At 69.5% G+C, this 41,773-nt stretch carries 47 protein-coding genes; 17 read left to right on the plus strand and 30 right to left on the minus strand.

Annotation, left to right across the window (positions count from 1 at the left end):
• The first annotated feature begins 266 nt into the window (after positions 1-266).
• On the plus strand, positions 267-497 hold the full coding sequence (locus GGQ91_RS25860) for a DUF6894 family protein (protein ID WP_075381905.1): 231 nt from the start codon (positions 267-269) through the stop codon (positions 495-497).
• A 570-nt stretch (positions 498-1,067) separates the two neighbouring features.
• Here the strand turns inward: GGQ91_RS25860 and GGQ91_RS25865 are convergent.
• Positions 1,068-2,213 (minus strand): AI-2E family transporter, encoded by a 1,146-nt coding sequence (locus GGQ91_RS25865; protein ID WP_043761155.1) that lies wholly within the window; start codon positions 2,211-2,213, stop codon positions 1,068-1,070.
• A 507-nt stretch (positions 2,214-2,720) separates the two neighbouring features.
• Positions 2,721-3,188, minus strand: coding sequence for a molybdenum cofactor biosynthesis protein MoaE (locus tag GGQ91_RS25870; protein ID WP_043757480.1), 468 nt, complete (start codon positions 3,186-3,188; stop codon positions 2,721-2,723).
• A 159-nt stretch (positions 3,189-3,347) separates the two neighbouring features.
• Between GGQ91_RS25870 and GGQ91_RS25875 the strand changes: the two genes are divergently transcribed.
• Positions 3,348-4,367, plus strand: coding sequence for a gamma carbonic anhydrase family protein (locus tag GGQ91_RS25875; RefSeq protein WP_043385030.1), 1,020 nt, complete (start codon positions 3,348-3,350; stop codon positions 4,365-4,367).
• Positions 4,368-4,378: 11 nt separating this feature from the next.
• Here GGQ91_RS25875 and GGQ91_RS25880 read toward each other — a convergent pair whose 3' ends face one another.
• From GGQ91_RS25880 to GGQ91_RS25925, 10 genes are all read right to left on the minus strand, one after another.
• Positions 4,379-5,107, minus strand: a complete 729-nt coding sequence (locus GGQ91_RS25880) for an amino acid ABC transporter ATP-binding protein (protein WP_043385028.1) — start codon at positions 5,105-5,107, stop codon at positions 4,379-4,381.
• 152 nt (positions 5,108-5,259) lie between these two features.
• Positions 5,260-5,952: an amino acid ABC transporter permease gene (locus GGQ91_RS25885; protein WP_043384934.1), complete on the minus strand. Its 693-nt coding sequence runs from the start codon at positions 5,950-5,952 to the stop codon at positions 5,260-5,262.
• 56 nt (positions 5,953-6,008) lie between these two features.
• Positions 6,009-6,731 (minus strand): amino acid ABC transporter permease, encoded by a 723-nt coding sequence (locus GGQ91_RS25890; protein WP_043348617.1) that lies wholly within the window; start codon positions 6,729-6,731, stop codon positions 6,009-6,011.
• 89 nt (positions 6,732-6,820) lie between these two features.
• Complete coding sequence (locus GGQ91_RS25895) at positions 6,821-7,744, minus strand: amino acid ABC transporter substrate-binding protein (RefSeq protein WP_043384931.1); 924 nt, start codon at positions 7,742-7,744, stop codon at positions 6,821-6,823.
• Between the two features lie 391 nt (positions 7,745-8,135).
• Positions 8,136-9,257 (minus strand): branched-chain amino acid ABC transporter substrate-binding protein, encoded by a 1,122-nt coding sequence (locus GGQ91_RS25900; RefSeq protein ID WP_043348612.1) that lies wholly within the window; start codon positions 9,255-9,257, stop codon positions 8,136-8,138.
• Between the two features lie 49 nt (positions 9,258-9,306).
• A complete protein-coding gene (locus GGQ91_RS25905) occupies positions 9,307-9,675 on the minus strand; it encodes a DUF6867 family protein (RefSeq protein ID WP_043348619.1) in 369 nt (122 codons plus the stop codon).
• A 5-nt stretch (positions 9,676-9,680) separates the two neighbouring features.
• Entirely contained in the window at positions 9,681-10,478 is a 798-nt protein-coding gene (locus GGQ91_RS25910) for an ABC transporter ATP-binding protein (RefSeq protein ID WP_043348611.1), read from the minus strand.
• The gene (locus tag GGQ91_RS25915; RefSeq protein ID WP_182593158.1) at positions 10,475-11,365 is read right to left on the minus strand and encodes an ABC transporter ATP-binding protein; all 891 of its coding nucleotides are present in this window, start codon (positions 11,363-11,365) and stop codon (positions 10,475-10,477) included. Before GGQ91_RS25915 ends, GGQ91_RS25910 begins: the two co-directional genes overlap by 4 nt.
• On the minus strand, positions 11,365-12,759 hold the full coding sequence (livM, locus tag GGQ91_RS25920) for a high-affinity branched-chain amino acid ABC transporter permease LivM (protein ID WP_182593159.1): 1,395 nt from the start codon (positions 12,757-12,759) through the stop codon (positions 11,365-11,367). Before livM ends, GGQ91_RS25915 begins: the two co-directional genes overlap by 1 nt.
• Positions 12,759-13,676, minus strand: a complete 918-nt coding sequence (locus tag GGQ91_RS25925; RefSeq protein WP_020094234.1) for a branched-chain amino acid ABC transporter permease — start codon at positions 13,674-13,676, stop codon at positions 12,759-12,761. The genes livM and GGQ91_RS25925 overlap by 1 nt, the downstream gene beginning before the upstream one ends.
• Before the next feature lie 244 nt (positions 13,677-13,920).
• Between GGQ91_RS25925 and GGQ91_RS25930 the strand changes: the two genes are divergently transcribed.
• From GGQ91_RS25930 to GGQ91_RS25950, 5 genes are all read left to right on the plus strand, one after another.
• Positions 13,921-15,201: a dicarboxylate/amino acid:cation symporter gene (locus GGQ91_RS25930; protein ID WP_043356732.1), complete on the plus strand. Its 1,281-nt coding sequence runs from the start codon at positions 13,921-13,923 to the stop codon at positions 15,199-15,201.
• A 255-nt stretch (positions 15,202-15,456) separates the two neighbouring features.
• Positions 15,457-16,365 (plus strand): amino acid ABC transporter substrate-binding protein, encoded by a 909-nt coding sequence (locus GGQ91_RS25935; RefSeq protein WP_043384922.1) that lies wholly within the window; start codon positions 15,457-15,459, stop codon positions 16,363-16,365.
• A 100-nt stretch (positions 16,366-16,465) separates the two neighbouring features.
• Positions 16,466-17,140, plus strand: coding sequence for a DUF1007 family protein (locus GGQ91_RS25940; RefSeq protein ID WP_043357713.1), 675 nt, complete (start codon positions 16,466-16,468; stop codon positions 17,138-17,140).
• On the plus strand, positions 17,131-18,123 hold the full coding sequence (locus GGQ91_RS25945) for a nickel/cobalt transporter (RefSeq protein ID WP_182593160.1): 993 nt from the start codon (positions 17,131-17,133) through the stop codon (positions 18,121-18,123). The genes GGQ91_RS25940 and GGQ91_RS25945 overlap by 10 nt, the downstream gene beginning before the upstream one ends.
• A 61-nt stretch (positions 18,124-18,184) precedes the next feature.
• Complete coding sequence (locus GGQ91_RS25950; RefSeq protein ID WP_043357709.1) at positions 18,185-18,901, plus strand: hypothetical protein; 717 nt, start codon at positions 18,185-18,187, stop codon at positions 18,899-18,901.
• Here GGQ91_RS25950 and GGQ91_RS25955 read toward each other — a convergent pair whose 3' ends face one another.
• Together GGQ91_RS25955 and GGQ91_RS25960 are read right to left on the minus strand one after the other, a co-directional pair.
• On the minus strand, positions 18,902-19,489 hold the full coding sequence (locus GGQ91_RS25955) for a histidine phosphatase family protein (protein ID WP_043384910.1): 588 nt from the start codon (positions 19,487-19,489) through the stop codon (positions 18,902-18,904). It abuts the gene before it with no gap.
• Between the two features lie 44 nt (positions 19,490-19,533).
• Complete coding sequence (locus GGQ91_RS25960) at positions 19,534-19,929, minus strand: VOC family protein (RefSeq protein ID WP_043384907.1); 396 nt, start codon at positions 19,927-19,929, stop codon at positions 19,534-19,536.
• Positions 19,930-20,357: 428 nt separating this feature from the next.
• Between GGQ91_RS25960 and GGQ91_RS25965 the strand changes: the two genes are divergently transcribed.
• The gene (locus GGQ91_RS25965) at positions 20,358-22,049 is read left to right on the plus strand and encodes a methyl-accepting chemotaxis protein (protein WP_043384904.1); all 1,692 of its coding nucleotides are present in this window, start codon (positions 20,358-20,360) and stop codon (positions 22,047-22,049) included.
• 7 nt (positions 22,050-22,056) lie between these two features.
• Here the strand turns inward: GGQ91_RS25965 and recF are convergent, their stop codons facing one another.
• Positions 22,057-23,211, minus strand: a complete 1,155-nt coding sequence (gene recF / locus GGQ91_RS25970; protein ID WP_051045120.1) for a DNA replication/repair protein RecF — start codon at positions 23,209-23,211, stop codon at positions 22,057-22,059.
• A 209-nt stretch (positions 23,212-23,420) separates the two neighbouring features.
• A complete protein-coding gene (gene dnaN, locus GGQ91_RS25975; protein WP_043384901.1) occupies positions 23,421-24,542 on the minus strand; it encodes a DNA polymerase III subunit beta in 1,122 nt (373 codons plus the stop codon).
• A gap of 225 nt (positions 24,543-24,767) precedes the next feature.
• Between dnaN and GGQ91_RS25980 the strand changes: the two genes are divergently transcribed.
• Positions 24,768-26,072 (plus strand): MFS transporter, encoded by a 1,305-nt coding sequence (locus GGQ91_RS25980; RefSeq protein WP_051044800.1) that lies wholly within the window; start codon positions 24,768-24,770, stop codon positions 26,070-26,072.
• A gap of 51 nt (positions 26,073-26,123) precedes the next feature.
• Here GGQ91_RS25980 and GGQ91_RS25985 read toward each other — a convergent pair whose 3' ends face one another.
• Positions 26,124-26,360 (minus strand): hypothetical protein, encoded by a 237-nt coding sequence (locus tag GGQ91_RS25985; RefSeq protein WP_043384899.1) that lies wholly within the window; start codon positions 26,358-26,360, stop codon positions 26,124-26,126.
• A 193-nt stretch (positions 26,361-26,553) separates the two neighbouring features.
• A complete protein-coding gene (locus GGQ91_RS25990; RefSeq protein WP_343066864.1) occupies positions 26,554-27,765 on the minus strand; it encodes a hypothetical protein in 1,212 nt (403 codons plus the stop codon).
• Between the two features lie 353 nt (positions 27,766-28,118).
• On the opposite strand from GGQ91_RS25990, the gene flgB reads away from it, so the two are divergent.
• The 8 genes from flgB to recA all read left to right on the plus strand — a co-directional run bounded on the left by flgB (position 28,119) and on the right by recA (position 35,914).
• The gene (flgB, locus tag GGQ91_RS25995) at positions 28,119-28,520 is read left to right on the plus strand and encodes a flagellar basal body rod protein FlgB (RefSeq protein WP_043351493.1); all 402 of its coding nucleotides are present in this window, start codon (positions 28,119-28,121) and stop codon (positions 28,518-28,520) included.
• Between the two features lie 65 nt (positions 28,521-28,585).
• Positions 28,586-28,993: a flagellar basal body rod protein FlgC gene (gene flgC / locus GGQ91_RS26000; RefSeq protein ID WP_043351491.1), complete on the plus strand. Its 408-nt coding sequence runs from the start codon at positions 28,586-28,588 to the stop codon at positions 28,991-28,993.
• Positions 28,994-29,025: 32 nt separating this feature from the next.
• Complete coding sequence (gene fliE, locus GGQ91_RS26005; RefSeq protein WP_043351496.1) at positions 29,026-29,340, plus strand: flagellar hook-basal body complex protein FliE; 315 nt, start codon at positions 29,026-29,028, stop codon at positions 29,338-29,340.
• A 60-nt stretch (positions 29,341-29,400) separates the two neighbouring features.
• A complete protein-coding gene (gene fliQ, locus GGQ91_RS26010) occupies positions 29,401-29,667 on the plus strand; it encodes a flagellar biosynthesis protein FliQ (protein ID WP_043351489.1) in 267 nt (88 codons plus the stop codon).
• A 51-nt stretch (positions 29,668-29,718) separates the two neighbouring features.
• Positions 29,719-30,480 (plus strand): flagellar biosynthetic protein FliR, encoded by a 762-nt coding sequence (gene fliR / locus GGQ91_RS26015; protein WP_043351488.1) that lies wholly within the window; start codon positions 29,719-29,721, stop codon positions 30,478-30,480.
• A 53-nt stretch (positions 30,481-30,533) separates the two neighbouring features.
• Positions 30,534-31,601 carry a flagellar biosynthesis protein FlhB gene (gene flhB / locus GGQ91_RS26020; protein ID WP_043384892.1) on the plus strand — a complete coding sequence of 356 codons (1,068 nt, stop codon included), beginning with the start codon at positions 30,534-30,536 and terminating at the stop codon, positions 31,599-31,601.
• A gap of 162 nt (positions 31,602-31,763) precedes the next feature.
• Positions 31,764-34,526, plus strand: a complete 2,763-nt coding sequence (gene cckA, locus GGQ91_RS26025) for a cell cycle histidine kinase CckA (RefSeq protein WP_081948714.1) — start codon at positions 31,764-31,766, stop codon at positions 34,524-34,526.
• Between the two features lie 326 nt (positions 34,527-34,852).
• On the plus strand, positions 34,853-35,914 hold the full coding sequence (gene recA / locus GGQ91_RS26030) for a recombinase RecA (protein WP_403091641.1): 1,062 nt from the start codon (positions 34,853-34,855) through the stop codon (positions 35,912-35,914).
• Between the two features lie 464 nt (positions 35,915-36,378).
• Here the strand turns inward: recA and rpsQ are convergent, their stop codons facing one another.
• From rpsQ to GGQ91_RS26090, 12 genes are all read right to left on the minus strand, one after another.
• On the minus strand, positions 36,379-36,642 hold the full coding sequence (gene rpsQ, locus GGQ91_RS26035; RefSeq protein WP_043346666.1) for a 30S ribosomal protein S17: 264 nt from the start codon (positions 36,640-36,642) through the stop codon (positions 36,379-36,381).
• A gap of 22 nt (positions 36,643-36,664) precedes the next feature.
• On the minus strand, positions 36,665-36,880 hold the full coding sequence (gene rpmC, locus GGQ91_RS26040; RefSeq protein ID WP_043346669.1) for a 50S ribosomal protein L29: 216 nt from the start codon (positions 36,878-36,880) through the stop codon (positions 36,665-36,667).
• Positions 36,881-36,892: 12 nt separating this feature from the next.
• Positions 36,893-37,306, minus strand: coding sequence for a 50S ribosomal protein L16 (gene rplP / locus GGQ91_RS26045; RefSeq protein WP_043384884.1), 414 nt, complete (start codon positions 37,304-37,306; stop codon positions 36,893-36,895).
• Between the two features lie 11 nt (positions 37,307-37,317).
• Positions 37,318-38,064, minus strand: a complete 747-nt coding sequence (rpsC, locus tag GGQ91_RS26050) for a 30S ribosomal protein S3 (RefSeq protein WP_012319192.1) — start codon at positions 38,062-38,064, stop codon at positions 37,318-37,320.
• A gap of 10 nt (positions 38,065-38,074) precedes the next feature.
• A complete protein-coding gene (gene rplV, locus GGQ91_RS26055; RefSeq protein WP_012319191.1) occupies positions 38,075-38,461 on the minus strand; it encodes a 50S ribosomal protein L22 in 387 nt (128 codons plus the stop codon).
• A gap of 1 nt (position 38,462) precedes the next feature.
• A complete protein-coding gene (rpsS, locus tag GGQ91_RS26060; protein ID WP_012319190.1) occupies positions 38,463-38,741 on the minus strand; it encodes a 30S ribosomal protein S19 in 279 nt (92 codons plus the stop codon).
• Between the two features lie 5 nt (positions 38,742-38,746).
• Positions 38,747-39,583, minus strand: coding sequence for a 50S ribosomal protein L2 (gene rplB, locus GGQ91_RS26065; protein WP_020094256.1), 837 nt, complete (start codon positions 39,581-39,583; stop codon positions 38,747-38,749).
• A gap of 25 nt (positions 39,584-39,608) precedes the next feature.
• Complete coding sequence (locus tag GGQ91_RS26070; RefSeq protein ID WP_012319188.1) at positions 39,609-39,905, minus strand: 50S ribosomal protein L23; 297 nt, start codon at positions 39,903-39,905, stop codon at positions 39,609-39,611.
• Positions 39,902-40,522 (minus strand): 50S ribosomal protein L4, encoded by a 621-nt coding sequence (gene rplD / locus GGQ91_RS26075; protein ID WP_043351248.1) that lies wholly within the window; start codon positions 40,520-40,522, stop codon positions 39,902-39,904. Before rplD ends, GGQ91_RS26070 begins: the two co-directional genes overlap by 4 nt.
• The gene (rplC, locus tag GGQ91_RS26080) at positions 40,522-41,247 is read right to left on the minus strand and encodes a 50S ribosomal protein L3 (protein WP_043351246.1); all 726 of its coding nucleotides are present in this window, start codon (positions 41,245-41,247) and stop codon (positions 40,522-40,524) included. The genes rplD and rplC overlap by 1 nt, the downstream gene beginning before the upstream one ends.
• Positions 41,248-41,298: 51 nt before the next feature.
• On the minus strand, positions 41,299-41,607 hold the full coding sequence (rpsJ, locus tag GGQ91_RS26085; RefSeq protein WP_043351245.1) for a 30S ribosomal protein S10: 309 nt from the start codon (positions 41,605-41,607) through the stop codon (positions 41,299-41,301).
• A gap of 80 nt (positions 41,608-41,687) precedes the next feature.
• Positions 41,688-41,773, minus strand: an 86-nt coding sequence (locus tag GGQ91_RS26090; protein WP_449566872.1) for an EF-Tu C-terminal domain-related protein, incomplete at its 5' end; no start/stop codon positions are given.

A 41,773-nucleotide genomic window follows, 5' to 3' on the forward strand; every position in this document is an offset into this window, starting at 1 on the left:
CGCCCGATCCCGGCGCCAGCGGCGTTCAGGGCGTGCGGGTTCGCCGGCGGCGCGCAGGACAAGCAGCGCGGGCGGCCGCTCGGGAGGGAGGCCCTTCACTGGCCGCCATGATGACGGCCGCGCAAAATGTCGCGTTGTGTTTCCTAGCGTACATTTGTGATTGTGAGCTCACCGACGCGACACTAGACACGGCTCATCGCTGGCAACGTTCTCCGGGCGCTAGCGGCCGGAAGACGCGCGCTCCCGCCCAAATGGTGGAGCGTCTTTTGGCACGCTACTTCATCAGCACGACCAACCACGTCACGGTCATGGACGAGGAGGGCGTCGAGCTCCCGAGCCACGGCGCGCTCCGCGAGCTCTTGCGCAGAGTCCTGACGGAACTCCTGCGCGACGAAGGCGACCTGACCGGGGTCAATGAATATTCCGCTCACGCCTATGACGAGGCGGGCAGACTGGTCATGGTCGCGCGGGCCAGCTTCTCCATCACGGACCAATAGGCCAGCTCCCTCAAGGACCCGGAGGTCGCGCTCCGCTTCGGCACGGAAGCGGACCCGGCTTCGTCCTCACGTGCTCCTGCCGCGCGCGGCGTCGATGAACCGGCGACGCTCTTCCTCGGGGCGCGCTTATCGGCGCCGCACCTGACGGGTTTCGTCTTGGCGGGTTTCGTCTTGGCGGGTTTCGTCTTGGCGGGTTTCGGCTCGACGCATGTGTCGGCCGGCATCGTCGCGGCCCTCGGATCACCCGCGGTTTCGGCCTTCGCGCCGCCGAAAGTCGGACATCGCCGGAGGACACCGCGGCGGCCGGAGCCTGATCGGCGCTTTCCTTCGGGACGCCGGGCAGGCCGTCGATGCCGCCCCTGGAGAGCGGCGCGCCGTCGCGCACGGCCTCGCGCGGGCGGCAAGCCCTCGAACCGCGCCGTCCTTCGGTCAGGCCCGGCATGCGCGGTGCGGCGGCCCCTCCCGGGGAAGGCTGGAGGATCGGGCCGGCTCCCCGACGCGGAAGCTCGGCCGGCAGGCCCTCTGCGGCGGCGATCCGATCGCCGGCAGCCCTGGAGCAAGTCCCTCCGCTCAATTGCTCGGCTGCTCGTGGAGCGTATCCTCCACGTAGAGCTGCTCCAGCAGGACCTTGATGACCGCCATCAAGGGCAGGGCGAGGGCGATGCCCCACAGCCCGAAGATCACGCCGAGGATCAGCTGGCCGGCGAAGATCGTGGCCGGGGGGATGTCCAGCGCCCGCTTCTGGATGAACGGCGTCAGACCGTAGCTCTCCAGGCACTGGACCGCCAGATACACGCCGATCGCGCCGATCACCGCTTTCGTGCCCGAGGCGAGCGCGGCGAGGATGATGACGAGGCCCGCGACCAGCGGCCCGACCGTCGGCACGAAGGCGAGCACGCCCGCCTGGAGCCCCAGGATCAGCGCACCGCCGATCCCCAGGAAGGCGAGGCCGGCCCAGGTGCACAGGAAGATCACCGCCATGATGATCAGCTGGCCGAACAGCCAGTGGCGCAGGGTCTCGCCGGCCCCGTCGAGGACCTGGCTGGCGCGCCAGCGCTTCGCCGGAGGCACGAACCGGACGACCCCGTCCCGGTAGGCCTTCGGGTCGGCCGCGAAGGCGAGGCCCAGAAAGGCGATCACCAGGACGTTGCCGAGGGCATCGAACAGGCCCAGGACCACCGCCGCGGCCGGTCCGAGGACGCTGCCGGCATCCGACACGAAGGAGCCGCTGCCCTTCATCAGGCCGGAGGCGAGGCCGGCGAGGCCGCCCTCCTTCTGGCCCGAATCCGTCGAGCCGTCCTTGCCGCTGCCCTGCGGGGCGAGGCTCGGCACGTCGATGCCGCGCTCCGAGAGCCAGCCCGACACCGTGGCCGCCTGATCCTTGATCGTGGTGCCGAGTTCGCGGCCCTGCTGGACGATGGTGGCGCCGCCGTAGCTCGCGAAGCCGACCACCGCGATCGCCACCACGAGGCTGACGACGGACAATCGCAGGGCCCGCGGCAGGGGCAGGATGCGGCCGAGCCCGCGGGTCAGGCCGTCGAGGAACACGCCGAGGAGCACGCCGGCGAAGATCAGCAGGAGCGTGCCGGCGGACATCCAGGCCAGCGCCAGTGCCGCCACGAAGCACACCACGGCGATCCCGGAGGCTGCGAGCGGCGCCGTTCCGCGCCAGGGCCCGACCGGGCCGTCCAAGTCCTGTAGCTTGCTGTCCGACATCATCACTCCTGCACCGCGGGTTCACGAACGCCCTGGGCCCTCAGGGGTCAAGGGCGAGACCGCGGGTTCTCAGGGTGAAGCGAGCCCGAACCGATGGTCCGGGTTTGCCGGCGACGTCCCCGGCTTGTTCGACCCTCCGACTGCGACGGATGCCCCGATCGGCCTTCCCGTCAGTCCGGGCACCGAAGGCGGGACCGGGATGGCAGGGGGGACACGCAGGCGTCCGCCCGATGGCGGCGGGCGTTCGGGACGGCGATGTCCTGAACCGCCGGCTCTCTCCGGCCTTTGCGGGCGGCTGCGGGGCGGGGATGCCCGTCCGCCGGTTGTCCGCGCGCGCCGCCGGACCGCAGGCTTCGGCCCATCGGGCGCCCCCGCAGGAGCACTTGCGGCGCCAGCCGGATCCGCGCCCTCGGCCCGGGCCGGACATCGATACCGGCGATCAATCCAGCCACCTCGTCCTCTTCGGGACGCGGATCGTGTCGCGCGGCGCGGCCCGGGACTCGACCCTCAGCGCCAGCGCCCGGCCGCGGCATCATCCTGAGCCGTCGCCTCGACCCAACCGCCGGTGGTGCCGTCGGCGAGGTGCTCGCGCTTCCAGAACGGGGCGCGGGTCTTGAGGTAATCCATCAGGAAATCCGCGGCCGCGAAGGCCGCGACCCGGTGGCTCGCGGCGGTCACCACCAGCACGATGCCGTCGCCCGGGCGCACCAGCCCATGGCGGTGGATCACCCGCAGGGCCTGGAGCGGCCAGCGGGCCATCGCCTCGTCGGCGACCCGCCGGATCTCGGCCTCGGCCATGCCGGGGTAGTGCTCCAGCTCCAGGGCGGTCAGCCGCCCGCCCTCGTCGCGGCACAGGCCGGTGAAGGTGACGACGGCGCCCGCCCGGCCGCCCAGCGCCGCACTCACGCTGGCGATCTCGGCCGCGGTGTCGAAGGGCTCGGCCTGGATGGCGATGCTCGGAACGGGGGCGCTCATGGCCCGATCCATAGGAGTCCGCGGCTTTGCGGGCCAGTCCCGTCCCTGTCACACCCGGCCCCGCCTCTATATGAGACGGTCCGTCGCGCCCTGCCGGCCCGGCGCGCGGTCCTCGGATGAGCCCGCGTGCTCCGGACGGCGCTGGAGAAGGATACCCGCGTGACCCCCGACCTGATCCTGCCCTACGACGGCGTGCACCCGGATTTCGTCAGCCGCCCGGTCTGGTGCGGTCGCGGCAGCACGGTGATCGGCGCCGCGCGGATCGGCGCGCAGGCCTGGATCGGCGACGAGGCGGTGATTCGCGCCGACGGCCAGACCGTCATCCTCGGCGACCGCTTCTGGCTCGGCCACCGCTCGACGGTGCACATCGCCACCCGGACGCACGGCACCCGGGTCGGCGACCGCGTCACGGTCGGGCGCAACAGCGTCGTGCACGCCTGTACGCTCGGCTCCGACGTGGTCGTCGAGGACGACGTGGTGATCCTCGACGGCGCCGAGGTCGGCGACGGTGCGGTGATCGAGGCGGGCTCGACCGTCTTCCCTCGGGCGTCGCTGCCCGGCGGCTACGCCTATGCCGGCAGTCCCGCCCGTCCGAGCCGAGCGATCGGAGCCGATGAGATCGCCGAGCGCGCCGAGCGGCTGCGTGAGCGCATGGGCGACGGATCCGCTCTCCCGCCCGGGGAAGTATCGGAGGTCGACGACAGCGTGTTCGTGGCGCGCAACGCCCGTCTGCGCGGGCGGGTGAGCCTCGGAGCCGGGGCGAGCGTGCTGTTCTGCTGCGACCTCAACGCCGAGGTCGGCCCGATCGTCGTCGGCGCCGATACCAATATTCAGGACAACACGGTCATCCGCACCCGGGCGGACGGCGTAGTGATCGGGCGGGACACCACCATCGCCCACAACGTCCGGATCTCGGATTGCCGGATCGGGGCACGTTCGTTGATCGGCATCGGCGCGACGATTGCGTCAGGAACCCTGATCGCCGACGACGTCATGCTGGCGGCGGGCGCCACCACGGATCCCGGCCAGATCCTGGAGGCCGGTTATCTGTGGGGCGGCCGCCCGGCCAGGATCCTGGGCCCCCTCGACGCCGAGAAACGCGCCATGATGATCCGCATCGTCGAGGGCTATTGCCAGCACGGGCGGGAATATCGGGCCGCGCAGGAGGCGTCGGAGTAGAGCGCTCCCACTCAGTGTTGCAGGATCTTCGACAGGAAGGTCTGGGCCCGCTCTGAGCGGGGGCTGCCGAAGAACTCCTCCTTCTTGGCGTCCTCGACGATCTCGCCGCGATCCATGAAGATCACCCGGTCGGCGACCTTGCGGGCGAAGCCCATCTCGTGGGTCACGACCATCATGGTCATGCCTTCCTTGGCAAGTTCGACCATCACGTCGAGCACCTCGCCGACCATCTCGGGATCCAGCGCCGAAGTCGGCTCGTCGAACAGCATCACCACCGGGTTCATGGCGAGCGCCCGCGCGATGGCGACGCGCTGCTGCTGGCCGCCTGAGAGCTGGCCGGGGAACTTGTTCGCGTGGGCGCCGAGGCCGACCCGGGCGAGAAGGTCGAGCCCGCGCTTCTTGGCATCCTCGGCGCTGCGGCCGAGCACCTTGCGCTGGGCGATGGTGAGGTTGTCGGTGATCGACAGGTGCGGGAACAGCTCGAAATGCTGAAACACCATGCCGACCCGCGAGCGGAGCTTGGGCAGATTGGTCGCCTTGTCGGCGACCTTGGTGCCGGCCACCGTAATCTGGCCCTTCTGGAAGGGCTCCAGGGCGTTGACGCATTTGATCAGGGTCGACTTGCCCGAGCCCGAAGGACCGCAGACGACCACCACCTCGCCCTTGGCGACTTTGGTGGTGCAGTTCGTCAGCACCTGGAAGTCGCCGTACCATTTGCTGATGTTGTCGATGGCGATCATCGTCTCGCCGGGCGCGACGACGGGCGCGCCGGCGATGAGGCCGCCCGACTGCAGGCCGGCATCCTTGGGCGCGTGGCTGGCATCGGCGACGGGTTCGGCGGCGGTGGGAGCCGGCATCGGGGACGAGGTCATGGCACGGTCTCCAGTGTCGGTCAGCGGATGATGGCCACGCGGCGCTGCAGGCGGCGCACCAGGAACGAGGCCGAGAAGCAGATCACGAAATAAACCACCGCCGCGAAGATATACATCTCGACGAGGCGTCCGTCGCGCTGGGCGACCTTCGAGGCGGCGCCCATGAAGTCGGTGAGCGACAGCACGTAGACCAGCGACGTGTCCTGGAAGAGGATGATGGTCTGGGTCAGCAGCAGCGGCAGCATGTTGCGGAAGGCCTGGGGCAGGATCACGTTGCCCATGGTCTGCCAGTAATTCATCCCGAGGGCCTGGGCGGCCGCCGTCTGGCCCTTGGGGATCGATTGGATGCCGGCCCGCATGATCTCCGAGAAGTAGGCCGCCTCGAAGGCCATGAAGGTGATCAGGGCGGACGGGAAGGCGCCGACCTGAATCGGCGTCGAGGCCCCCGTCACGTAGGCGCCGATATACGGCACCAGGAAGTAGAACCAGAAGATCACCAGCACCAGCGGGAGCGAGCGGCACAGCTCGACATAACCCTTGGCGAGGTGCCACAGGCCGGGAATGCCCGACAGGCGCGCCATCGCCAGCAGCGTGCCGATGATCACCCCGCCAACGGCGGCCATGGCGGTGAGCGTCACGGTGAAGACCATGCCCTGCCCGAACAGGTAGGGCAGGGACGAGACGATGACGGAGAAGTCGAAATTCGAGAGCATCGGGGCCTGTTACCGGTGGCCGTCGGGCGGGGTGGCGGAACGGAAGCGAGCGGCCCTCAGCGCTGGCCGGGGATGGCGACCGCCTTCTCCAGGAAGGTCGCCGCCGTGACCACCACGAGGTTGATGATCACGTAGAGGATCGTCGCCGCCGTGAACGCCTCGAACACCTGGAACGAGAATTCCTGCATCGAGCGGGCCCGGGCGGTCAGTTCCAGCAGGCCGATGGTCAGCGCCACCGACGTGTTCTTGAGATTGTTGAGGAATTCCGAGGTCATCGGCGGCAGGATGATCCGGTAGGCGTTGGGCAGCAGCACGTAGCGGTAGGTCTGATAGGTCGTGAAGCCCATGGCGGTGCCGGCCATGCGCTGGCCCCGCGGCAGCGCCTGGATGCCGGCGCGGACCTGCTCGGCGACGCGCGAAGCGGTGAAGAAGCCGAGGCACACCACCGCCGTGTAGAACGGCGCGTCGGGCAATTGCTTGATCGCGTCGCCGATCCGGGTCGGGACCACTTCGGGCAGCACGAAGTACCAGAGGAACATCTGCACCAGCAGCGGCACGTTGCGGAACAATTCCACGTAGGCGGTACCGACGGTGTTCGCGGTCTTCGACGGCAGGGTCCGCAGCACGCCGATCAGGGAGCCCAGGAAGAAGGCGATCACCCAGGAGCAGAGCGCGGTCGTGATCGTCCACATGAGCCCCGAGAGCAGCATGTCGAGATACGTGCCGGTGCCCTCCGGCGAGGCGTCGAAGAAGATCCGCCAGTTCCAGTTGTAGTTCATCGCGCCGCTTCTACTGTGAACTTATAGAGACGCACCGCGGGCGGGAGCCCGCGGTGCGCATCATGGCATGAAAGCGAACCGAACGGATCTCAGTAGGCCGCCGGGTCGGGGCTCGAGATCGGGGTCGTGAACTGCTTCTTCATCTCCGCGCTCATCGGCAGGTTGAGGTTGATGTTGCGCGGCGGGATCGGCTTCGTGAACCACTTGTCGTAGAGCGCCTTGCCCTCGGGGCTCGTGTAGAGCTTGGCGGTGGCGTCGTCCGCGACCTTCTTGAACTCCGTGTCGTCCTTGCGGAGCATGATGCCGTAGGGCTCAGGCTTCGACAGGGCTTCGGTGGAGATCTCGTAGGCGGACGGGTCCTTCGAGGAGGCGGCGAGCGAGGCGAGCAGCACGTCGTCCATCACGAAGGCGGCGGCGCGGCCGGTCTCGACCATCAGGAACGCCTCGGCGTGGTCCTTGGCCGGCAGGATCGTCAGGCCGAGCTTGCGCTCCGTATTGGCCTCGTTGATCTGCTTGATGTTCGTGGTGCCCGAGGTCGACACGACGGTCTTGCCCTTCAGGTCCTCGATCGTGTGCAGGTTGGCCGACTTCTTCGAGACGTAGCGGGTCGCGGTCAGGAAGTGCGAGTTGGTGAACCACACCTGCTTCTCGCGCTCGGCGTTGTTGGTCGTCGAGCCGCACTCGAGATCGATCGTGCCGTTCGCCATCAGCGGGATGCGGGTGGCGGAGGTCACCGGGTTGAGCTTCACCTCGAGGTTCGGGAGGTTGAGCTTGGCCTTCACGGCGTCGGCGATCTTGTAGCAGATGTCCATGGCGTAGCCGACCGGCTTCTGGTCGCCGCCGAGATAGGAGAACGGGACGGAGGCATCGCGATAGCCGATGACGATGGCGTTGGCGTCCTTCACCTTCTTGAGGGTGCCGGTCAGCTCCTCCGCCCGCAGGCTCATCGGAGCAAGGGCGAGGGTCAGGCCCAGCGCCGCGGCAAGGCCGCGGCGAGCGATATCAGACTGCATCGGTACGGAACTCCTGGATCGGGCCGAATCGTGTCGGCCGGCGGCGGGGTACGCGGGCCCGCCCGCTCGGGCGACGCCTTTGCAATGATGGTGCCGGGAGAAGGGCTGTCGTGCCGCGCAGGCCTGCGGCTGAGTACGGACACGTCGCGGCCAAGCTGCTGCGCACGTCTGCAGACGCGGTCCCTGCCGTCCCCATGGCCTCCTCCCAAGCGCTGAGCCGGCCTCACGCTCGCGCCGGCGGCATCATGCACACTTCTTAGGCGTACGCACGCGGTGCGGAGGACGGATCCGCCCGGAAAGCTGACGAATCCACGGTATAGAAAACGACGACGCCGCCCCCCGCGGTATCGGGAGACGGCGTCGGACTGGAAACCCGGTTCGTGGCCGCGGCTTACTTCGTCAGCTCATTGCCGCTGTAGTCGATCTTGCCGTCCGGCCCCTTCTTCCATTCGTACATGACGTAGTCGGGCCGGGTGATGTCGCCCTTCTTGTCGTAGGCGATCGGCCCGACCACCGTGTCCACCGGCTTGCCCTGGTGCAGCCAGTCGGCCAGCTTCTTGCCGTCGCTGGAGCCGGTCTCGGCCATCGCCTTGGCCAGGACCTGCACGGCCGCGTACGAGTAGAGCGTGTAGCCCTCCGGATCGATGTTCTTCGCCTTGAACGCGGCCAGCGCCGCCTTGGCGTTCGGGTTCTTGCGGGCGTCCGGCGGGAAGGTGGTCAGCGTGCCCTCGGCGGCGGGACCGGCGATCGCCACGAGTTCGCGGTCGACCATGCCGTCGCCGCCCATCATCGGCGCCTTCAGGCCCTGATCGCGCATCTGGCGCAGGATCAGGCCGGCCTCGGTGTAGTAGCCGCCGAAATAGACCACGTCGACATTGGCCGACTTCAGCTTGGAGACGAGCGCAGAGTAGTCCTTCTCGCCCGGGTTGATGCCCTCGTACATGACCTCCTTGCCGCCCTTGGCCTTGAGCGCCTTCAGGGTCTCGTCGGCCAGCCCCTTGCCGTAGGGCGTCTTGTCGTGGACGAAGGCGATCTTCTTGCCCTTGAACTTCTCGGCCAGGTAATTGCCCGCCACCGCGCCCTGCTGATCGTCGCGGCCGCAGGTGCGGAACGTGTTCCACATGCCGCGCTCGGTGAACTTCACGTTCGTGGAGGCCGGCGTGACCTGGATGATGCCGGCGTCGAGGTAGACGTCGGAGGCCGGGATCGACACGCCGGAATTGTAGTCGCCGACGACCATCTTCACGCCTTCACTGGCGAACTTGTTGGCCACCGAGACGCCCTGCTTCGGGTCGGAGGCGTCGTCGCCCACCGTGACGGTGAGCGTCGTGCCCTTGAGGGTACCGGCCTTGTTCAGGTCCTCGACCGCCTGGCTCGCGCCGTTCTTGAGCTGCGCGCCGATGGCGGCGCTGTTGCCGGTGATCGGCGCGGCGACGCCGAGCTTGACCTCGGCGGCCTGGGCGGCCGCCACCATCGCGCCGAGGGCGAGCCCGGCCAGCAGAATCGATCTCATCGCGTACTTCCCCTAAGTGTCAGGACCGCACGTGCGGATCCGGCCGCACTCATCGGACCTCGTCCGCTTCGGGCGCCCGTGCGCGCCATGTCAGCGGTGAGGTCTTCTCGTAGAGCCAGCGGTACTGGCTCGTCATCTGGCGCGTCCGCGTGTAGCGGAAGCCCGCCGCGCCGATGATCATGACGACGACCGCGTCGACCGCATAGTAGTGCAGCGAGAGCAGCGTGCCCGAAAACAGGGCGTAGTGGATGAAGCGCACGGCAGCCGCCACCAGAAGCAGCGCCAGGGCGCAGTGCCAGAACGGCCGCCAACCCCGGGCGATGCCGCGGGCCGCCATCCAGCCGGCCCAGCCGCCCATCACCACGGTGACGAGCAGGAACAGCCAGGCCGACGGCTCCTCGTAGAGGATTCCCTGCAGCGCGCTCATGCCCCGACCGGGCCGGCATGGCCCCCTTCCAGATAGGCGGCCTTGACGTTCGGGTCGTCGAGCAGCGCGCGGCCGGTGCCGCTCATGGTGACCCGACCGTTGACCAGCACGTAGCCGCGATGGGCGAGCTTGAGGGCGTGGTAGGCATTCTGCTCGACGAGGAAGATCGTCATGCCCTCGGTCCGGTTGAGTTCCCGGATCGCGTCGAAGATGCCCTTCACCACCAGCGGCGCGAGGCCCAGCGACGGCTCGTCGAGGAGCAGCAGGCGCGGGCGGCTCATCAGCGCCCGGGCGATGGCCAGCATCTGCTGCTCGCCGCCCGACATGGTGCCGGCACGCTGGTTCAGGCGCTCCTTGACCCGCGGGAACAGGGTGCAGACCTTCTCCAGATCCTCGGCGAAGAAGCGCCCGTCATGGAGGGCGGCGCCCATCTGGAGATTCTCGTAGACCGTCATGCGCGGGAAGACCCGGCGGCCCTCCGGCGACTGGGCGATGCCGAGCCGGGCGATGGCGTGCGTCGGCATCCGGGTGATGTCGCGCCCGTCATAGGTGATCGTCCCCGAGCGCGCCTGGGGGCTGCCGAAGATCGTCATCATCAGGGTCGACTTGCCGGCGCCGTTGGCGCCGATCAGCGTGACGATCTCGCCCTCGGCGACGTCGAGATCGACGCCGCGCAGGGCGGCGACGCTGCCGTAATAGGTCGAGACGTCGCGCACCGCGAGGAGCGGCGGCTTGCGGCCCGCCTGGATCGCCCGCGTCTCCTCGACCAGGACGTTGATGCCGGCGACGCTCATGCCGAGGCTCCCGTATGGGTCTCGTCCGCGTGCGGCACGGTGATCCCGACCTCGGCCTCCACGGCCTCCACCTCTTCGTCCTCCACACCCAGATAGGCGGCGATCACCTTAGGGTCGGCCCGCACCTCGGCGGGAGAGCCGTCGGCGATCTTCACGCCGTAATCCAGCACGACCACGTGGTCGGAGATCTCCATCACCACCGACATGTCGTGCTCGATCAGCAGCACCGAGGTGTCGTGCTCGTCCCGGATGTGGCGCAGGAGGCCGTTCAGCTCGGTCGATTCCCGGGGGTTGAGGCCGGCGGCCGGCTCGTCGAGGCAGAGGAGGACCGGGTCCGTACACATCGCCCGGGCGATCTCCAGGCGCCGCTGCGCGCCATAAGGCAGGGCGCCCGCCGGATCGTCGGCCCGCGCCATCAGGTCGATGCGCGTCAGCCACGCCTTGGCGCGCTCGATCGCGGCCTCCTGCGCGTCCCGGTAGGTCTTGAGGCCGAGCAAGCCCAGGATGGTGTAGCCCGAGGCGCGCATCAGGGGGGCGTGCTGTGCGACCAGAAGGTTCTCCAGCACCGTCATGCCCTGGAACAGGCGGATGTTCTGAAAGGTGCGGGCCACCCGGGCGGTGCGGTTGACCTTGTGGTTGGGCAGCCGCTCCAGCAGGTGCGCGGTGCCGTCGGCATGCGCCAGCGTCAGCATGCCCTCGGTGGGCTTGTAGAAGCCGGTGATGCAGTTGAACACCGTGGTCTTGCCGGCCCCGTTCGGGCCGATCAGCGCGGTGATGTCGCCGCGCCGCGCCGCGAAGGACAGGTCGGAGACGGCGGTCAGCCCGCCGAACCGCATGGTCAGGTGCTCGACCGTGAGCACCGGGGGGGCGAGGGGTGAGGCCGCCATCAGCCGTGCCCCTCGCTCACATGGGCGCCCGAGACCGCGCGGCGCTCGCCGAGCGACACCGACGGCATGCGCTCCGAGATCAGGCCGCGCGGGCGCCAGACCATCATGGCCACCATGGCCAGCCCGAACAGGAGCAGGCGGTACTCGCTGGGATCGAACCCCTCGCCGAACACGGCCTTCAGGAAGCCGAGGTTGCGCAGCATCTCCGGCCCGCCGACCATCGCCACCGCGGCGATCGCGACGCCGACCTGACTGCCCATGCCGCCCAGCACCACGATCGCCAGGATGATGGCGCTCTCGAGGAAGTTGAAGCTCTCCGGGCTGATGAAGCCCTGGCGCACGGCGAAGAACGAGCCGGCGACGCCCCCGAAGGCCGCCCCCAGCGCGAAGGCCGTGAGCTTCGTGGCGGTGGTGTCGATGCCGAGGGAGCGGCAGGCGATCTCGTCCTCGCGCAGCGCCTCCCAGGCCCTCCCGATCGGCAGGCGGCGCAGGCGCAGGGTGACGAAGTTCGTGATCAGCGCGAGGCCGAGGATCAGGTAGTACAGGAAGACCAGCCGGTGCATCGAATCGTACGGGATGCCGAAGGTCGCCGCGAACCCGTCGTCGCCCGCCGTGAACGGGATCCCGAAGAAGGTCGCCCGCGGGATCGACGAGATGCCCGCCCCGCCGCCGGTCACGTCGGTCCAGTTGATCAGGACGAGGCGGATGATCTCGCCGAAGGCCAGGGTGACGATGGCCAGATAGTCGCCGCGCAGGCGCAGCACGGGAAAGCCGAGGATCATCCCCCACAGGCCGGCGAACAGGCCCGCCAGCGGCAGGCAGACCCAGAACGACAGGCCGAAGGTGGTCGAGAGCAGGGCGTAGGAATAGGCGCCGACCGCGTAGAAGGCGACGTAGCCGAGATCGAGGAGACCGGCGAGGCCGACCACGATGTTCAGGCCCCAGCCGAGCATCACGTAGGTGAGGATCAGGATGCCGAGGTCGATCCAGTAGCGCGCCGAGGACAGGCCGCCGGTGGCCGCCGCCGCGATCATCGGCAGCGTCAGGGCGATGCCGATGAACAGATAGAGCCCGACCTTCGAGGTCTTCTGGCCCGCATCCGGCTCGCCGTGGACCGCCTCGGTGGCCTGGGACGGGGAGGGGGTCAGCGCCCGCCGGGCGTCACGGCGCAGCAGCACGAGGCGCTGGACGATCCGCGCCACGAAGATCGCCGCGCAGAGCGCCGCCACCAGTCCCCAGCGCGGGACGAGCACCAGCTCGGTCCCGGGCCCGGGATCGGTGCGGTAGGCGATGATCGGCACGCAGAGGCCGAAGGTGACGAGGGCGTACAGGGCGGCGTCGCGCAGGATGCCGGCCATCGCGGAGTCGGGAAGCGCAGCCTGAGAACGGGCCATCAGACTTTCTCGACCTCGGGCCGGCCCAGGATGCCCGAGGGCATGAAGATCAGGACAATCGCCAGGATCGAGAAGGCGGCGACGTCCTTGTACTCGATGGAGAAGTAGGCGGACCAGAAGGTCTCGATCAGGCCGATGATCAGGCCGCCGAGAACCGCGCCGGGCAGGGAGCCGATGCCGCCGAGCACCGCCGCCGTGAAGGCTTTCACGCCGGGCACGAACCCGTCCGAGAACGACACGACGCCGTAATACATGAGGTAGAGGACGCCGGCGACGGCCGCCAGCGCGGCGCCGAGCACGAAGGTCAGGGAGATCGTGCGGTCGACGTCGATGCCCAGCAACGCCGCCATCTTGCGGTCCTGCTCACAGGCGCGCTGCGCCCGGCCGAAGGGCGTGCGCTGGACGAGATACCAGAAGCCCGTGAGCAGCACGGCGGTGACCGCCATGATCAGAACCTGCTTCCAGGCCAGGAACACCGCGTAGCCGTCCCGCTCGAACAGGGTGATGCCCCCCGACAGCATCGGCGGCGTCGGCTTGTTGCGCGCGCCCTGCACCACCTGAACGAAGTTCGACAGGAAGATCGAGACGCCGATCGCCGAGATCAGCGGCGCCAGCCGGAACGAGCCGCGCAACGGCCGGTAGGCGACGCGCTCGATCGCCCAGCCCCACAGGGCGGTGAGCACCATGGCGACCACCAGCACCACCAGGAAGGCCAGGGCGATGGAGCTGACCCCGAGCCACACGGTCAACAGCAGGAAGGTGATCAGCGCGATGAAGCAGGAGACCATGAAGACGTCGCCGTGAGCGAAGTTCACCATGCCGATGATGCCGAACACCATCGTGTAGCCGATGGCGATCAGGCCATAGATCGAGCCGAGCGTCAGCCCGTTGATCAACTGCTGTACGAAGACGTCCATGAACTCTCGCGCGCGCAGGTTTCTCGTGCCGCCTACGGGAACCGCAGGTGGCGCGGCGGGGCAAGTCTCGTACCGCAGCCGTAGCACACCGGCCACAGGTTTCATCGCCGCCCGAGCGTCGCGCGAAAACAGTCGACCACGCCAGTAACGCGCCCCGGCCGGGCTTGCGTGCGGCGCAGTTCCTGCGACACGTTAACGAATTGAAATGCTCGATCATCCCGGGCTCAGGCGAGGAGCAGTACCGATGGCAGGGTCGAGACTCACGACGATGATCTTCGTCGGCATGCTCCTCGGAATCGCCGTCGGCTACGCCTGCAGCATCACTTGGCCCGATCCGCAGACCGCCAAGGAGATCGCCGGCTACATCGCGCTGGTCTCCGACGTGTTCCTGCGGCTGATCAAGATGATCATCGCGCCGCTGGTCTTCTCCACGCTCGTGGTCGGCATCGCGCATCTCGGGGACACCGCTGCGGTCGGCCGGGTCGGCGGCAAGGCGCTGCTCTGGTTCGTGGGCGCCTCGTTCTGCTCGCTGATGCTCGGCCTGATCATGGTCAACCTGATGCAGCCCGGCCAGAACCTGAACCTGCCGCTGCCCGATGCCGGCGCCGGGACGGGGCTCAAGGCGGCCTCGCTGTCGCTCAAGGAATTCGTGACGCACCTCGTGCCGAAGAGCGCCGTCGAGGCGATGGCCAACAACGAGATCCTGCAGATCGTGGTCTTCTCGATCTTCTTCGGCGTCGGCCTGGCATCCCTCGGCGAGAAGGGGCGCCTCCTCGCGCAGGGCATCGAGGGCCTGGCCGACGTGATGCTCAAGGTCACGGGCTACGTGATGATGTTCGCCCCCGTGGCGGTGTTCGCCGCCATCGCGGCGACGATCACCACGCAGGGCATCGGCGTGCTCGTGACCTACGGCAAGTTCCTCGTGGAGTTCTACATCGGGCTCGCCGTGCTCTGGGCGCTGCTCATGGGCGTCGGCTTCCTGATGCTCGGGGGCGGCGGCATCATGCGGCTGTTCAACCTGATCAAGGAGCCCTTCGTGCTCGCCTTCTCGACCGCGTCGAGCGAGGCGGCCTACCCGAAGATGCTGACGAACCTCGAGAAGTTCGGGGTGCCGAACCGCATCACGTCGTTCGTGCTGCCCATGGGCTACTCGTTCAACCTCGACGGCTCGATGATGTACTGTACCTTCGCGGTGATGTTCATCGCGCAGGCCTACAACATCCCGTTGAGCTGGGGTCAGCAGCTCACGATGCTGCTGCTGCTGATGGTGACGTCGAAGGGCATGGCCGGCGTGCCGCGCGCCTCGCTGGTGGTCATCTCGGCGACGCTGGCGCACTTCAACATCCCGGAGGCCGGGCTGCTGCTGATCATCGGCATCGACCAGTTCCTGGACATGGGGCGCTCGGCCACCAACGTGCTGGGCAACAGCGTCGCCACCGTGGCGGTCGCCAAGTGGGAGGGGCAGCTCACCACCACCGACCAGCGCCTCGACCATGTCGGCACCGTGGCCTCGCCGGCGGAGTAGGGGCCGGTTTTGCGGGATCTGCGCCCGCCGGGATGTCGGGTGCAAGGCGGCTGTCGAACCCATCCTCCTCATCCTGAGGTGACCGCGTCTGCGGGCCTCGGAGGAGGACGCCAGGGATCGCGGCGCTGACCGGAAGGCTGCTTTGAGGCTTCCGCTGCGCTTCGGCACCTCTGGATGGGGGATGGATGGGAGGGGCCGGGCGCTGGCACTCTCCCGTGCGGTGTGGCTTGTGCGGTGCGCCTGGGAGGCTCTGTGATGACGATGCGGCTCATCGCGGTTCTGGCGCTGGCGCTGGCGGGCGTGTCGCCCGCAGCCGCCGTCGAGGTGCTCACCGGCACGCTCAGGAGCGTCGCCGAGCGCGGGGAGATCGTGCTCGGCTACCGGGAGAGTTCGGTGCCGTTCTCCTTCGTGGAAGGCAAGCGGCCGGACGGCAGCCCCCGGGCGATCGGCTACGCCATCGACCTCTGCGGCGAGATCGCCGACGACGTCCAGGCGGCGATCGGCCGGCCGGTGAGGATCCGCTACGAGCCCGTCACCGCCGAGACGCGCATCCCGGCACTGACCTCCGGCAAGATCGACCTCGAATGCGGCTCGACCACCGCCAATGCCGAGCGCCGCAGGCAGGTCGCCTTCTCGCCGGTGGATTACATCAGCGCCACGCAGCTGCTGGTGAAGCGGGGCTCGGGCGTCGCCTCCTATCGGGATCTCGGCGGCAAGACCGTGGTGGTGACGGCCGGCACAACCAACGAGAAGGCCGTGCGCGACCTGCTCGCCCGGCTGAAGATCGACGCGCAGGTGGTGACGGCGCCCGACCATGCCGCGTCCTACGCCATGGTGAAGGCCGGAAAGGCCGACGCCTTCGCCACCGACGACGTGCTGCTCTACGGGCTGATCGCCACGGACGCGCGGGACGGGGCGAACTACACGGTGCTCCCCGACAAGCTCTCCTACGAGCCCTACGGCATCATGTTCCGCAAGGACGACCCGGAGTTCGCCGGCATCGTGCAGCAGACCTTCACACGCCTCGCCGAAAGCCGGGCGCTGCGCTGGACCTACGAGCGCTGGTTCCTCAAGCGCCTGCCCAACGGCGAGCGCCTCGACATCCCGATGTCGAACGACCTGCGGGTGAGCTTCCAATTGATGGGGCTCGACGGGGGCGAGTGAGCGGCGCACGCGACGGGGCGGCGCCTCGCTTTCGCCCAACCGGCACGCGAGGAAGATCCGGCCTGACCGTGTTCCTCCCGCCGCGAGCGTGCCTCCTTCCATGCTGATCGCCGCGCACTGCCCGAAACCGCTCGCCCTGGTGCTGGCCGCCGCCCTCGCCTGCGCCGCCTCGGCGGCCTGCGCCCACCCCCACGTCTGGGTCACCGCCAAGGCGCAGCTCGTCTACGAGGGCGGAAAGCTCGTGGGCGTCCGCGACACGTGGAGCTTCGACCCCGAATACACGGCCTTCGTGACCCAGGGCCTCGACACCAACAAGGACGGCAAGCTCAGCCCGGAGGAGCTTGCCGGGCTCGCGGCCGAGAACACCGCCAACCTCGCCGAGTTCGGCTACTTCACGAAGCTGAAGGTCGGCGGCAAGGAGCAGGCCTTCAGCGATCCGAAGGAGCCGGCAGCCCATATGGAGGACAAGGCGCTGGTCATGACCTTCCTGCTGCCCCTGAAGACGCCGGTCCAGCAGGGGCGGGGCGTGGCTGCGCTGGAGGTCTACGACCCGACCTATTTCGTCGCCTTCTCGTTCGCCGAGGGGACCGACGCCGCGACCCTCGCGGGGGCGCCGCAGGGCTGCGCCGCCACGGTGACCCGCCCGAAGACCGAGCAGCCGAAGACGGCCGATGCCGGATCCCCGGGGATGACCGAGGCCTTCTTCGAGGCGCTCACCGCCGCCTCGACCTACGGGGTGCAGTTCGCCAGCCGGGTTCTCGTGGCATGTCCGTAGGGATCGGGATCGTCGCCCCCGCCGGGGCGGGACGGCTGGGGCTGAGGCTCGGCCTCATGGCCCTGGCCATCGGGCTGGCCGCGCTCCTGGCGGCCGGGATCGCGTGGCTCGTCGCGCCCGGCCTCTCCGCGCCGCCGCCGCGCTCGCCCTTCGGGATCGGCTTCCGGGAGGCTGCCCCGTCCGCCACGGGGATCGGCGGGGTGATCCTGGCGCTGCAGGCGAGCTTTTCCCGCAGCCTGAACGCGGCGGTCAGCGCGCTGCGGGGCGGCGGCAGCTGGGGCCCGCTGGTCGGCCTCGCCTTCGCCTACGGCGTGTTCCATGCCGCCGGTCCCGGCCACGGCAAGGCGGTGATCGCCGGCTACATCCTGGCGGGGGAGCGGGCGCTCCGGCGCGGCGCCGCGCTGAGCCTCTGCGCCGCGCTGCTCCAGGCCTGCATGGCCGGGGCGATCGTCGGCCTCGGCACCCTGGTCCTCAACGCCACGGCGGCGAGCATCACCCGGGCCGGCACCCTGATCGAGACCGTGAGCTTCGCCCTCGTCGCCCTGATCGGGCTGGTGCTGACGTGGCGCAAGGCCGGACGCCTCGCGACCCTCGGTGCGGGCTGCGGCCCGGGCTGCAACCACCTGCCCGGGCCGCAGGCCCTCGACACCCTCGACACGTGGCGCGAGCGGGCCGGGGTGGTGCTGGCGGCGGGCACGCGTCCCTGCGCCGGCGCGGTTCTGGTCCTGGTCTTCGCGGTGTCGCAGGGCGTGCCCGGGGCGGGCGTGCTGGCGGTTCTGGCGATGGCCCTCGGCACCGCCCTGACCACGACGGCGCTGGCCTGCCTCGCGGTCTTCGCCAAGCGCGCGGCCCTGCGCCTCGCCGGCGGCCGGGGACAGGCGGGCCTCCTGGCGCTCGGCGGCCTCGAACTCGTCGCCGCCGCCTTCGTGCTGGTTCTGGGAGCCGCCATGCTCTCCGGCCTCGCGCCCGGGCTCGGCGGCTGAAGGGCCTCGCCATCCGGGGCGCGGCGTGCCACGCTGCGCACCCGAGACGGAGCGCGCGCTGATGCATCCCGATTTCGAGACGATCCTGAACTGGCGTCTGCTCGCCGGATCGCATCCCTTCCCCGGCCCCGACGGCGGGACCTGCATCAACGAGGCCGCGATCGTGGCCGCGGGCCTGCCCTACCGGGCGATCCGCTCCAGCGCCGATTGCCCGCCCTGCTTCTCCAGGCCGGTCGCCGCCTACGCCCTCGGGCTCAACGACACCATGCCGGACGAGGCGCGCCCCCAGCTGATGGCCTTCGTGCTGCGGCTGTCGGGCAGCGCCGACGCTCCGGAGATCGAGGCCGCCCGCACCCGGACGCTGGCGCTGGAGAGTGTCCGCCGCATCCTGGCGCCGCTCTGCGCCGTCGCTGGCATGGTCGAGGACGCGAAGGCCTGCGTCGGGGCGCCGGACTGGCCCGCGGCCCTGGCGGCGGCGAACGCGGCCGCGTGGCGGGGCGGGGCGCGTTCGCAGGCGGCGGCCGAGGCGCGGCGCTGGCGCGAGGGCGCGCTCACCGCGGCGGTGTCCCGCACCGCGACGGCGGCACAACGCGCGGGCACGGATGCACGCTGCGCCGCGGAGGTGGCCGAAGGCGCCGCGCCCTTCGTGGCCGGGACCTGGAGCCAGGCCTGCGCGATCCTCGACGAGGCGCTCGCCATCGGCCGACAGGCTCCGGAGATCGCGCTCGTCGGCGCCCGTCAGCGCATGGACGCCGCGCGGACCGGGGCGCTGGCCTGATCAGGCCGCCGCGGGCGCCGCCTCGAGATCCAGCTCGATGGAGCCGCAATTCTCCAGGAACGTGCCGGTGAGGTGGTAGAAGAACGTGCCGTGCCCGACCACCGCGATGGTGGCTTCCGGCCGAGCCCGCAGCCAGTCGCGGAACGCCGCGACCCGGGCGTCGAACAGGGGGCGCGGCTCCACCGGGTAGCCGCCGACCTCGCAGCCCGGCTCCGCATGCCACCAGACCTCGGGCAGGTGCCCGACATCGAGGTGCGGGAACTCCGCGGCGATCTCCGAGGCCGCCCGGCCGACGTCGCAGCTGCTCTCCTGGCATTCCCGGTGCAGCACCTCGACGAGGACGCGCGGCCGGCGCGGATGGTCGCCGAACAGGATCGCGGCGGTCTCGATCGCCCGGGTCAGGGGCGAGACCACCACCAGATCGAAGGGGACCGACCGGAGCCGGTCCCGCGCGGCCCGGGCCTGGGCGTGGCCCAGCTCGGTCAGGCGCGCGTCGAGGAGGCCGGGATCGCCGCCCCCATGCCTGTGCGCGGCGTTGAACGTGGATTGCCCGTGGCGGATGCAGACGATGCGGGTCTTGTCCTGCATGGATCTCGGATGCGTGTCGGGGAGGGCGGGGTGCACGGGACCGGTCAGAGGAAGCGGCCGCCGCGCTGGATGACCTCGATCTTGTAGCCGTCCGGATCGGTGGCGAAGAAGAACCGCGCCAGCACGTCATCCCCGTGTTTGAGCGTCTTGACGTCGGTGGCCGTGAAGCCTTCGCGCCGGTGCCGGGCGTGCTCGGCCTCCACGTCGTCGACCACGAAGGCGATGTGCCCGTAGCCGTCGCCGAGATCGTAGGGCTTGTCGCGGCCCTTGTTCACCGTGAGCTCCAGTTCGAACGGCGAGGCCGGATCCCGCATGTAGACGAGGGTGAAGTCCGGGAAGTCGAACCGGTCGGAGACCTCCAGGCCGAAGGCGCGGGCATAGTAGTCGCGCGCGCGCTCCTCCTCGAGGACGCGGATCATGGCGTGGACGGGCTTGGACATATGCTGTGGGTTCCGTGAGCGGGCGGGCGGCGCGCCGGGCCTCCTATGTGGCGCCCGACCCACGTGCCGAAAAGGGCCGGCCCCGACTGCAGATCCGCGGCCCCGATGGTGTCCGGCGCCGCACCCTCGGAGGGTCGGCGTCACCGGACGCGGGGAAACCGGCAGGACATCGTCCGGGCTTTTCGACCGCAGGTTCTCATGATCGACCATCCAATTCGCTTTGGATTTGTCTTTCTCGATGTCCTATTCGATAAAAGATTAGTGATATTCGACAACATCGCCACCTATAAAGTTTCAATCTCAAATCTGCCGATGTTTGTATCTTGATAACACCGTCACATTAATAGATTTTTTACGTATGATGCTTACAAATGCTCCGGGATCGATTATTTCACAGACCAACCAGTCCGATCGGGTGCACGACCGCCATGTTACGCTTGTCCAACATTAAGGTTCTGCCGAAACTGGTGGCCGTGATTACCCTGATCATCACGATCGTCGGCGGATGCATCTGGTATGCACAGTCACAGATGACCAAGATCGACGACGGGTACAGCCACTTCATCGTCAACGAGGCGGCCGCCGTCGCCGAGGCGCGCCGGCTCAACCGCCTGATGATCGAGCTCAATTACTACGTGTACCGGGTCATAGCGGAGACCGAGCCGTCCCAGATGCAGAATGCCAACAAGGGCTTCGAGGCCGTCCTGCCTGAGGTGAAGGCACTGCTGCCGGTCTTCCGGTCGCACGCACCGAGCTTCGCGGCGCGCATCGACGAGCAGGCGGCACGCATGGAGCGCTACATCCGGGACGTCAGCGAGGTTCGCCGGCTCGGCACTTCCAACCAGAACGACCAAGCCATCGCGCTGGTCCACTCGGCGATCGACCCGGTCTTTTCCGGCATGCTCGCGGACGGCAACAGGCTCGCCGAAGACATCAGCGCTTACATGGCGAAGGGCTCGGACGACCTGACCGACCAGACCAACGACACCCGCCGCGCCCTGATGACCGTCAGCGCCCTCGGGTTGCTCGCCGGACTGATCGCGGCCGTGTTCGTCGCGACGGTCGGCATCACTCGCCCGCTCGATCGTTTGGTCATGGTCCTGCAGCGCATGGCGCAGGGCGAGATCGACGCCGAGATCAAGGAGGCGGCGCGCAAGGACGAGGTCGGCGCCGTCGGCAAGGCGGTGGAGGGCATCAAGGCCATGGTCGCCCGCAAGGCCGCCGAGGAGGCCGAGGTCAAGCGGCTTGCCGACGAGGCCGCGGCCGCCGAGCGCAGGCGCACCATGCTGGAGCTGGCGGACGGGTTCGAGCGGGCGGTCGGCAGCATCGTCGGGATGGTCTCGTCCTCGGCCACCGAACTCCAGGCCACCGCCCAGACCATGACGGCCAGCGCCACCGAGACGGCCAGCCAGTCCACCACCGTGGCCGCCGCCGCCGAGGAAGCTTCCGCCAATGTCCAGACCGTGGCGGCCGCCGCGGAGGAACTGGGCTCGTCGGTGCAGGAGATCGGCCGGCAGGTTTCCGGCTCGGCCCAGCTCGCCCAGTCGGCGGTGGGCGAGGCCGATCAGACGCAGCATCTCGTCCAGGCGCTGAGCCAAGCCTCGGCCCGCATCGGCGACATGGTCGGGCTGATCTCGACCATCGCCGGGCAGACCAACCTGCTCGCGCTCAACGCGACGATCGAGGCGGCCCGCGCGGGGGATGCCGGCCGCGGCTTTGCGGTGGTCGCCGCCGAGGTCAAGGAACTCGCCGCCCAGACCGCACGGGCCACCGAGGAGATCAGCCAGCAGATCGGACAGATCCAGGGCGTCACCGGCCAGGCGGTCACGGCCATCGAGACGATCGCCAGCCGCATCCGCGAGATCGACGGGGTGGCCACCACCATCGCGGCGGCCGTCGAGGAGCAGGGTGCGGCGACGCAGGAGATCGTCCGCAACGTCTCTCAGGCCGCGGCCGGAACCGACGAGGTGACCAGCAACATCACCGGCGTCGCCAGAGCCTCCGAGGAAACCGGCGCGGCCGCCGCCCAGGTGCTGGGCGCGGCGGGCGAGCTGTCGCGCCAGTCCGAGCATCTCGGGGCGGAGGTCGCCCGCTTCCTGAGCACGGTGCGGGCGGCCTGAGGCCGCCTCAGGCCCCGATCCGCAACACCTCGGTCCGTGCGCCGGCCTGGGCGAAGGCGTCCGGGTCGGCACCGGTCATCCAGACCTGCCCCGGGAGTGCCTCCAGGGCCTCGAACAGACCGGCCCGGCGGCGGGGATCGAGATGGGCCGCCACCTCGTCGAGGAGGATCAGCGGGGCGATGCCGCTCATGGCGCGCACGAGTCGCGCATGGGCGAGGACGAGCCCGATCAGGAGCGCCTTCTGCTCCCCCGTGGACGCCGTGCCCGCGGGCACGTCCTTGGGACCGTGGCGGACCACGAGGTCGCTGCTCTGCGGCCCGATCAGGGTGCGCCCGGCGGCCCGGTCCCGGTGGCGACCGTTGCGCAGGGCGAGGCGGTAGCGGTCCTCCGCCTCGATGGCCGGCCAGACCGCGACGAGATCGTCCAGATCGCCTTCGAGCCGGATGGAGGCCCAGGGGAAGGGCTGCGCGTCGTCCCGGGTCTCGGCGATCAGCCGGTCGAGGCGCTCGGCGGTCTCGCGCCGGGCAAGGGCCACGGCGACGCCCAGCTCGGCGACCTCCCGCTCCACCGCGTCGAGCCAGCGGTCGTCGTCGGGGCGCTCGTCCAGCAGGCGGTTGCGCGAGCGCAGGGCCCGCTCCATCGCGGAGACCCGGGCGCCGTGCGCGGCATCGACGGCCAGCACGAGACGGTCGAGGAACCGCCGCCGGTCCCCGGCCGCGCCGCGGAACAGCCCGTCGAGGTCGGGGGTCAGCCAGACCACCCGCAGGAACTCGCTGAACGCCACCGGCGAGGCGGCGGTGGCGCCGTCGATCCGGCAGAGCCGGCTCGTCCGCCCGTCGGGGCCCGGCGGCTCCAGCCCCGTGCCAAGCCGGTGCTCGGAGCCCTCTCGATCGAGGGTGAGGGACACGGCGAAGCCCCCCGGACCGCCGTTGCGCGCCATCGCGGCGAATTCCGCCCGGCGCAGGCCCCTTCCCGGCACGAACAGCGAGATCGCCTCGAGCAGGTTGGTCTTGCCCGCGCCGTTCTCCCCGACCAGCGCCACGAACCGCGCCCCGGGGGTGAGCTCGAGATCGGCGTGGTTGCGGAAATCACGGGCGATCAGGCGTGTGACGCGCAGATCCGACCCGTTGGGCTCGACCCGCGGATCGAGGACATCGCTCATCGGGGAACCCGGAGGTCGAGCCGCACCGCGCTCAACCGTCCCTTCTTGTCTGACATCCCATCCAACTACCGCATCCCGAGGTGCCCGCGTCGGCGGCCCTCGAAGGAGTGCTCCAGAACCCGTGTCGCCATCTGGAGACCTCCTGCGAGGCCTCCGCTACGCTCCGGCACCTCAGGACGAGGGCAGGACCAGGACGTGCCGCGGCAGACTCACACCCGCATCGGCATCAGCACGTACAGCGCCGGCGCGCCCTCGCGATCCTGGATCAGGGTCGGGGAGCCCGGGTCGGCGAGCTTGAACAGGGCGGTGTCGCCCTCGAGCTGTGCGGTGATGTCGAGCAGGTAGCGGGCGTTGAAGCCGATATCGAGGTTGGCGGCCTCGTAGTCGACATCGAGTTCCTCGGTGGCGCTGCCCGAATCCGGGTTGTTCACCGAGAGCGCGAGGCGCCCCTCGGCGAGCCCGAGCTTCACCGCACGCCCGCGCTCCGACGAGATCGTCGAGACCCGGTCCACCGCCTTGGCGAAGGCGTCGCGCTCCACGGTCAGCCGCTTGTCGTTGTTGGCCGGGATCACCCGCTGGTAATCCGGGAAGGTGCCGTCGATCAGCTTGGAGATGAGGGTCAGGCCACCCGCGAAGCGCAGGCGGATCTTGGCGGGCGACAGGTCGACCGCGACGGTCTCGCCGCCGTCGTCGAGGAGCTTCTGGATCTCGGCGACCGCCTTGCGGGGCACGATCACGCCCGGCATGCCGACACTGCCCTGCGGGGCCGGGATCTCGACGCGGGCGAGCCGGTGGCCGTCGGTGGCCACGGCCCGCATCACGGGTCCGCCCTCGGTCTCCAGCGTGTGCAGGTAGATGCCGTTGAGGTAGTAGCGGGTCTCCTCGGTGGAGATCGCGAACTGGGTCTTCTCGATCAGCCGCTTCAGGTCGGCGGCGGCGATCTCGAAGCCGTGCGGCATCTCGCCGGCGGCGAGATCCGGGAAGTCGCCCTCCGGCAGGGCGCCGAGGGCGAAGCGCGAGCGTCCGGACCGGATCGTCATCTGGCCGGACTCGCCGCCGGTCTCCAGGGAGACCTGCGCGCCGTCGGGGAGCTTGCGCACGATGTCGTAGATCACGTGCGCCGGCACCGTGGTGGCGCCGGCATCCGCCACGTCGGCCGGCACGCTCTCGGTCACCTCGATGTCGAGATCCGTCGCCCGCAGCTGGAGCCCCGAGCCTTCCGCCCGCAGGAGCACGTTCGACAGGATCGGGATCGTGTTGCGGCGCTCGACGACCCGGTGCACGTGGCCGAGCGACCTGAGTAGGGCCGCGCGCTCGACAGTGACTCTCATCGCAATACTCAAGTGATGTGGACGGCGCCGCGGCCGGCAGCCGTCGCGGAATATGGCCGTTCAGCTTGGCGAACGGGATCGGGGAACGCAAGGCCGCCGCTGGTGCGCCGCACAGCGACCTCCGCGCCCATGTCGGGTGCCCATGCCGAAACCGGGGTATCCGCTCGCGCCGCCCCGTGCGAAAGCGCCGCAACCGACCCGGATTCCTCCTCTCCCATCCCGATCATGTTGCAGACCATCGACACCGCGGGCTCGACGCACGCCACGCCGAGCGCCGGCCGGATTCTCGCCGCGAGTTTCGTCGGCACCGCCATCGAGTTCTTCGACTTCTACATCTACGCCACCGCCACCGCCCTCGTGATCGGGCCGGTCTTCTTCCCCGCCGGCGCCCCGGGCGTGCAGCAGCTCAGCGCCTTCGCGACCTTCGCGATCGCGTTCCTTGCGCGGCCGGTGGGCGCGGCCCTGTTCGGGCATTTCGGCGACCGCGTCGGCCGCAAGGCGACCCTGGTGGCCTCCCTGTTGATCATGGGCCTCTCCACGGTCCTGATCGGCTGCCTGCCGACCTATGCGGTCGCCGGCTGGTGGGCGCCGGCGGCGCTCTGCATCCTGCGCTGCGGCCAGGGCATCGGGTTCGGCGGCGAATGGGGCGGCGCCGCCCTGCTGGCGGTCGAGAACGCGCCGCCGGGCCGGCGCGCGTGGTACGGCATCTTTCCGCAGCTCGGCGCGCCGGTCGGCTTCATCCTGGCCAATCTCGGCTTCCTCGCCCTCAGCTTCGGCCTGTCCCCCGAAAGCTTCCAGGCCTGGGGCTGGCGTCTGCCGTTCCTGGCCTCGGCCGTCCTGGTCGGAGTGGGTCTCTACGTCCGTCTGAAGCTGACCGAGACGCCGGCCTTCAAGGCGGCGCTCAGCGAGGCGCGGCCGGAGCGCGTACCCTTCGCCACCATGCTGACCCAGCATGGGCGCGCCGTCCTGGTCGGCACCTTCGCGATGGTGGCGGTCTACGCGGTGTTCTACCTCTCCACCGTATTCGCCCTCGGCTTCGGCACCGGCACGCTTGGGTACAGCCGGCCGACCTTCCTGCTGTTCGAGTGCATCGCGGTCTGCTTCATGGCGCTCGGCACCGTGGTGTCGGGTGCCGCGGCCGACCGCTTCGGACGCAGGCCGGTGCTGCTCTCCGGCATGGCCGTGACGTTCCTGCTGGGCTTCCTCATGGGGCCGATGCTGGGCCACGCCGCCGGCAGCGGCACGTGGCCGCCCGTCCTGGGCTTCCTCTGCCTCAGCCTCCTGACGATGGGCTGGGTGTTCGGGCCGATGGGCGCCGTGCTGCCCGAACTGTTCCCGACGCGGGTGCGCTACACCGGCGCCTCGGTCACCTACAATCTCGCGGGGATCCTGGGCGCCTCGGGCGCGCCCTACATCGCGCAGGAACTCGCGGCCTATGGCGGGATCGGATTCGTCGGGTTCTATCTGTCGGGCGCCGCGATCCTCAGCTTCCTGGCCGTCCTCGCGATGCCGGAAACCGCCGATCGCTGACCGGTCACGCCGCCGCGGAGACTGCGCCGCGCGGTCCGGCCGAGGCCGGCCTCAGGGCGCCGGACGATCGGCGCCCCCCTGCACGACCGGCTCGAAGCGCCCGAGAAACCGGGTCCGCTCCCACAGCTCGATCGGGTCGCGCTGAACCATCGCCCGGGCGCGGCGGCGCGCCTGCGTGTCGTCCTCGGCGGACAGGATCTCGGCCGCGCGGACGCGCCCGGCCCGGTCGAGCCTGAATGTCCGGTACGCGCGGCTCCGGTGAGCCGTTTCAGCATCCAGCGCGAGCATTGCGATCTCCTCGGAGGTCGAGCGTCCGGGAAGACGGTTAACCAAACGACAATCGCCGCGTCTGCCGCCCTCGAAAACCGGCTGGGAAAGTTCGGTCGGAACCGTGCCGGGCGGCGCCGAGACCGACGGATCGTTACGTCGGCCTGCGACCTGCGACCCCGGCCGCGCGACGGCTCGGCCGAAACGGGTGCGTTCAGCTCCGCTTGTCGAGGGGACGACCCAGGAGGCGCGCGAACTCGGCCTCGATCTCCTCCACGGAGAACGGATTGCCGGCAGACTTCGCTTCGGGCGGCGCGGAAGAAGGCGGCGGCGGGACGGGGACGGCCTTGGGCATCGCCGGCGGCAGCACGGGTTTGGGCGGGACCGGCGCCGGCGGCGGCGGGGCCTCCTGCGGAACAACCGGCGGCGGCACCGGCGGCGATACCGAAGGCGACACCGGATCAAGCGGCGCGCTCGCCATCGCGGCGGCGAGCGGATCGACGCCCTCCGGCACGGCGGGCGATGGCACGGGCGGCGGCGGCGTCACGGCCGAAGACGACCGAGACAGGGCGGCCTGGAGCTGCCGCGCCATGTCGGACAGGACCCCCGGATCGACGGACTTGCGCTCGGACGGGACCGCGAGGCTCGGCGCCGGACGGGCGGGCTCCGCCTCGACCGCGGACCCGTCGGGTTTGCGCTCGGAGGCTGGGCCGGGCCGCGGCTCGACCAGCGGCGGCGCGGTCCGGCTGAGGATCCGCCGCGGCGTCGTCGGCTCGCGCGCCGGCGGCGCGGGCAGTTCCACCGGCGGCGGCACCAGCAGGTCGGGTGAGGGCGGGGGCGGGGCGGCCGTCAGCGGGGCGGAAACATCCTGACCGGGCTCGTCGCCGCCGAGCAACGCCGCATCGAGGGGCAGCGTGATGGGCGGGGCGGCGGCGGAGCGCGGGACCGGCGGCGGCACGACCACCGGCATCTCGAAGCCCGGATCGAACAGCGGTTCCGCGCGGCGCCCGCCGGATTCGGGCAGGACCCGGGGCGGTTCGGGAAGGCGACCGCCCTGGACGAGGGGATCCGGGAGCGGCTCGTCCAGCGGCTCGGAGGCCGACTCCGGCCGGATGGACGCTTCGGGCAACGGCCGCTGGCCGCGCTGGATGTTGCGCTCGACCACGACGTCGTTGGGGCCGCCCACGAGCAGCAGGTGCTCGACATTGTCCCGGCGCAGCAGGATCAGCTGCCGGGCGCGGTCGAGTTCGTACACGTCGACGATCCCCAGCCGCGGCTGGCGCCCACGGCCTCCGGAACGCCCCGGCAGCGCCAGGCTCCGGCCGGTGAGCCGACGCACCGTGAACACGATGGCCGCGAGCGCCGTGAAGATGACGGCGAAGATCACGATGTACTGGATGATAGGGGAGCCGTCAGAGCCGAACACGGATTGTAGCCATCGCAAGGTTACGCACTCGCAGGTTCCGACCGCCGCGGGTGCGCGCCGGCACGGACTTGTCCATACCACGCCGGGGGGGCGGCAAGGCAAACGACGTTAAGAGTTCGTTAACAGACCTTTTAATTGAGCGCGATCAAGACAGTAGGCCGGGGATAAGCCGCCGGGTCAGCGGATCCGAGGCCGGACGGTCCTTCGTCCGCCGCAAAGGCTGCCGCGATCCCGCGGCCGATCCGCAGACCGGTCGTCCCCGATCGCGGGCTTAACGCACCGTTAACCATGCGCACGGCAGATTTTGCCGAGCCCGCTCGTTCCGGCGCGGCCACGCCATCCCGGAGGCGACCTTGGCTCTCACCGATCTGCCCGTGCTGAGCATGCTGCGCACGCGGATGCAATGGGCGCAGGCGCGCCAGGGCGTGATCGCCGAGAACGTGGCCAATGCCGACATGCCGGGGTTCAAGCCCCGCGACCTCGTGGAGCCGCGCTTCGACCGGGCGACCGGTACGCTGGCCGCCACCGCGACCGGCCTGACGCTGACGAGCCCGGGCCACATGGCGCCCGCCGGTCAGACGGTCGGGGCCGATTCAAAGCGCGCCAAGGGCTTCGAGGTCCGCCCGAGCGGCAACGGCGTCAACCTCGAGGACGAGATGATGAAGGCCGGCGAGAACCAGTCGGACTACCAACTCGCCGCCTCGCTCTATCAGCACAGCCTGACCACCCTGAAGATCGCGATCGGCAAGAGCTGATGCGCGACGACCGAGGGGGGAGCGCCGACGGCCGCACGGTCACGGCAGCAGGAGGGGCCTGAGCCATGGAATTCACCAAGTCACTGGCGGTGGCGGCGGCGGGCCTCAAGGCCCAGTCCGGCCGGATGCGCATCATCGCCGAGAACATCGCCAACGCCGATTCCGCGCCGGCCTCCGCCGGGGCGCAGCCCTACCGGCGCAAGATCCCGACCTTCACCAGCCATCTCGACGACGAGACCGGCGCCAGGCTCGTCGAGGCCGGGCGCGTCAGGCGCGACCCGTCGGCCTTCCGGACGAAGTACGAGCCGGGCAATCCCGCGGCCGACGCCCAGGGCGTGGTGCAGATGCCCAACGTCAATGCGCAGATCGAGAACATGGACCTGCGCGAGGCCCAGCGCTCCTACGAGGCGAACCTCAACATGATCAGCGCCACCCGCAAGATGCTGGCACAGACCCTCGGCATCCTGAAGTGAGCCTGAAGGACGCATAGCAAGGACGCATGGCGATGGCTTCGAGCAACTTCGCGGCGGGTGCCTACGCGGCCGTTCAGGGCCTCGCCGGCGGCCGGCCCGCGCCCCGGGTCCAGCCGACGACCGGGACCGGCAGCGACTTCATGCAGCTCCTCGGGCAGACCCTGGACAGCGTCGGCGATGCCGGCCGGCGGGCCGACACGCAGGCCGTCTCGGCCGCCGCCGGCAAGGCCAATGTCGTGGACGTGGTCACCGCGGTGGCCGAGAGCGAGACCGCCCTGCAGACCATGGTGGCGGTGCGCGACCGCATGATCTCCGCCTACGAGGAGATCATGCGCATGCAGATCTGAACGGCGGCCCGGTCCCTCGCCGATTCCGCCGCCCGCGCCCTCCGTACAGATCGCATCCCCATGACCGGCCTCGCCATCCTCGACGTCGCCCGCGACGGCATCTTCGTGTTCCTCAAGGTGGCCGGGCCCCTGATGCTGGTCGCCCTGGCGGTCGGGCTCGCGGTCTCCCTGGTCCAGGCCCTGACCCAGATCCAGGAACAGACGCTGATCTACGTGCCCAAGATCGTGGCGGTGTTCGCCGCGCTCCTGCTGATGCTGCCCTTCATCGGCGATGCCATGGCCGGCTACATGACCCGCATCGCCGCCCGCATCGCGGCCGGCGGCTGATGCCCGCCCCGGCCGGGACAGGCGCGGCCCACGCGTGCCATAGAGGCCGCGATGAACCTGCTCCTGCCCGGCATCGCCTCGGCCTACCTGATCACCTTCGCGCGCATCGGCACGCTGATCATGCTGATGCCGGGGATCGGCGAGCAGACGGTGCCGCCGCGCCTGCGCCTCGCCTTCGCGCTGCTCACCGCCCTGGTGCTGTTCCCAACCGTGCGTCCGCTGCTGGGCGGGACCGAGGGCGTGGCCGGCCCGCGGCTGATCGGGCTCCTGTTCGGGGAGACGATCATCGGGCTGGTGCTCGGCCTGACGGTGCGCATGATCCTTGCGGCCCTTCAGACCGCCGGTGTGATCATCGCGGCACAGGTCGGCCTGTCCTACGCCATGACGGTGGATCCGAACCAGGGCGGCCAGCAGGTGGCGATCGGCAACTTCCTGTCGCTGCTCGGGATCACGCTGATCTTCGCCGCGGATCTGCATCATCTCGCCATCGAGGGCGTGGCCCGCAGCTACGAGGTTCTGCCCCCCGACGGCGTGCCGTCCTTCTCGGACGCGCTGATGCTGGCCACGAAGGCGCTGGCCCGGGGCTTCACCCTGGCGGTCCAGATCTCCGGCCCGTTCATCGCCTTCGGGATCCTGTTCAATCTGGGTCTCGGGGTGCTGTCGCGGCTGATGCCGCAATTGCAGGTGTTCTTCCTGGCGGTCCCGGCCTCGGTGCTGATCGGCATGCTGCTGCTGATGGGCTGCCTCGGCGTCATGATGGGCGTCTTCCTGGACGATCTGGGCCGGTATCTCGGGGATTACGTCGGCCGCTGAGCGGCCGGACCACCCGCGCCCCGATCACCCGTCCGCGCTGAGAGCGAAGCGAGATGGCCGACGATACCGACGACGAGGACAAGACCGAGGAGCCGTCCCAACGGCGGCTCGATCAGGCCATCGAGCGCGGCGACGTCGCGACCAGCACCGAGATCAACACCTTCGCGATGCTGGGGGCGTTCACCCTGACCCTGCTGGTCGCGGCCCCGAGCATCGCCACGAACCTTCTGCACGGCCTCAAGGCCTACCTCGCCAACGCCCATGCCCTGCCGGACGACGCCACGGCGATGAAGGCGGCCATGACGCGCGGCCTGTGGCTGTGGCTCCAGGCGGTGGCCGTGCCGGTGGGTCTGGCCGTCGTGGCCGGACTGGCCGCGGGACTCCTGCAGCACCCGCTGGTCTTCTCCACCGAGACGCTGATGCCGAAATTCTCGCGCCTGTCGCCGATGGCGGGCGTGAAGCGGCTCCTCGGCGTCGAGGCCCTGTTCCAGTTCGGCAAGGGCTTGGCCAAGATCGGCGCCGTGGGCGTCGTCGGCGCGGTGCTGCTGTGGAACGACCGCGACCGGCTGGAGGTGTTCGCCCGCCTGGACCCGGCCGCCTCCCTGCCGGCGATCCTGACCCTCAGCCTGAAGCTGCTCGCCGGCATGCTGTGCATGCATCTCGCGATCACCCTGGGTGATGCCCTCTACGCGCGGTTCCGCTGGCGCAAGCGTCACCGGATGTCGAAGGAAGAGCTCAAGCAGGAGATGAAGGAGTCCGAGGGCAACCCGGAGGTCAAGGGCCGCCTGAGGCAGTTGCGGATGGCCCGCGTGAAGAAGCGCATGATGGCCGCGGTGCCGACCGCCACCGTGGTGGTGACGAACCCGACCCACTACGCGGTGGCGCTGCGCTACGAGACCGGCATGGCGGCGCCGATCTGCGTCGCCAAGGGCGTCGACGCCCTGGCCCTGCGCATCCGCGCGGTGGCGGCCGAGCACGGCGTCGCGGTGATCGAGAATCCGCCCCTCGCCCGGGCGCTCCACGCCACTGTGGAGATCGACGGGGAGATCCCGGCCGAGCACTACCGCGCGGTGGCGGAGGTCATCGGGTTCGTGCTGCGCCTGCGGAGGCGGGCGGCCTAGCAACCGCGCGATGCCGCGGGCCGGAGCCGACGGAAAGCCACGCTTCCTCCACCTTTTTTCGCGAGGTTGTATCAAGGCTTGTCGCGACGAGAGTGGTGCCGCGCCCCGCATGTCCTGATATGGCCGGCTGACCAACCGGGTGACTGTTCTGGAATGAAGCCGATGGCCGACGTCACTGGACCTCCGGCGCCTGCCGCGGGCCCGCAGAATTCGGGGCCTCCGGTCTCGCAGGCGTCCGCCCTGCTGGGCACCGGCTCGATCGACCGGTCGGAGCAGCCGGGCCGGGTCGGCCTGCTCCTCGTGCTCGCCGGGCTGCTGGTCGGCGCCGCCATCGGCCTGTCTTTCGTGGCCAACGAGCAGGCCCAGTCGCTGATCGTCTGGCTGCTGGCCCTGCTGGCCATGGCGGGCGTGTTCTTCCTGTTCGCCCTCGCCATCGGGGCGCTCCAGCTCAGCGGCAGCGCGGCCCGGGACGACATCACCAAGGGGATCGTCGACGCCTCCCCGGACGGCAAGCTGGTCGTCGAGGAGGGGGGCCGGCTGATCTACGCCAACGAGGCCTATCTGCGGATCGCCAGCGGCGACACGTTCTCGAACCTCGTGCCGGTGGAGCGCATCCTCGTCGGCTCTCCGGAGGTCTCCGAGGCGGTCTACCGCCTGTCGCAGGCCTCGCGCGATGCCAGGGCCCATACCGAGGAAGTCCGGATGTCGCCGCCCCTCGGGCCGACGGTCGGCGAGCGCGGCTTCGGGTGGTACCGCGTCTCGGTGCGGCCCCTCGCGCGTCCGCGCCGGGCGGCCTCGCTCTGGACGGTGGCCGACATCACCGCCGAGCGCGAGCGGCAGGAGAACGTCTTCCAGGAACTTCAGCACGCCATCGACTACCTCGACCACGCCCCGGCGGGCTTCCTGTCGATCGATCCGGCCGGCGCCATCGTCTACATGAACGCGACGCTCGCCGCCTGGCTGGGCTACGATCTCGCCAGCGTCGGCCCCGGCGGGCCGCATCTCACCGAGATCGCCCCGGAGGCGGATGTTCTCGTGCGCACCGCCGGCCTGCCGGGCGAGGTCCGCACCGACCGCTTCGACCTCGACCTGCGCCGCCGCAACGGCCACACCCTGCCGGTGCGGCTCTACCACCGGGTCGCCTTCGGCAAGGACGGCAAGCCCGGCTCGTCGCGGACCTTCGTGATCAACCGCTCCGCCGGGGCCGAGACCGACGAGCCGCAGCGCGCCGCCGAGGTGCGCCTCGCCCGCTTCCTCAACAACTCGCCGATCGCGATCGCGACCCTCGACCGGACCGGCTGCATCGCCCGGGCCAACGCCTCGTTCACCCGGCTGTTCGGCACGGTGCCGCGCCAGGCCGATGACGGCGCCTTCGACGGTGACGGCGCGACCCGGGTCGAGCCGAACGTCGCCGATTCCGTGGCCGACCGGACCGCCCTGGAAGCCGGGCTCGCCCGGGCGGCGAGCGGTCGGACCGATCCGGAACCCATCGAGGTCCAGCTGACCGGGCCCGGCGGCCGCTCGGCCCGGGTCTGGCTCAGCCCCGCCGACGGCGGCGATCCGGGGCAGCAGACCGACGAGGCCGAGCGGGTGATCCTGTACGCCCTCGACACGACGGCGCAGCGGCAACTGGAGCAGCAGGTCGCCCAGGCCCAGAAGATGAACGCGGTCGGCCAGCTCGCGGGCGGCATCGCGCACGACTTCAACAACGTGCTGCAGGCGATCATCGGGTACTCGGACCTGCTGCTGGCGAGCCATCGGCCGACCGACCCGGCCTTCCAGGACATCATGCAGATCAAGCAGAACGCCAACCGGGCGGCGGGCCTCGTCCGCCAGCTCCTGGCGTTCTCCCGGAGGCAGACCCTGCGTCCGGAGGTGATGAATGTCGGAGAAGCGCTCTCCGAACTCACCCTCCTGCTCAAGCGCCTGCTCGGCGAGCGGGTCGCCCTGGAGCTGAAGCACGGCCGCGAGGTCTGGCCCGTGAAGGCCGACGTCAACCAGTTCGAGCAGGTGATCGTCAATCTCGCGGTCAACGCCCGCGACGCCATGCCGGAGGGCGGCAAGCTGATGATCCGGACGGAGAACGTCTTGGATCCGGGGGCGGCCTCCGATGCGGAGGGACGCGGCGGGGCGCCGGCCGGCGACCACGTGCTGATCGAGGTGCGCGACACCGGCCAGGGCATCCCCCCCGAGCTGATGGAGAAGATCTTCGAGCCGTTCTTCACCACCAAGGAGATCGGCAAGGGCACCGGACTCGGCCTGTCGACGGTGTTCGGCATCGTCAAGCAATCGGGCGGCACCATCGACGTGCAGTCGACGATCGGGGAGGGGACCGCCTTCCGCATCTACCTGCCGCGGCATGTGCCCGTGGCCGAACCGGAGGAGGTTCCGGCCCCGACTGCGGTGCCGGCGCTCCCGCGCGCGGAGCCGCTCGCGCCGGTCTCCGGGTCGCCGCGGCCGGCTGCCGAGCCGGGCGATGCCGGCGCGCCGCGGAGTGCACCGGCTCCGGCCACGGCCGACAAGCCGGCGCCGCGCAAGCCCGCCGCGGATCATACGGGGCAGGGCACCATCCTGCTCGTGGAGGACGAGGATCCCGTCCGGGCGGTCAACAGTCGCGCCCTCTCGGCCCGCGGCTACACGGTCCTGGAGGCGGCCTCCGGCCTCGAGGCCCTGGCGATCGTCCGCGAGGGCACCCAGCCGATCGACCTCGTCGTCTCCGACGTCGTCATGCCCGAGATGGACGGCCCGACCCTGCTGCGAGAGGTGCGCAAGCATCAGCCCGACCTGAAGGTGATCTTCGTCTCCGGCTACGCCGAGGACGCCTTCCGCAAGAACCTGCCGGAGGGGGAGACCTTCAACTTCCTGCCGAAGCCCTTCAGTCTGAAGCAGCTCGTCGAGACCGTGAAGAAGACGATGGCCGATTGAACGGCGTCGATGGCGTCGTCGATGGCAGCGTCCCGGCCCTTCCCTGCGAAATCCGGCATCCGGTGCCGCCCACCGTGTTCAGACCCTGAACGGAGTGCGGCACCGGATCCCGGGCATGCCCCCGACGGATCGGTGCGCCGGAGGCCGCGGTTCGCCCTGAACCGCATCGGTGGCGCCGGCAGGCTATGCACAACCCACGGTACCGCCCTTGTCGAAATAGAACAAAACAGGTACATGAAGGCGGTGGGGACGCGCGTTGTGAACTGCGTCCAACCCCTTCATAAGGAGCCCGCCAGATGGCCCAGCCCGCATTGAAAGTGGTCGACATGCCCCCCGTGGACAAGGACAAGTCCAAGGCCATTGACGCCGCCCTGGCTCAGATCGAGCGCGCCTTCGGCAAGGGCTCGATCATGCGGCTCGGCAAGAACGACAAGGTTCAGGAGGTCGAGACCGTCTCGACCGGATCGCTGGGCCTCGACATCGCCCTCGGCGTCGGCGGCCTCCCGCGCGGCCGGGTGATCGAGATCTACGGCCCCGAATCGTCCGGCAAGACGACGCTGGCGCTCCACACCATCGCCGAGGCCCAGAAGAAGGGCGGCGTCTGCGCCTTCGTGGATGCCGAGCACGCCCTCGATCCGGTCTATGCCCGCAAGCTCGGCGTCAACCTCGACGACCTGCTGATCTCGCAGCCCGATACGGGCGAGCAGGCCCTGGAGATCACCGACACGCTGGTGCGCTCCGGCGCCATCGACGTGCTGGTGGTCGACTCGGTGGCCGCACTGACCCCGCGCGCCGAGATCGAGGGCGAGATGGGCGAGAGCCAGCCGGGCCTTCAGGCCCGTTTGATGAGCCAGGCCCTGCGCAAGTTGACCGGCTCGATCTCACGCTCGAACTGCATGGTCATCTTCATCAACCAGATCCGGATGAAGATCGGCGTGATGTACGGCAGCCCCGAGACCACCACGGGCGGCAACGCCCTGAAGTTCTACGCCTCGGTGCGCCTCGACATCCGCCGCATCTCGACCCTGAAGGATCGCGACGAGGCGATCGGCAACCAGGTCCGCGTCAAGGTGGTGAAGAACAAGGTCGCGCCGCCGTTCAAGCAGGTCGAGTTCGACATCATGTTCGGCGAGGGCGTGTCGAAGGTCGGTGAGCTGATCGACCTCGGCGTGAAGGCCGGCATCGTCGAGAAGTCCGGCGCGTGGTTCTCGTATAACAGCCAGCGCCTCGGCCAGGGCCGCGAGAACGCGAAGGGCTTCCTGCGCGACAACCCGAAGATCGCCGCCGAGATCGAGGGCTCCATCCGGCAGAATTCCGGCTTGGTCGCCGAGAAAATCCTGGAGAACGCGACCCCGTCCGCCGACGATCTCGACGAAGGCGAAGCCTGATCCGAAGACCGGGCGATGGACCAAGTCCGGCGCCCGATCCCTGAAGACCGAGCCCCATGGCGATCCCAGGATCGCCATGGGGTTTTGTTTTGGGCCCGAGGCACCGATCCGATAGCGGAATAGAAAGAAGCGGGCGTCCCGTCTCGGCCGCAGCCTCAGAGATCCTCGACGCAGAGTTGGGGCACCGCCGAACAGGCAAGCGCCCGTCCCGGATGCCACTGACCGCGCCGATCGGCCGTCCCGGCAGAGACGGCCACTCGGCACCTGCACACGCATTCAGATCGCAGGATGCCGAAACGACGAAGCCCGGCACGAATCCGGCTCTTACGAGTCGAATTGCGTCCGGGCGTTCGTCGAACCGGTCATGCCGCGACCCAGGAATGGACCCGTCTCGGGGGCCATCCCGCAGCGTCGCGGGCCGGGATCAGGCGGATGCGGAGACCGCAGCCGCCGGGATCCCAGGATCAGGCGGCCTCGCCGGCCTCGGCCTGGGCGGCGTCGCCCTCGACCAGCTTCCAGGTCTTGGTCTTCGAGAAGGGACGGCACTCCTCGATGAACACCGTCTGCCCGACCTTGGCGACATTCGCCTCGTCGTGCGCGTGGTAGTTCTTCGAGCGGCGGACGGTCTTCTTCATCACCGGGTGGGTGAAGCGGCGCTCCACCTTGACCACGATGGTCTTCTCACCCTTGTCGCTAACGACGGTGCCCTGCAGGATGCGCTTCGGCATGGTGTTCTCCTAGCGGCCCGTATCAGCTCTTGGCCGCCTGCAGCGTCTTCGCGCGCTGCAGCGTCCGGACACGGGCGATGTCGCGACGGACCTCACGGACGCGGGCGACGTTCTCGAGCTGGCCGGTGGCCCCCTGGAAGCGCAGGTTGAACTGCTCCTTCTTGAGGTTGATCAACTCGTCATTCAGCTGATCCGGCGACAGGGCCTTGAGATCAGACACTCTCTGGGTCGACTTCACGATATCCTCCGTTCAGTCGGCGATGCGCTGGACGACCCGCGTGCGGATCGGAAGCTTCGCGGCGCCGAGGCGGAGCGCCTCCTTGGCGATGTTCTCGGCAACGCCGTCGACCTCGAACATGATCCGGCCGGGATGGACCCGGGCCGCCCAATAGTCCGGGGCGCCCTTACCGGAGCCCATGCGGACCTCGGTCGGCTTCGACGAGACCGGCACGTCCGGGAACACCCGGATCCAGACGCGGCCCTGGCGCTTCATCTCGCGGGTGATCGCGCGGCGGGCCGCCTCGATCTGGCGGGCGGTGATGCGCTCAGGCTCCACCGCCTTCAGGCCGAACTGGCCGAAGTTCAGCTCGAAGCCGCCCTTGGCCGCACCGTGGATGCGGCCCTTGAACTGCTTGCGGAAGCGGGTCTTTTTCGGTTGCAGCATGGCTTCCTACCTTACGCGTGCTCGCGCTCGCGGCGTCCGCGCTCGCGGCCGCCCTCGCCATCGCGCTCACGGCGTCCGCCGGAGCGGCCGCCCTCTTCCTGGGCCTTCTTATCCTGAGCCATCGGATCGTGCTCAAGGATCTCGCCCTTGAACACCCACACCTTGATGCCGCAGGTGCCGTAGGTCGTGAACGCCGTAGCCGTGCCGTAATCCACGTCCGCACGCAGCGTGTGCAGCGGGACCCGGCCCTCGCGGTACCATTCCTGGCGGGCGATCTCGGCGCCGCCGAGACGACCCGAGCAGTTGATCCGGATGCCCTCGGCGCCGAGACGCATGGCCGACTGGACGGCCCGCTTCATGGCGCGCCGGAATGCGACGCGGCGCTCGAGCTGCTGGGCGATCGAGTCGGCCACCAGGGTGGCGTCGATCTCGGGCTTGCGCACCTCGACGATGTTGATGGTCACGTCGGCCTTGGTCATCGTGCCGACGAGCTTGCGCAGCTTCTCGATATCCGCGCCCTTCTTGCCGATCACCACGCCCGGACGGCCCGAGTGGATGGTGACGCGGCACTTCCGGTGCGGACGCTCGATGACGATCTTGGAGACCGCCGCCTGCTTGAGCTGCTTCATGAGGGCGGCGCGGATCGCGACGTCCTCGTGCATGAGCTTCGCATAGTCGCCCTTGTTGGCGAACCAGCGGGAGTCCCAGGTCCGGTTGATGCCGAGCCGGAGACCGATCGGATTGACTTTCTGGCCCATCAGATCCTCCTCAGGCCGCTTCGGCCTGGCGGACTTCGCGAACCACGATGGTGAGGTTCGAGAAGGGCTTCAGGATGCGCGCACCGCGGCCGCGGGCGCGGGCGTGGAAACGCTTGAGAACCAGCGCCTTGCCCACGAAGGCCTGGGAGACGACGAGGTCGTCCACGTCCAGGTCGTGGTTGTTCTCGGCGTTGGCGATGGCGCTCTCGAGGCACTTCTTGACCTCGGTGGAGATCCGCTTGCGCGAGAACTGCAGCTCGGCGAGCGCCGTGTCGACCTTCTTGCCGCGGATCATCTGCGCCACGAGGTTGAGCTTCTGCGGGCTGACGCGCAGCATGCGCGCGACGGCCTTCGCCTCGTTCTCGGGGAGCGCGCGGGGGGTGGCTTGCTTGCCCATCTCAGCGCCTCTTCGCCTTCTTGTCGGCCGCGTGGCCCGGGAAGGTGCGGGTCGGCGAGAACTCGCCGAACTTGTGACCGACCATCTCCTCGGTGACGTAGACCGGGATGTGCTTCTGCCCGTTGTGCACACCGAAGGTGAGCCCGACGAACTGCGGAAGGATCGTGGAGCGGCGGCTCCAGATCTTGATGACCTCGGAACGCGAGGAGCCCCGCGCCGCCTCGGCCTTCTTGAAGAGGTAGCCGTCGACGAACGGCCCCTTCCAGAGAGAGCGTGCCATAGCGATTACTTCTTGCGGTTGTGGCGGCTGGACAGGATGAACACGTCGGTCCGCTTGTTGGACCGGGTCTTCTTCCCCTTGGTGGGCACGCCCCAGGGCGTGACCGGGTTGCGGCCGCCCGAGGTGCGACCCTCGCCGCCGCCGTGCGGATGGTCGACCGGGTTCATCGCCACACCGCGGTTGTGCGGGCGCTTGCCGAGCCAACGGTTGCGCCCGGCCTTGCCGAGCGAGATGTTCATGTGGTCCGGGTTCGAGACCGCGCCGACGCTGGCGAAGCACTGGCCATGGACCAGGCGCTGCTCGCCGGAGTTCAGGCGCAGGGTCACGTAGCCCTGGTCGCGGCCCACGATCTGCGCGTAGTTGCCGGCCGAACGGGCGATCGCGCCGCCCTTGCCGATCTTCAGCTCGACATTGTGGACGATCGTGCCCACCGGCATCGAGCCGACCGGAGCAGCGTTGCCCGGCTTGATGTCGACGCTCTCGCCGGCCACCACCTTGTCGCCCGGCTGCAGACGCTGCGGGGCCAGGATATAGCTCTGCTTCCCGTCGGGGAAGTTGATCAGCGCGATGAACGCCGTGCGGTTCGGATCGTACTCGATCCGCTCCACGGTTGCGGCGACGCCGAGCTGCTCGCGCCGCTTGAAGTCGACGTTGCGCAGCACGCGCTTGTGGCCGCCGCCGCGGAAGCGGACGGTGATGCGGCCGAGGTTGTTCCGGCCGCCGGAGGACGACTTGCCCTCCGTTAGCGCCTTCACCGGCTTGCCCTTGTAGAGCTCACGGCGGTCGACAAGCACGAGCTGGCGCAGGCTCGGCGTGACCGGTTTGAATGTCTTCAAGGCCATCGGCTTGGATCCCTAAAACCCGTCCTCAGAGCCCGGTCGTGACGTCGATCGTGTGGCCCTCGGCCAGGGTCACGATCGCCTTCTTCACGTCGGAGCGCTGTCCGCGGAGGCCGCGGAAAATCTTCTTCTTTCCCTTGGTGACAAGGGTGTTCACGGCCGTGACCTTGACGTCGAACAGCTTCTCCACGGCCTCCTTGATCTGAGGCTTGGTCGCCTTGGGGGCGACCCGGAACACGACCTTGTTCTGCTCGGTCAGGTTCGTCGCCTTCTCGGTGATGACCGGGGAGACGACGATGTCGTAGTGGCGCGGATCGGCACTCATTTGAAACGCTCCTCCAGCGCGTCGACGGCGGCCTTCGTCAGGACGAGCGTGTCGCGGCGCAGGATGTCGTAGACGTTGATGCCCTGCACGGGCAGCACGTCGATCTGCGGGATGGCGCGGGCGGCCCGGCCGAAATTCACGTCGACCTCGGCCCCGCCGATGATCAGCGCGTTCGAGAGGCCCATCTTGCCGAAGCGCTCGACGAGACCCTTGGTCTTGTGATCCTCGATCTTGATGTCGTCGACGACGATCAGGGTCGAGGCCTTGGCCTTGGCCGACAGGGCATGACGCAGAGCCAGCGCACGGACCTTCTTGGGCAGGTCGTGGCTGTGGTCACGCGGCACGGGGCCGAAGGCCCGGCCGCCGCCGCGGAACTGCGGCGCCGAGGCCGCGCCGTGACGGGCGTTGCCGGTGCCCTTCTGCTTGTACAGCTTCTTGCGGGTCCGGTTCACGTCCGAGCGGTTCTGCACGGCATGGGTGCCGGCGCGCCGCTTGGCGAGCTGCCAGCGGACCATGCGCTGCAGCAGGTCGGCGCGCGGCTCGAGCCCGAAGATCTCTTCGTTGAGCTCGACCGAGCCGGCACCGGCACCGTCGAGGGTTTTGATATCGAGCTTCATCACGCGGTCTCCTCAGCCGCAGCGGCCTCGGGAGCCGGGGCGGACGCGCCGTTCTCACGGAACTTGCCCGGCAGCGGAACGTCGGCGGGGAGCTTGCGCTTCACCGCGTCGCGGATCTGGATCCAGCCGCCGGCCACGCCCGGAACCGCACCCTCGACGAGGATGAGGCCACGCTCGGGATCGGTGCGCACGACGCGCAGGTTCTGGGTCGTGACCCGCTCGACGCCGAGGTGACCCGGCATCTTCTTGTTCTTGAAGGTCTTGCCGGGATCCTGACGACCACCGGTCGAACCGATCGAGCGGTGCGAGATCGACACGCCGTGGGTGGCGCGCAGACCGCCGAAGTTCCAGCGCTTGATACCGCCGGCGAAGCCCTTACCAGTCGTCGTGCCGGTGACATCCACGAACTGGCCGGGGATGAAGTGGTCCGCGGTGATCTCGGCGCCGACCGGGATCAGCGCGTCCTCGGACACGCGGAACTCGGCGAGCTTCTTCTTCGGCTCGACCTTCGCGACCGCGAAGCGGCCCCGCTCGGCGGCCGAGACGTTCTTGACCTTGGCCTTGCCGACGCCGACCTGCAGCGCAACGTAGCCGTTCTTCTCGACGGTGCGGTGGGCAACCACCTGGCACTGGTCGATCTTGAGCACCGTGACGGGGACATGCTCCCCCGCGTCCGTAAAGACGCGGGTCATGCCGACCTTCTGTGCGATGACGCCTGAGCGCATAGGTTCTCTCCCTCGCGCGATGAAACGGTAAGCTCTAAGTCCTCAGCGGACTCAGAGCTTGATCTCCACGTCCACGCCAGCGGCGAGGTCGAGCTTCATCAGCGCGTCCACGGTCTGCGGCGTCGGATCGACGATATCGAGCACACGCTTGTGCGTGCGCATCTCGAACTGCTCGCGCGACTTCTTGTCGATGTGCGGCGAGCGGTTCACGGTGAACTTCTCGATATGCGTCGGGAGCGGGATCGGACCCCGGATGGTCGCGCCGGTGCGCCGGGCCGTGGAGACGATCTCCTTGGTCGACGCATCGAGGATGCGGTGATCGAACGCCTTCAGGCGAATACGGATGTTCTGACCGTTCATGATCCTGGAACCTTGAGAGGGACGGCGGGGTGTGCGGGGCCTTGACCCCGCCGCGCCCTGCTAAGGATGCTTGCTCGAGCTCAATCGTTGATGGCGGCGACGACGCCGGCACCGACGGTGCGGCCGCCCTCGCGGATGGCGAAGCGCAGCTTCTCCTCCATGGCCA

Origin of the sequence: Methylobacterium fujisawaense (assembly GCF_014138435.1) — a bacterium.
GTDB classification, from domain to species: domain Bacteria; phylum Pseudomonadota; class Alphaproteobacteria; order Rhizobiales; family Beijerinckiaceae; genus Methylobacterium; species Methylobacterium fujisawaense.

Excerpts from the sequence above, each read along its gene's own strand:
- GGQ91_RS25930 (WP_043356732.1), top strand. The coding sequence starts at position 13,921 with ATGGCAGGGTCGAGACTCACGACGATGATCTTCGTCGGCATGCTCCTC.
- GGQ91_RS25870 (WP_043757480.1), bottom strand. The coding sequence starts at position 3,188 with ATGAGCGCCCCCGTTCCGAGCATCGCCATCCAGGCCGAGCCCTTCGAC.
- fliQ (WP_043351489.1), top strand. The coding sequence starts at position 29,401 with ATGACCGGCCTCGCCATCCTCGACGTCGCCCGCGACGGCATCTTCGTG.
- GGQ91_RS25880 (WP_043385028.1), bottom strand. The coding sequence starts at position 5,107 with ATGATCGCCATCGACAACATCAGCAAATGGTACGGCGACTTCCAGGTG.
- GGQ91_RS25865 (WP_043761155.1), bottom strand. The coding sequence starts at position 2,213 with ATGTCGGACAGCAAGCTACAGGACTTGGACGGCCCGGTCGGGCCCTGG.
- GGQ91_RS25935 (WP_043384922.1), top strand. The coding sequence starts at position 15,457 with ATGACGATGCGGCTCATCGCGGTTCTGGCGCTGGCGCTGGCGGGCGTG.
- dnaN (WP_043384901.1), bottom strand. The coding sequence starts at position 24,542 with ATGAGAGTCACTGTCGAGCGCGCGGCCCTACTCAGGTCGCTCGGCCAC.
- GGQ91_RS25900 (WP_043348612.1), bottom strand. The coding sequence starts at position 9,257 with ATGAGATCGATTCTGCTGGCCGGGCTCGCCCTCGGCGCGATGGTGGCG.
- cckA (WP_081948714.1), top strand. The coding sequence starts at position 31,764 with ATGGCCGACGTCACTGGACCTCCGGCGCCTGCCGCGGGCCCGCAGAAT.
- fliR (WP_043351488.1), top strand. The coding sequence starts at position 29,719 with ATGAACCTGCTCCTGCCCGGCATCGCCTCGGCCTACCTGATCACCTTC.
- GGQ91_RS25910 (WP_043348611.1), bottom strand. The coding sequence starts at position 10,478 with ATGAGCGTCGCCGGCATCAACGTCCTGGTCGAGGAGACGCGGGCGATC.
- flhB (WP_043384892.1), top strand. The coding sequence starts at position 30,534 with ATGGCCGACGATACCGACGACGAGGACAAGACCGAGGAGCCGTCCCAA.
- GGQ91_RS26070 (WP_012319188.1), bottom strand. The coding sequence starts at position 39,905 with ATGAGTGCCGATCCGCGCCACTACGACATCGTCGTCTCCCCGGTCATC.
- fliE (WP_043351496.1), top strand. The coding sequence starts at position 29,026 with ATGGCTTCGAGCAACTTCGCGGCGGGTGCCTACGCGGCCGTTCAGGGC.
- livM (WP_182593159.1), bottom strand. The coding sequence starts at position 12,759 with ATGGCCCGTTCTCAGGCTGCGCTTCCCGACTCCGCGATGGCCGGCATC.
- rpsC (WP_012319192.1), bottom strand. The coding sequence starts at position 38,064 with ATGGGCCAGAAAGTCAATCCGATCGGTCTCCGGCTCGGCATCAACCGG.
- GGQ91_RS25915 (WP_182593158.1), bottom strand. The coding sequence starts at position 11,365 with ATGGCGGCCTCACCCCTCGCCCCCCCGGTGCTCACGGTCGAGCACCTG.
- rplV (WP_012319191.1), bottom strand. The coding sequence starts at position 38,461 with ATGGGCAAGCAAGCCACCCCCCGCGCGCTCCCCGAGAACGAGGCGAAG.
- GGQ91_RS25950 (WP_043357709.1), top strand. The coding sequence starts at position 18,185 with ATGCATCCCGATTTCGAGACGATCCTGAACTGGCGTCTGCTCGCCGGA.
- rplD (WP_043351248.1), bottom strand. The coding sequence starts at position 40,522 with ATGAAGCTCGATATCAAAACCCTCGACGGTGCCGGTGCCGGCTCGGTC.
- GGQ91_RS25895 (WP_043384931.1), bottom strand. The coding sequence starts at position 7,744 with ATGCAGTCTGATATCGCTCGCCGCGGCCTTGCCGCGGCGCTGGGCCTG.
- rpsQ (WP_043346666.1), bottom strand. The coding sequence starts at position 36,642 with ATGCCGAAGCGCATCCTGCAGGGCACCGTCGTTAGCGACAAGGGTGAG.
- flgC (WP_043351491.1), top strand. The coding sequence starts at position 28,586 with ATGGAATTCACCAAGTCACTGGCGGTGGCGGCGGCGGGCCTCAAGGCC.
- rplC (WP_043351246.1), bottom strand. The coding sequence starts at position 41,247 with ATGCGCTCAGGCGTCATCGCACAGAAGGTCGGCATGACCCGCGTCTTT.
- rplB (WP_020094256.1), bottom strand. The coding sequence starts at position 39,583 with ATGGCCTTGAAGACATTCAAACCGGTCACGCCGAGCCTGCGCCAGCTC.
- recF (WP_051045120.1), bottom strand. The coding sequence starts at position 23,211 with ATGAGCGATGTCCTCGATCCGCGGGTCGAGCCCAACGGGTCGGATCTG.
- GGQ91_RS25890 (WP_043348617.1), bottom strand. The coding sequence starts at position 6,731 with ATGAACTACAACTGGAACTGGCGGATCTTCTTCGACGCCTCGCCGGAG.
- GGQ91_RS25925 (WP_020094234.1), bottom strand. The coding sequence starts at position 13,676 with ATGGACGTCTTCGTACAGCAGTTGATCAACGGGCTGACGCTCGGCTCG.
- rplP (WP_043384884.1), bottom strand. The coding sequence starts at position 37,306 with ATGCTGCAACCGAAAAAGACCCGCTTCCGCAAGCAGTTCAAGGGCCGC.
- GGQ91_RS25945 (WP_182593160.1), top strand. The coding sequence starts at position 17,131 with ATGTCCGTAGGGATCGGGATCGTCGCCCCCGCCGGGGCGGGACGGCTG.
- recA (WP_403091641.1), top strand. The coding sequence starts at position 34,853 with ATGCCCCCCGTGGACAAGGACAAGTCCAAGGCCATTGACGCCGCCCTG.
- GGQ91_RS25965 (WP_043384904.1), top strand. The coding sequence starts at position 20,358 with ATGTTACGCTTGTCCAACATTAAGGTTCTGCCGAAACTGGTGGCCGTG.
- rpsJ (WP_043351245.1), bottom strand. The coding sequence starts at position 41,607 with ATGAACGGTCAGAACATCCGTATTCGCCTGAAGGCGTTCGATCACCGC.
- GGQ91_RS25955 (WP_043384910.1), bottom strand. The coding sequence starts at position 19,489 with ATGCAGGACAAGACCCGCATCGTCTGCATCCGCCACGGGCAATCCACG.
- GGQ91_RS25960 (WP_043384907.1), bottom strand. The coding sequence starts at position 19,929 with ATGTCCAAGCCCGTCCACGCCATGATCCGCGTCCTCGAGGAGGAGCGC.
- GGQ91_RS25940 (WP_043357713.1), top strand. The coding sequence starts at position 16,466 with ATGCTGATCGCCGCGCACTGCCCGAAACCGCTCGCCCTGGTGCTGGCC.
- rpsS (WP_012319190.1), bottom strand. The coding sequence starts at position 38,741 with ATGGCACGCTCTCTCTGGAAGGGGCCGTTCGTCGACGGCTACCTCTTC.
- GGQ91_RS25885 (WP_043384934.1), bottom strand. The coding sequence starts at position 5,952 with ATGCTCTCGAATTTCGACTTCTCCGTCATCGTCTCGTCCCTGCCCTAC.
- GGQ91_RS25985 (WP_043384899.1), bottom strand. The coding sequence starts at position 26,360 with ATGCTCGCGCTGGATGCTGAAACGGCTCACCGGAGCCGCGCGTACCGG.
- GGQ91_RS25980 (WP_051044800.1), top strand. The coding sequence starts at position 24,768 with ATGTTGCAGACCATCGACACCGCGGGCTCGACGCACGCCACGCCGAGC.